Below are 57,671 nucleotides of genomic sequence, written 5' to 3' on the forward strand. Positions count from 1 at the left end.
GGCAATCATAAATACAACGGTGACGTTAGCTACATCGCAATGTCGTTAGAGTTTACATGGCAAAGCTGCTCTGTACCATCTGACGACCAAAACCTCCACCTCGCCTTAATTAATACAAAATTATGAAAAATTACATACTACGTAAAGTTTTATTACTATGCTAATGAGGGTTAGTCACTGCCTAGGTTTGAACAAGGAAATTAAACAGTACCTACCACACCAATACAATCAGTATTAAATTAAGGTACTGTCATCATGATAATCTAAAATATACATTTTAAGAACTAATAATTAACGTCATAACGTGAATTTTTTTAGCTCTGAATAACTACGGATAACATAAACTAATTTACCCGCTGATTTATCATTCATCTCTTTCTCAAATTTTTCATTCCAAAACTGTGGACTCAGCTTTAAATATCTATAACTTGACAATGTTCCTTTCAATATAGAACAACCACTTGGCCATCCTAGTGGCTTTTTTACAAATAAGCCTCGTAGTAAGCGTTTGGTAACCAACCAATAACTTGTTACATACGGTAAATCGATAAATATCCATACATCTGCAGACTCTAAGCGTGTATAAAATGAGTCAAGTGTTCCTAAGCCATCTATTATCCAACTGTCTAACGATAATATACGGTTATGAGATTCATCATAAACGGCTTTATCAACCCTATCTCCATTACTTTTATAACTAATACAGTCTAAAGAATACAATTCGATATCGTTTGCTATCGATAACTTATTACTCAAACTTGATTTCCCGCTCCCTGGCTTACCAAATACAGCTATTTTTGTCATTACATTCCTTATTTACATTAACTTGCCTAAAAGCGGGTATAAAAAAACCCGCAAAATAGGCGGGTTTAAATTATTATAAGCACATTTAAATCACCACCATTGTGAGTAAAAGTGGCTAATTCGTATAAAAAGCATATGTGTATATATTTTCATCATTACATCTTGTTTCAATGGCTATTAAATGTCAATGTCTGGCATATAAAAACGATATAGTCGCTGAACTAAATATACCGTTACAAAAAAAGCGCCATAAAGGCGCTTTCTAATTTATTTATACGTAAATAAATACAGTAAACTATGCATTCAACACCTGGGCAAGCCTAGCAACATCTCTCAGCTCACCGCTTACGTTCAAATAAGCGGTCAAATATTGTTCAAGCGTTTCTAAATTACCTTGGAGTTTATCGTCTAACAAAGCAACTTGCTCTTGCATACGACGCGCTTTTTGTTCACTAGGTGATTCAATATTAGACAATATCTCGAGACGTAAAATGAGTTGCTCTGCTGTCAATCTATGCTGCTGTGTACTTTGCCACTGACTTGGTAGCTCTGTACCTTGCTCCAATGCAGCAAGCAATGAAACATACTTCTCTTTATCACGCTGCACCTGCTTTTGTGACAAAAGATCATCTACTCTTTTATTCAAGTTTGCTTTAATTTTACGGACACCTGTTAGTACATTTAAACTCTCTAATCGAGCTTTAAAGGTCTGTAATTCATTGACAGTTAACGTGTCTGTTAACGCATCTGCAAATTCGGCTAACTCAGCTTTTTGAGCTTGTTCAACTTGTGCTTGTTGCTGTTTTTGCTCATTAAATTGCTCACTACGCTTTGCGAATACAGCATCATTGTGTTTTCTAAACAATTGCCACAGTGTGTGCTCTTGCTTATTTCCAGCAAACCCTATCGTTTGCCACTGCTTTTGTAATGTCTTCAGCTCATCACAAGCAGCCGCTAACTCCTCACTGTTTACTAACTCTTGCGCACGCGCAACAAGTGCCTGCTTTTCGACTGAATTGGCATGATGAAACGATTTAAGTACCGTATTTACACCATTATATGCATCACGGTACTGTTCATTAAGTGCTTTATAAACAGCGCCATCTACGCTTCCAGCATTACGCCAAGCTTTTGCTAAGCGGTTAAACTGGCTCTCAAATTGACGCCAATCGAACTCACTCACCTGCGTATTTTCCTTACTCAACGCTTGCACTTGCTCAATAAGTTGCTCACGCTCAGCTTTTGCAGCTTCACGTTGTTGTTCTTGTTCTGCAAAATGTACACGGCAAGGTGCAAATAACAATTCAATTTTTTCATCAAATAGAGTCGCTTGTGCTTTCTCTTCATCCGTATCCACGCGGCCTAGTTCATTCCAACGCTTACGTAATACTTTAACTTCAGCAGCACGTTTTTTGACATCAATGTCAGTTTCTTGGAGTTTTTCATCCAAGCTACTTAGCAGCTCAGCACGCTTTGGCGTTGCTGCATACTTTTGCCAATCTCGTGCTTCTGCCAATGCAGAAGAAAGCGCTAAATACGTTTTTTCAACGTTTTGTTTATTACCGTCAGTTAGTAAATTATAACTTTCTAAGAATCCATTAAATACACCAAAAGCCACGTTAAACCGGCCTTGATCTAATAAACGTTGAACATCTTTACCTTTTCGTCGAGCTTGCTTCAAATGCGATTCTTGAGCACTAACTAGAGGCTCCATAGCTGATTTGAACTCGCCGCTTAGCTGACGTAACTTATCTGATGCGGATGAACGAAGCGACTGCGGTAACTCAGATAACGCTTTTTTACAGTCATCATATGCAGATTTTTGTGCTGTTAGTACGTCATCCATCTTTACTATGTCATTAGTTGCTTCAACTGCTGCCAATGTACTCAACGTACGCTGTGCTATAGCATTTGCTTCAATCAATGCAGGCAAACGCATTAATGACTGTTTCTGATTTTCAATACGCTTAAATTGTGCAATAAAGTCAGGATGTAATTGATAGCTCGATTGTTCCGCCTTTCCAACTAATATCGCAAGTTTGTCGTTTAAGGGCTGTGACTGTTCTGAGTCGAGAGCTTGAAGTGCATTGTTTAACGACACTTCAAAAGCATCAATGTCAGCTGTTAATTCTGCTAAGGCCAATACTTGTAATTGCTTTGCTTTGAGTAGAGCTTGTTCATCTTCATGCTGAGCTCTCAAAGCATCAATATGTCGATTCAATTTCTCACTAATGGTTTTATATTTCTGGTCAACAACACTGATATCTTCAGCATTTAACCATGTAAGCTCAATGCCCTGCCATTCGGTATATAGCACCTTACTTTGTTCATCAACCGTTTGATAAGCTGTCTTTTCACGCAATGCATTTAGCTTTGCCAACACCATCTTTGTTTGCTGTTCAACTTGCTTAGGCATGATCTTAGCTAAACGAACTTGCTCCATATGATGTTCTAAATGTACAAGTGCCGCACCTTGTGCGACTTTCATCAGTGCTTTTTCCAACTGATACTGTTCAACTAAAGGCAACAAAATGACTTGTAATTCTTCACTACCATCACGAAATGCTTTTTCGATCAATTTCACATTTGCTAAACGTTTCAGTAGTTTAAAGCGAACTTGCAACTCTTTTTCAGAAAATGCCAACTTTTCTAAAAATTTAGCTGGTGCGTAACGGTCTATATATTCACTGCGAATATCATTTGATAATGCACTATTACTGCTTAATACAGCAGTAGATATTTGCTGCTCTGCAAGATCTTTTAAATTTTGATCTTGCTTGTAAGCCTGCCACCATAAGACTAAGTCGTTAACTTTATGAAGCGCCTTTTTACGGATCTCTGCTGAGCTATCTTCTAATGCGATAGTTTGCAATACATTCGCATCTTTACCGGTATCTAATTTATCCAGTGCGGCTAAGCGTACTTCCGTTTTAGGGTGTTTCCATTTGGGCGTAAAAAGGTGTTTAAAGATCATGTTCACTGAACCTAGCTATTTCGTTTTGGGCTTTGAATTCTTGTTGTAACTCGCGTTTAGATTTTTGAACCATTTCACCTTGTTCATTTATGGTGAATTGTTCGTTGCTCTTCGCAACTTTTGCTTGATAAAGCATTACCAGCTGTACTGTTTGTTCTTTCTGCTCTGATGTTAACGTTGTGCCATCTGGCCATTTGCCTGTTGCCGCGCCGTATTGCAAACGCTCAAAAAGTTCTGGGGTTAAATTATTAACTAAGCTATCAATATTCATATTAACTTTTCTTTTTCAAATAAACTAAGATCACGCGATTGACTAAGTACCAAAAACATCCAATACCGATCGCCGCTTTCGTCAATGCCATTTGCACGGTTCCTGCAGTCGGTTGCTGCCAATATAGATATAAGAAACCACCTAGGAATAAAATCAACGCGAGAAAAGAGTGATTAATAAACATTTGTTGTTTCTTTACTCTTTTCGTTGATGCAATACGCGCTAATTGCTCTTCTGTCACATCATTTAAAGGTGTGTGGCAATGCGAACACACGGCACTTTTACTCGAAATTGATTTACTACAACTAGGACATTGTACAATTGCCATAAATGACTACTCCTAATGCTACAAAAAATGGCGCCCCTAGGCGCCATTTTACTTGTTTTCTTAGTGAAAGTCTTTGCTCAATTGCATTCATTCACCGTGAGTTTATTTTTCGTTTGGGTTTTCTTTTTTAAACTTCGTCCAGTAGTCGTTAATTGACTCTTTCATCTCCTTTCGGAGCAAGAAAATACCAAATAAGTTAGGCAACGTCATCACCACAATCGCCACCGCAGCTAACTTCCAAACAAGTGTTGTATCTGCAAACGATGCCCAGAAAAAGCCCGCAACATAGAAAACACGATATGGCATAACCGACTTACTGCCTAGCAGATAAATCATGGCCCTATCACCATAATACGACCAAGCAATTGCAGTAGAAAATGCAAATAAAAGTAGACCTATAGAGACGATATACTTACCGTTTTCACCGAAAAACCCGCGAGTAAATGCTTTTGTTGTCAGTTCAGCTGAGTGAACCAACGATTTACCCATGATACTAATACTGTTATCAACAGGGATACCATCTTTAATTGTCACGATACCGGTGTAAACATGACGCGGCGTAATACCAAAGCGAATATCTTCACCGATAGAGCGAGAGTGGATCACGGTAAAATCTGTATTTACTGCTCGCCCTTGTACGACGTTAATATTGCCATTATAAATCTCTATACCATGATCTTTTTGGCCATTTAAATACTTATACAGTGCCTCTCTTTGCTCAGTGTTATCTTCACTAAACTGACCTTGTACAATGGTCATTGAAGAGCGTTCAAAGTGAGTATCAAATTTTTCAGTCCATACCCCTGATGATAAAATAACCAATCCAGTTAACGTACAGATCACGATGGTATCGATGAACGGTTCTAATATGGATACCATGCCTTCAGAGACTGGTTCATCACCTTTAGCTGACGCGTGAGCAATAGGTGCAGAGCCTTGACCCGCTTCATTTGAAAACAAACCACGGTTTACACCACGGTTAAATGCATAAGCGAAAGAGGCACCTAAAAAGCCACCAGCGGCAGCTGAACCTGAAAAAGCATCAACAAATACCGACGCAAACGAAGGGCCAATATTTTCAATGTTATACAAGATCACGCCTAAAGCACCAATAATATAAACAGCCGCCATTAGTGGTACTACGCGCGATGTAATTGCGGCTATACGTTTAATACCACCTAGAATAACTAATGCTAATAATACAGATAGAACACCGCCGGTATGCCACGGCTCAAAACCAAAAGTCGCTTCCATACCCTGCGCAATGTTATTAATTTGCGGTAAACTGCCAGTACCAAATGAACTGATCACCGTGGCAATCGCAAATAATACAGCCAACCATTTCATGTTTAAACGACGGTCCATGTAGTACATTGGACCACCCGCCATCGTGCCGTCATCTGTTTTGACGCGATATTTATGAGACAAGGTTACTTCGACAAACTTCGTCGTCATACCAAAAAATGCAGTCATCCACATCCAAAATAATGCCGCAGGGCCACCAATAGAAATAGCCAGTGCTACACCACCGATGTTACCGGTACCAACAGTACCCGATAAAGCCGTCGCCAATGCTTGAAAGTGTGTGGTATCCCCTTCCTGATCTTTTTTATCAAATTTACCCGTTACTACTTTACACGCATGTTTAAAGTAACGAATTTGTGGGAATTTCAAATAAATGGTGAAGAATAAACCTACACCAAGTAATACGTATGGGAACCAAAAAGCCCCACCTAGTAAACCATCTAGGTTATCTAGTAGTTGTCCAAATGCATCCACGACTCATCCTCGTTGTTGTTATACATAAAAGGCAATTCATTGCTGAATTGCCTTTTGAAATTTTTATTATTATCTTAATTTATCAACGACATTAACAATCGCTGCTAATGTGTCTTGGCCAAATTGATAAGAACGTCTATCTGACCAGCCATAATACGGATCAGGTAAATCCGCATTATCTTTAAATGGCATTTCGATAGTGTAAGCCAATGCCTTAAATGCCTCACCCACTGCACAAGATGCGACGGTTAAGTTTGCTTCACCAGGTGCGTCTTTATCATAGCCAAACTCATCTTGAAACTCAGGCGTGATCGCAAGTAGTGCACTTTTGAAAGTCTCTTCTAAATCTTGCAAGCGCTCATCATAGCTAGGAATACCCTCGCTACCTGCCACAAAGTTATATGGCAGCGCTTCATCACCATGAATATCGAGGTACATGTCTAGACCAGACTCATGCATTTTATTTAGTACATGAAATACTTCTGGTGATTGTGCCAAAGACGGTGTCGCCCACTCACGATTAAGGTTCACACCTTTTGCATTAGTACGTAAGTGACCACGCACACTGCCATCCGGGTTCATATTAGGCACGATATAAAACACCGCTTTTGACAATAATGCAGCTGCATGTGGGTCTTCGTCATCAAGCAGTTTATGTAGTAACCCTTCCACAAACCATTCAGCCATGGTCTCGCCTGGGTGTTGACGTGCAGTGATCCAAATCGCCTTTTTATCTTCGCTTGGTTCGCCGACTTTAAGTAGACTAATGTCTCTACCATCTAGTGTCTTACCAAGCGTCTCAATTTCACATACATCGTGGCTTTGCGCTGAGTACAGTAAATCTAAGTGGCGCTCGTAACTATAAGGCGCAAAATAAGCGAAAAACGTATGAGAAAATTCCGGTTCAAAGTCGATGACTAACGAGCCATTTTCATAGTTACTTGGTACACGGAACCAAGTTTGGCGATCATATGACGCAACAGCTTGGTAGCCTTCCCACCCTTCAGGGTAAGCAGAGCCTTCTAAACCGTTAATATGGAGTTTATGTGATAAAAATGGTGTGCTTTCTAAGCGAAAATGAAACCATTGGAAAAAGTCAGACTCATGGTCTTTGTTGATTTCAAGTTGAATATCGAGAGGATCTTGTTGTGAGATCACCTTAATATTACCACTGTCGAAATTACTAGTGATGTTCATTTTATACCCTAAATTGAGTCTTTTTTGCAATACATAAGAAAAAAGAAAAGCCTTTATTCTTACTTAATAAAACGCGCGTCTAAAATGTTAGTTTTGTGTAACACACAGTGTCAAGAGTATCATACCAATCCGTGTTTCAAAAACTAAAAAAGCCAGCTAATGCTGGCTTTTTTGAACAAATTAGGTATTAACGCGGTAAGCTTGGAAATGCTACTTCAGCCATGTCGCGCATGACGCGAACTACCTGGCAGCTGTATCCAAATTCATTATCGTACCATACATAGAGTACTGCGCGATCACCGTCTACAATCGTTGCTTGTGAATCAACAACACCCGCATAACGGCTGCCGACTAAATCCGTCGATACAATTTCTGTTGACGATGTATAGTCAATTTGATCTCGTAAGTCAGAATAAAGTGAGGTATCACGTAAGTAACCATTAAGCTCTTCACGATCAGTCTCTGAATTTAGATTTAAGTTAATGATCGCCATTGATACATTTGGCGTTGGTACACGAATTGCGTTGCCTGTTAACTTACCAGCAAGCTCTGGCAATGCTTTAGCAACGGCTTTAGCAGCACCAGTTTCTGTGATCACCATGTTCAATGCAGCACTACGGCCACGACGCTCTGCTTTGTGGTAGTTATCAATAAGGTTTTGGTCATTTGTATAAGAATGTACAGTTTCAACATGACCATTCTTAATACCAAACTTATCATTGATTGCTTTTAGTACTGGCGTAATCGCATTCGTTGTGCAGCTTGCTGCTGAAACAATCTTATCTTCTGATGCGATATCGTCGTTATTTACGCCGTATACCACATTTTTGATTTCACCTTTAGCAGGTGCTGTTAATAGTACTTTGGCAGCACCTGTTGACTTAAGGTGTAAACCTAAACCGTCTTCGTCTTTCCAAATACCAGTGTTATCTACGATAAGCGCATTCTCAATACCGTATTTAGTATAATCAACTTCATCAGGAGAGTTAGCATAGATGATTTGGATGTAGTTACCGTTCGCTTTAATGGCTTTTTTCTCGTGATCCACTGTAATTGAGCCGTTGAATGGGCCATGGATTGAATCACGGCGCAATAAGCTGGCACGTTTTTCTAAGTCACCATCGCGACCACCGCGAACAACGATTGCACGAAGGCGTAAATCAGCGTGAGAGCCGCCACGTTCTATCAGTAAGCGCGCTAATAAACGACCAATGCGACCAAAACCATACAACACAACATCACGTGGTTGTTGGCCATCGCCTTTATTTAATAATTCAGAAAGCTCAGCATTTAGGTACTCTTCGATAGAGCGGCCTTCACCTGCATTTTTGTAGATATATGCATAGGCTAATTTACCAAGGTCAATACGTGCTGGCGCTAAGTCCATTTTGCTGATTGCTTCTAAGAATGGGAAGCTTTCACGCAAACGCAATTTGCTTTCTTCAAAGCGGGCTACTGTTTTATGTGCTTTAATTACATCAATAACGCTTGTGTTTACAAGAGGACGGCCATAGATGGCAATTTCAATGCCTGAATTACGGTATAAACGGCCAATTATTGGCTGCATGTTTTCTGCGTAATCTTGGCGTTCTTGCCAGCTATTTTGATATTCTTGCTCGTGAGATAAGGTCATTTTTTTCTGCCTAATAAACAATTTTTTGAACGGATAGCCCTTCTGGGCATCGGTATTCTAATTTAAACTGCTATGATTCTCCACTGTTACCGAACAAATCATTGCGTTAAAATGGTAAGTATAAGAAGAAAGAGAGAAATTAAAATGGCATTAAGACAGGCCCTTGTCTTATCAGCACTGTTACTGAGCGGATGCGATGATTCACTGACCCTTAAACGCGTTTGCACAGAAACCCCTGGCTTTTGTACCGATTTAAATAAGGATAGTCATTGTAAAGAACAACGGGCGAGCGTCGCTATCGCACGGTATATAGAATACAAAGATCCCACAGACGATAACGTATATGAATTGCTCAAACTATTTGAAGAATATAATGAATGTGTGTCGTTAGCAGCAAAAATTGAGCATATTAAGCTCAAAGACAAGACCACCTCTCGTGTAGAAGGTCACCTCACTAGCCTAAAAGAGATGAATCGAATTTATCAAGATTCAATCGATACAACGCATCCTGGTTTGTTGTATTACCAATGGTCGAGAAATAATAACCAAACGGCGATGAATAAATTGCTACAAATGCAAGACTCACCCAAAGTAACATCCGATCCGGAGATTCAGTTATTTTTGGCTTCTTACTATGCCAAGTTTGATGATGAAAAAACCATAAATTTGCTCTACCGCGTACTTGAACTCAATAAAGAAGGCGAAATGCCTGATTTGGAAGTGTATGCAACATTAACCAGCCTTTTTTATAAGCATAAAAAATATAAACATGCTTATATTTTTTCAAAAGTGGCGCAGCTATCTGGTTTTGAAGACATAGACATTTTACCTGTCACGCATCAGCTCACCAGTACAGGAAAATCTTTAGGTTCTCTTGATGACTTGGCCTCTGAAACTTTTGCTAATATTCAAGCTGGTACGTTTGTTTCTCCTCGCGAGTTTTAACTAAGTACTGACAATAAAAAAGAGCAATCATAATCATAATCATGATTGCTCTTTGCAATTAACTTTAAGTCGGAAAGTTAACTATATTTACGTTTTACTTTTTAACTCATTAGTCACTGTGGCAAGCCCGACCTGAGAAATACGACCGGTGATTTCTTTTTGCTTAGCACTGAGTAAAGAAATGCCTTCGGCAACCATGTCATACACCTTCCAAGACCCATCTTTACCCTGTCTGAATTTAAAGTGCATATCAATATCAGGGCCTGACTGCTCTTTGATAAGTACCTTAACCGTGGCGTAATCACTCCCTTTGCTTAACGGAAGCTCCTCAAATATAACTTCTTGGCCTTTATATTGAAGCAATGCTGATGCATATGTACTAATCAAATAACTATCAACTGCATCAATAAATTCAACTGCTTGGGCACGTTTTAAGCCTTTAATGTGCTTACCTAATAACTTAAAAGACACAAACTTAACGTCAACATGAGGCATCAATCGGCTACGTACTATGCTTTTCATCGTACTGCTATCTGCCTTGCCATCCGCATTAACTTGTTTTATGTCTGTAAACATTTTATCACCAACTTGATTAATCAACTGGTAAGGGGTGTCTGTTGCAAAGCTAAAGGTAGAAAATAACAATACAAATGCAGCGAATAATTTGTTCATACGTAACGTCCTCAATGTTCAATAGTGTTATGTTACGAAAAAACATCATGCTAAAGAAGATACAATAAAGCACATACTTGATGCCATTATGGCACCAATGAAATAGCAAAAGCCGTAACATATTCCAATGTTTGGTATTTTATAAGAATATTGACGTAATATATGTGAGAATTTGTAAAAATGATTGTATAAATGTGCCAGCAACATACTGGTAAATATATCAGTTGTGGATCTGAATAATTGAAAGTGTAAGATCAGTGATTTAGGCTATAGCCATAGAGAAGGTAAATGAAACGCACAAACTGGTATTATGCGTTTCGACAAACAGTATTTACGCTACTTTGATAACCTGATAAGAGTGACTGTCGCCATCAATACGAGACCTAAGCGCACGCTGTACACTCTCAGCATCAAAAGCGATGATCTCTTTTTCCGATAACCAGAGCTGCTCCTGTTGCAAATAGTCAGCCAATACATTCCCTAAAAATGACATGCGCTGTTGCGCACAAATACTTTTTGCGAGCCATGCTCCAGGTAAGGAAACGATCCCTATATTAGGTGCCTTTTTAAACAACAAAGCTTCATCAAGCGTAGCTAAGCCAGAAACGCAACTTATTCTTCCACAAAACTGAAGAAACTCTAGCAACTTATTGGTGTACTTTCCTGATATATCAATCACGCCGTGAACCGTATCATAACCAAAGTGTTTTTGTATTTTTAGCCCAATATTAGGTTCATGCTCATCACAAACCAGTTCAGCCCCTAGCTTTTTCAAAGCCGTTGAAGCGTGTTTAGGAGAACTGGTGATGACGGTTAATCCTTGTTGGTTCGCCATTTGTATGGCTAATTGGCCAACACAGGTATTACCAGACTCAATAAAAATAGCGTCCCCTTCCTCTAGTTGCAATTTATACAATGCTATTAATGCCGTCATTCCTGGCGTAGGCAAACTAGCTGCTACCGCAGAGTTTACATCAGAAGGCAAAGTAGTCAGTGCAAAATTAGGGACTGTTACATATTCTCTGAGTACGCCATCGCTGGCAATATCATTGTGCCACATAACACGGGTTCCCACTTCAGGGTGGCCCCCTTTTGGGCCTGCAACAACAGTACCCACGGCATCCAAACCAAACCCTCTTGGATACTGCCAACACGGTGTACCTTGTTGAGCAAATTTTGCATCTAAGTCCGTCAAACCAACATACTCGACTTTGACTAACACCTCTTGATCAGAAAACTCTGGAACAGGCAGGCGCGCATCAATTAATTTGAAATCAGCTCCTATTTCTGTCAATAAAATAGCTTTCATCTCATGTGGTAACTCAACCATAATTCTCTCAACTTTACGTATTATTCGATAGTTTATGGCGTCCATGCCTTAGGTAACTTAACCGGTACTATGTTAATTATTAGAACATTCTCTCAAGATTGCTACAACCTAAAATTCACTAACAGTAACATGATTAAGTAGTCTGCTCTGTATTTTTGACACTTTTACGGTTGACGAACATATAAAATACCGGCGTAAATAATAACCCAAATACGGTTACCCCAATCATTCCGAAAAAGACAGCAATCCCCATAGCATGACGCATCTCAGCTCCAGCTCCCGAAGCCATTACAAGGGGAATTACGCCCGCCGTAAACGAAATAGACGTCATCAAAATTGGCCTTAAGCGTAAACGACATGCTTCAATAATGGCCGACAAATGAGTGTGTCCGTCATCGTGCTGCTCCTTGGCAAACTCCACCATCAAAATGGCATTTTTACAGGCCAATGCAACCAGTACAATCAGTGCTATTTGAGTAAAGATGTTGTTATCTCCACCTACCCACCACACGCCCAATAGTGCTGAAAATATCGTCATAGGTACTATCAAGATGATAGCCAAAGGTAACCGTAAGCTTTCATATTGAGCAGCTAGCACCATAAACACCAGCAAAACAACCAAAGGGAATATATACATCATGGTATTACCGGCCAATATTTGCTGATAAGTTACGTCTGTCCATTCGAAACCCATACCTGTTGGTAAATGCTTCGCTAGAATACGCTCCATGGCTTGCTGAGCTTGATCTGAGCTATAGCCCGCTGCTGGGCTGCCATTAAGCTCCGCACTTGGGTAACCATTGTAATGCATAACACGATCTGGTCCCGTAGTTGGTGTTACGGTCAATACAGAACCCAGTGGTACCATATCTCCATGCCCATTACGTACTCTTAAATTTAAGATTTGTTTCGGGTCAAGACGATGTTCTGCCTCGGCCTGTGCCGTCACCTGATATGTCCGACCAAACATATTAAAGTCATTAACATACAACGAACCCATGTAAACTTGCAGCGCATCAAAAACCTCAGATAATGGGATCCCTTGAATTAACGCTTGTTCACGGTCAATATCGATATCCATTTGCGGCACTTGAATTCTAAAGCTGGAAAACAACCCAGTAAGTGCAGGATCTTTTCTCGCCTCATTGGTGACCGTATTTAGGGCTGCAAATAATGCTTCAAACCCCTTGTTATCTCGATCTTGTATTTGTACTTTAAATCCTCCAGTGGTGCCTAAGCCTTGGATTGGTGGCGGTGGGAACACAGCAACAAAGGCTTCATCAATGGCGGTAAAACGCTTATTCAATTCCATGGCAATTGCCGCTGCCGATTGACTCGGATCGGTACGTTGTTCAAACGGTGCCAATGGCGTAAACACGATGCCTGCATTGGGGCTATTAGTAAAACCATTGACTGACAAACCTGGAAATGACACTGTATTCGCCACACCTGGCACCTGCAGCGCAATTTGCTCCATTTGCTTAACCACACTTTCAGTTCTATCCAAACTGGCCGCATCAGGCAATTGTGCGATAGCAACAAGATACTGCTTATCTTGAGCAGGGATGAAACCACCAGGCACCATGTCAAATAACTTAACGGTTGAACCTAATAGCGCGACGTACACAATACCTATCACCAACGACATTCTAATTAGCTTTTTGACAAATTTTTCATAACCTGCGCTGCTTTTATCAAAAAGTCGATTAAATGGTTCAAATAACCACTTACCGAATAACCCATTTAAAACGCGTGTTAAAAAGTCTGGCTTGCTGCCATGCGGTTTCAATAACATCGCCGACAACGCAGGCGATAATGTCAGTGAGTTTATCGCAGAGATGATGGTTGAAATGGTAATTGTTAAAGCAAATTGCTTGTAAAACTGCCCCGATAACCCTGTAATAAAGGCTGTGGGAATAAACACCGCACACAGCACAAGTGCGATCGCAATAATTGGGCCTGTGACTTCATTCATCGCCACTTTTGTTGCCTCAAACGGGCTTAACCCTTTAGCAATATTACGCTCTACATTTTCGACCACCACAATGGCATCATCTACCACAATACCGATAGCTAACACTAATCCAAACAGTGACAAGGTATTAATAGATACACCTAGCCATTGCATGACTGCAAATGTACCAACAAGTGACACTGGTACTGCTATCAAAGGAATAATTGACGCGCGCCATGTTTGTAAAAATAAAATCACAACTAATACTACGAGTACGACCGCTTCTAATAGGGTCGCAATAACAGCATCAATTGAGCCACGCACAAATACGGTTGGATCGTAAACAATATCGTACTCAACCCCGACAGGGAACGACTCGCTTAAGCGCGCCATGGTCTCACGTACTTGATCTGAAAGTTCAATGGCATTAGACCCTGGACGCTGAAAGATCGGCATCGCTAATGCTGGCTGACCGTTTAACATTGCACGTAATGCATAAGAGTTTTGTCCAAGTTCTACTCGAGCAACATCTCCTAAGCGAATAAGCGCACCGTTATCACCTACTTTAATGACTACTTTATTAAATTCATCAATACTGCCTAAACGTCCTTTAACATTGAGCAATACTTGAAACTGGGCTTCGCTCGCTGAAGGTTGCGCACCCAAACTGCCGGCAGCCACTTGCTGGTTTTGCGCACGTAGTGCAGATACCACATCCATCGCCGTCAATTGATTGGCCGCCAATGCATCTGGGTTTAGCCACACTCGCATGGCATATTTTCCACCACCGAATAACTGCACATCCCCAACGCCTGCTAAACGAGCAATTTGGTCTTTGACATATAAATCCGCATAATTCGACAAATACGCCGTATCATGCGTATTTTCCGGTGAAAATAAATGCACCACCATGGTTAAATCAGGCGAAGCTTTTTCAGCAACCACTCCCAGTCGCTGCACTTCTTGCGGTAATCTAGGTAAAGCGCTGTTAACTCTGTTCTGTACTTGAACCTGCGCTCTATCAAGATCTGTTCCCAATGCAAACGTCACCGTCAACGTCATGCGCCCATCACTGGTTGCCTGTGAAAACATATACAGCATGTTTTCTGTACCATTGATCTCTTGTTCTAATGGCGTTGCCACTGTTTCAGCAATAACCTTAGGGTTTGCGCCCGGGTAATTTGCAGTAACGACCACTGTCGGTGGTACCACTTCAGGGTATTCACTCACAGGGAGTTGAAACAAACTAATTGCACCTGCAATGAGTATCACCAACGACAACATGGCTGCAAAAATAGGTCGTTTAATAAAAAAGTGAGAAAAAGACATGCTATTCACCTTGCTGCATTGTTATCACAGGTGCCGTATGCTTTGTTGTATCAAGTACTAACAACTGCCCTTGTGTATCAATTTCGACCATTTGAGGTGCAATTGGCATCCCTGGCCCTACCCTCGCAGGCCCATTAACAGCTACTTTATCGCCAACCGATAAACCAGATACGACACTTCGTAATGAACCATATCGTTCACCCAACGTCACTAATCTATATTGCAAAATATCATGCTCATCAGTAACCAATACAAATCTATTTTTAAGATCAGTACCTATAGACTTTTCAGGGATCAAAATTTGCGGTTTAGCTTCGTTAGAAGCCAAGCGAATACGTGCAAATGCACCAGGTTTCAGGTTATCGTCAGCATCAAATACAGCGCGTACTCTCAAAGTGCCAGTCTGAGCATTAATGGTATTGTCAATAAAGTCGACAGCCCCCTGATGAGCAAACGACGACTGGCCAGTAAGCTGCATTAATACTTTCGTTTTTTTATCGCCACGAAGATCCGAAAATGTGCGCTGCCATGTGCGCTCGTTGATATCAAAATAAGCATATAAATGAGAGTCAGAGACGATTTGGGTTAATTCACTTTGCCCTGCTTGAACGGTGTTTCCTGCCGTGATCTGCGCACGTGAAACAATGCCATTAATCGGAGCTTTAACCTCTGTGAAGTTTAAATCAAGTTGCGCAGCGTCTAATTTTGCTTGCGTCGCTAGTACATCAGCTCGACGTTGTGCTAATACTGAACGGCGGCTTTCAAGTTGCTCTTGTGCTATCGAATCGCTATTCGACAAACGTTCTGCTCGTTTGGATTCATTTTTAGCTTGCGCTAGTGCGGCATTCGCACTGGCTAATTGAGCAGTAAGCTCTGATACTTTTGCTTTAAAGGGCCGTTGGTCCAAAATAAACAGAGTATCTCCAGCATTTACCTGCTGGCCTTCTTTAAAGTTTAATGACTCAACGACACCCGAAACTCTAGGGCGCAAGTATACTGTTTCTACAGCTTCTAACCGGCTGGTATAGGTAAACCATGATTGCACTGGGTAGCTCTGGACTTTCGCAACATCAATGGGTTGCTTGAAGACTTGCACTGTTGGTTGTTGATCTTGCGCCTGCAAGTCAGTACAGCCAGAGAGATAGGCTAAACCTGCTAAAATTGATACAACGATAAATGGTTTTTTCATTTTGGACCCCTTACTCATAATGGAATACAGTGTAACGATGAGATAAGAGACAAAAAAGCATCGATTTTTAAATTCATTAGTGCCAAAATAACACCAATAAAATTATACAGAGAATAAAATGGATATTAGTACCCGTTTACTTATGTTTTTAGATGTCGTAGAAAGAGGCTCATTTGCCAAAGCGGCTCAAATCAGAAATATTGATCGCTCAGTAATATCTAAACAAATTGGTAGGCTAGAGGATGAACTAAGCGTACGCTTGCTCAATAGAACAACTCGCTCGTTCTCACTCACTGCCGCGGGTGCAGAAATGGTGAAAAAGGCACAAGAATTACGTAAGTTACTGAGTGAAACACAATTGTTAGCTGAAAACTACCACACAGAACCCAAAGGGCTCTTGCGTATTACCAGCTCAACCATTGTTGGTCGACGCTATGTACAACCTGTTATCAATGAATTCCAAAAGCGCTTTCCGCAAGTGGAAGTTGAGCTTCGCTTAGAAGACCGACTTGTCGATATTGTTGGTGAAGGATTTGATCTGGCCTTTCGTGTCGGTGAGCCAAAAGACTCCTCTTTAATTGCACGAAAAATTGCCAGAAATAGATTAGTTATGCTAGCTACACCACAATTTTTAGCAACCTACGGCACACCAAAATCAATAGACGAACTATCAACCATGCCTGCTGCAACTTATGCCAGTGATGGACTGCGGTTTAATGGCGTTAGTTATTTCGATGCTAGCGGTGCCTCCCAAGAAGTCCCTATTAAAAGTGTATTCCGTTCAAACGATGGGGAACTTATTATGCTCAAAGTACTTTCAGATACTGCTTTTTGCGTCGTACCCGCATTTTTAGTTGACCAAGAAGTTAAACGCGGCGAATTGATCCCCTTTCTAACTGATGTACAACTTATGGATTACAGTGCCATGTATGCAGTCTACCCACACCGAGATTTACCTGTTAGAACGCGATTATTCTTTGATGCTATTAGAGAGTATATTGGTAAAAGTATTCCTGTTTGGGAAAATAACATTCCCAACTTCTCAACTATGTATGGCTTTAAAGCACCTGCCGCTATGCCGCGCTTTTAACTGAAAAGTCTCAATAAGTATGAGTATATACAACGCCATCCATTTTGAGGGTCTTGCGCTTCATTCATGGTTTTCGCTTTTCGCCGTGACCGCGCGCGTCGCTCTGCAGCTGCATTTGCGACAAGAGCATAGCGCGTTCTTTGACTGGGTGTCATCTGATTGATATTTGAATTGGATGCTTTATTGGTGCGCCGACTCGCCTTCACTGAACCACACATACATGTGCTCTCATTTTATACTCATATTGAATAAGACCTGAGGGTGTAACATTCCCTTTCATATTTGATCACAATTATACGAGTGACAGCAGTATTCACGGTGCTTCACGTTAACTCTATTAAATCAAGGCGGGCTATGATGACATTGTAAGGCAAGGCTAGGTTTGCTGGATATGCGTAACGGCAGGGCACAATAACTGAGTATCTTGCCTTGACCTAATAAATCACCCGCTCTCGCTCACTCTAATATTTTCGCAGTGCTGTTTTTACCATGCCAGAAGATTCGATCCAATTAATACAAGCCACTAAGGGTAAAGCCTCACTGATCTTAAAGCCTTGAAAGTAATCACAGTTAAGTGAGTTTAAGTACTCAATAACACCATCACTGTCTACGCCTTCTGCTACAACACTACACCCTAACCTTTTAGCTAAAAATACAGCAGTTTCAACAATAACTTGATCTTTTTCATTGCTAATACACTCATCAATAAATGACCGATCTATTTTTATTTGAGAAATCGATAACTCTTTGAGCAAAGAAAATGACGAAAACCCCGTACCAAAATCATCGATACTAACCGAGAAGCCCATTTCTATCAGTGTTTCCACTAAGTCATGCGCTTGTGCCAAATCTGTCATCATCATGCTTTCAGTAAGTTCAAACATAACATGACGCGCATCAACCTGAGCATTGTTAACATGGGATGCCAACAAATTGATTAAATCTTTACCCAAGAAGTCTTGGCTTGATAAATTTACGTGTACTATCAAGTCTGGATCTGCGTGCAGTAATCTGGGAAGATCCTGAAACACTCGATTTATCACAAATAAACTGACTTGACGGATCATGTTGTTATTCTCAGCAATAGCAATAAAGCTTTCTGGCATGATCACTGACCCATCTTTCTGCGGCCACCTCAATAACGCTTCTGCACCATGGATTTCTCCTGACTGTGCACACACAATTGGTTGATAATAAACCGTCAGCTCACCACCATTTAACGCGGTTTTCAATCGGCTAATTAAATGAAATTCTTCGTCTGAATCTTGATGTAAATACTCATCAAAAATAACCAAACTTTGTTTGGTACGTTTGGCACTGTACATGGCAATATCGGCTTGCTTGAGAAGGTCAATGGCATCTTTTGGCTCCTCACAGTTATAAATACTCGTACCCGCACTGTAATGAATATCTACACTAAGTTCATCAACCACTAAAGGTGTATGGAGCTCACTCAGCAGTGCATTATTTTGTCCATAAATATCGCTTTCTCGGTTGCCGTTTATAACGATAATGAACTCATCTCCTCCCATTCGATACAAGCTGTTATGTGGTAAAAGCGCGCGCGAAAACCGTTCTGCCAAATGAATTAAAATCTTGTCACCAAACAAATGCCCAATCGCATCATTCATCTGCTTAAAATTATTTAAATCAATCAACATAACTGAAAAGTCGGTATTTGAATTTTGCAATGCCGAGATTTTTGCCATGCATTGCTGGCGATTTTCGAGTTGAGTTAAAAAATCATGATGCGCATTAAAGCGCTCTTTTTCAACTATTTGTGCAAGCTCAACCAAGCTATCTTTACTCATGTTATTAATAATAATAACAAATACAGCGCCAAAAAATAGAATGAGCGACACACCTAAATCAAGTATGTTCTCCACGTTTTTATCGAGTAGATAGATGGCAAAGGCGACGTAACCAACTACAAAGAAAAGTATTAACACCAACAAGACACGCCAGCCCACACGTGGTGAGATTTGGCACACTTTAATCGCAGGTTTAAGTGATACACATAGACCTAAGGCACCCAATAAAACAAGAACTAATGCGAGTACATTCACAAACCATACCTATGCTTTCAATATGCATTGAGTATAGTTTAAATTTATAAAACTGCTGCTTACGCGCTCAACTCAAAAGGCCTTTACAAGATTACCTCATTCAGGCCTTGCTAACTTATTTGAGCTATTTCACATTAGCTGTTGCAAAGAATATGGTAGAGCTGATCTTTTAATTGTAATCGTTGCTTTTTAAGTGATTCCAAATAAGCATCTGAGGTATTTTCGATGCCATCTTCAATCCGGATCACCGCATGATCAATGTCATGATAATCATCAAACAAGCGTGCAAAATGGCGGTCATTCATTTTTAACGTGTGAATTTTATCTTTAAATTCAGGTAATTCTTTAGCGAGACTATGACGTTCTATATTCATGCTGATGTCCTATTCTTTCATTATAAGAATGCCAGTTTAGTTAACTGGCCACTCACTTCATCGTACGTAAAATGAGAGCAGACAGGTTGATCTAGAACATAGTAAAGGCCCAAAAAGTGATCCTTGAGCCATTAATAGAATGTGTGAAATACGCGATAATAAGCGCTAAGGTTTAGAGGTTGATTCTCTGGTGATGAGCTTAGCTTCTAAAGTGGTTTGCCGAGCTTGCACCTGTGCGCCACCAATTTGTTCTATCAGTAACTCCACCGCTTGGCGTGTCATTTCTTCCACAGGCTGAGCAATAGTCGTTAACCCGGGCCAAATATGACGTGCGATTGGCGCATTATCAAAGCCCGCGATTGAAATATCTTCTGGTACTTTTAATTGCCGTTGTGTCGCCAATTTTAACACCGCCGCTGCCATGTAATCATTTGAAGCAAACACTGCACTTGGTCGCGGATTTATATCCAAAATGGCTTTGGCACTATCAGCACCTGAGTGGTAACTAAAGTTACCTTCAGCAACTAATGTATCGTCAAAAGTTAGGTTATGTGCACTCAACGCGCGTTGATACCCTGAAAAACGCTGCTCCGTGGCACTATGGTCAGGGTGACCTTTAATAAAGGCAATATGGCTGTGGCCTAATTCAATTAAGTGCTCGGTGATCTCAAATGCGCCCTGCTCATCGTTACTTCTTACTGAAATCGACTCATCATCTTCAATTGCTGAGGCCACTCGTGCATAATTAACGTTCTTTTTCTTCAAAAACTCAATCAATTCAACGGAATCTGAAAACGGGGGCGTTAACACTAAGCCATCGAGTCGAGAGGTCATTAATAAGTTTTCTATATTCCCGATTAATGCGTCGCCCCGTAACTCACATGGGTGGATCAAAAGATTATAATTGTGTTTATGACACGCTTCTAGCGCACCACTTTGAACCCGAGTGATATAACTCTTACTCGGGTTGTCATATAAACACCCTATAATAAAGCTACGATTTCGAGCTAACCCTCTTGCGATTGGGTTTGGCGTATAGTCGAGCTCTTTAAAGACTTTAAGTACTTTTTCACGTGTTGCCGGACTCACATTGGGTTCGTTATTGAGTACACGAGAAACGGTTTTTTTAGAAACCCCTGCATACGTGGCAACACTGTTAATCGTCACTTTTTTCATTCGGTCTAAGTCCTAGCCCTGATAACGCTCATGAATGCAGGCCGCTGCACCAATCAGAGGTATATTGTCTTGTACTACTAATGTCACTGGGATTTGGCCAGCATATTGCGACATCAGTCCTTTTTCAGTAAATCTTTCAACAAAGCGACTTGATAGTAATCTATCTGACATGCGCGGTAAAATCCCCCCGCCAATGAATACCCCGCCCAATGCGCCAAAAGTAAGCGCTAAATCGCCTGAAACGCTACCAATCCAATCACAAAAATGATTAAGCGTTGCATCACAAATATCACATTCTTCTGCCATCTCACTGACTTGTGCTGCGGTCAGGTTTTGTGGTGTCACCCCTCTCACTTTTGCCATTGTGCGATAAAGCCGTGCTAAGCCTCGGCCTGAAAAAACATCTTCAATAGACACATGCTTTAGCTCTGTACGCATTTCATCAATAAGTGCTTGATCTAAATCAGTCACTGAAGCCAACGAAATATGACCCGCTTCACAACTCATCACTGCACATCCGTCGGCATCTCTTACCAAACAGGCGGCACCAAAACCTGTGCCTGGGCCCATTACTGCAATATTCGCCGTTTGCTCTGCCTGCCCTGACTTAATGATAATATTCTGCTCAGGATCTAAATAAGGCGCAGCATATGCAAACGCAGCAAAATCATTAATAACCGATAATTCATCAAAGCGCATTGAGTCTTTCAAATCTTGAGAGTTAAAGTGCCACCCTAAATTTGTCAGATACACTTGATTTGCTTTAATTGGCCCAGCCACCGCTAAACAGGCACGTTTCGGTGTATCTATCGTCAGCTGTTCTAAATAACAGTGCAAAGCAGCTTCAAATGATTGAAATTGGGCGCTAGGAAAAGTCGCTTGATAAGATATGCTAAATTGGTTGGTATTTACGTCATAGTCCGTGATCACGGCAAAACGTGCATTTGTTCCCCCGATATCGGCAACGATGATGGGATCAAAATGAGTAAGTTGAAAGCTTGTTGTCTGGCTCATGTTGTTTTCTCTTTTGTCATTGCGCTTTAGCGCTTTGTTATTATGTCCAGAGCTATCACTCTCTAAACACTTTATTCCATTCGTCATTCAGTTAATTTTGCACGTTAACTGTCGTAAAAAAATGCTGCCCACACTCATGTGGACAGCGAATACGTTTTGACAACAAAATGATAAAACGTTGACATTATGACACCGGTGTCACAGATCATCAATAAAAATTTAGTAGAATAACGAAATTGGTTGAAATATTTATGTAATCCCCGACAATGTCTGAGTTACGTTGATTTGAGACCTAGAATGAAAAACAAAGCCAAAGCTACTTCTTTTGATATTGCACATTATGCAGGTGTATCACAATCAACCGTTTCGCGGGCCTTAAGAAACAGCCCATTAGTTAATGACGAAACAAAACGTCGCGTACATGAAATCGCAGAGCAGCTCAATTATAAAGTAGACAAAAATGCCAGTAATCTGCGCACCCAACAAAGTAGCACCTTGGCATTATTACTGTTTGAAGACCCAACCACAGACGAATCACAAATAAACCCCTTCTTTTTAAGTATGCTCGGGAGCATTACCCGCGCCTGTGCAAAAGAAGGTTATGATTTATTAATTTCTTTTCAATCTAGTAGCTCAGACTGGCGTGCAGATTACGAAGACAGCCATCGAGCCGATGGCATCATTTTATTAGGCTATGGTGACTATTTAGATTACCAAGCGCGATTACAAGAATTGCTCGACCAAGACACTAAATTTGTGTGCTGGGGTGCCACAGTAGATAATCACCCCGATCTCACCGTTAGCTGCGATAATTACGGTGGCGGACAACTCGCCGCACAGCACCTTTTTGCCTTAAACCGCACAGACTGCGCATTTATAGGCGACGCATCCAATCATAGCCCTGAATTTTTTGCCCGTTATAAAGGATTTAAAGACGCTTTTGAAGCGCAAGGTGTGACCCTTAATGACAGAAAAATAGCCAATGCAATTTCAACTGAAGACTCTGGGTATCACGCCACAAAATCTCTCATTGCCAATAACATCTCGTTTGACGCATTATTTGCAGCCAGTGATTTAATTGCCATTGGGGCAATTCGTGCATTACTAGAAGCGGGTATTAACGTGCCGGAAAATGTTCATGTTGTCGGCTTTGACGATATTCCTGCCGCCAGTTATGTGTCACCCACACTCACCACAGTGCAACAAAACACCACGTTAGCTGGGCAAATGTTAGTTAAAAACCTACTCTCTTTAATCAAAAATGAGCCTGTAGAATCTACCTTGCTCCCCCCGTCATTGATTGTCAGAGGGTCCACTGCACTTAAATAGACTCCAGATTGCTAAGCTTCAAACTTAGCTGTCCAGATATAAAGTAATTTATCCGTGATTCCTAAAGGCGCTGCTGTTTTTGGGACGCTGTAACCTTGCTCAGCTACCAATGCCATAGCTTCTTGCTTACATTCTGATGTGTAACTTCTGTTTATTCTTTTTGTCATTTAACACCTCAATAACTGGATTATATTCCATTATTAAAGTGCCCGATTTAATTAAAGCAGTTCGGTCGCTAGCTGCTTTATAAAAACAAGCAGGTTAACAAATAAAGTTTCCTCTTAATAAGAGGTTATGGTGTCGATAGGGGTAAAATTTTAATGAATATCATATGACCTCATTTATTAAAATTTTCATATTTAAAAATCCAACAATAAAATTTTTAGGGGAAAATCTTTCGATTTTATTATTAACTTCATGTCCATATGTAAAAAGATAGTCACCTTCGCTGCTAGACGGTAAAAAGGTATTACTAGAAAAGCTCTTACCACCACTTAGCATGCAATAACTGGAGTTCTCCTTTTACTTTTTAAAAATAGAAAACAGGCTAAGCATCCTCTAAATAAGACCATTAAATCGCACGTATAGCTCGATGAAAATAACGATAATATGTATTTGAAATTCGTGTCAGCTATTACCCTATAAAATTTGTAAAATGGGATTAAAGTCAGGCCTTGTTGATCTGATCGCGTCAAGCTAAAGGGCTGCAATCATTAAGGAAGCAACGCCGCTTGTTAATGATATTCTAAGGTAAAGCGCACAAACCCGCTAATAAAAAAATTTAAATAAATAACGAGCAAACCGAGCAAAAACCAGCCAAAGGATAACAAGATGAAAATAAAGCGTTACCAAAAAGCATCTCCTTTCGACTGGTAAAAATAATAATTTTACAAACAGGTACAAATGTTATAGATTTCACCACCACTTCAATAAGCTTGATATAAATAATCATTTAACAAGGATGATATATGCGATTAAAAATATTTTTTATGGTTTCTTTTTTTATGCTTTCCGGCTGTTCAGACGACACTAAAGAAGTCGAAGTTATTAAAGAAGTCGAAGTTATTAAAGAAGTCGAAGTTATTAAAGAAGTCGAAGTTATTAAAGAAGTCGAAGTTATTAAAGAAGTCGAAGTTATTAAAGAAGTCGAAGTTATTAAAGAAGTCGAAGTTATTAAAACCATATCAGTTGCTAAAGAAGGGAGTGTGGTTCTAACATTCGATGATGGCCACTGCCTAGATTCCTGGGTGAACAATGCCGCTTTATTTGAGCAGTATGAAGCACCCGCAACATTTTATATTAGTAACTACCATAGTAGTATGAATGAAAAACTACTCGACCTTCAAAAAAGAGGGTTTGAAATAGCGCATCATACTACCTATCATGGTAACGCTGTAGAGTGGTATGAAAAGCATGGCACTGAGACATGGATGAAAGGAGAAATACGAGACTCATTAGGCCATATGAGAACTGCAGGGCTAGAGGTCACTTCATTTGCGTTCCCATTTGGTTCATATAACTACGAGTTAAGCGAAGCATTACGTAGCGAATTTACAACAATTCGCGCATATTTGACACCAAAAACAGAAGACTTAAGACTGGCGAGCCTCAATGACGGATATTTTTATAATGGCATTGGTATAGATAGTTCATATTTCGAGCCAGAAGAACGCGTTTACAAAGCAATGAAAAGAGCTAAAAATACAGGAAGGGACTTAGTATTGGTAGGTCACTGTATCGTTGACGAACTTACAGATCGCTGGCAAACAACAACCGGTAGCCTTATTAAAATATTCGAATACGCGAATGAAATTGATATCAAATTTAAAACAATGAATCAACTTTAATATACTCGCACAAAAATTAGCTACTAATTTTACTCTAGTAGCTAATTTAAATACAACCAAATCAATCTAGCTCTATTTAGGTTGAACCTTACCGAATATAATTAAGTAATAGTCAAAAATGAATGTTCAGCACCGAAAAAGCCACGCCACTTATTAAAAGCCTTTTTTAGGCCTTGTTGATCAAGTAGCTAACCACTAATCAATTGCTCAGTTTTAACTCTGTTGTTGATATATGGGAATGGCTAGCCCAGTCATTTTATTTAATGCCTTCACTTTAATCATCTGTGCAGCATGCTAGCTATTTAACCAACAACTTTTTGGCCTATCATCCATTACTTGTTTAAACCGATACATTGCCGTCCCAGCAATAAAACGAAGATGGTAAACTGAATTCACTTTGCACTGCGTTAACCTTATTTGGTGCTTCATAAATACGGCATTGTTTCCTGGGTGTGCTTCTTCCCAGTATTGGGCATTGTCTCTTGGCGGTACCCGCATAATCGCACCTATTGCTGCGACCTCCTCATAGCAACTGCGTGTGTCATATGCTCCATCACCTTTGACTCTGTCTATATTCCTACGCAGTGGCCCGATTAAATCGGCAAGGGCTTCTCCATCTGACACATTTACCATCGATAGCTCAGCACCCAAAATATCGTGACTTGTCGCATCTACGGCCAAGTGCAGTTTTCGCCAAGTTCGACGCTTAGTCGTTCGATGTTTTCTCGTATGCCATTCACCACCGTACACTTTAAGGCCTGTGCTATCGACTACGATATCTATAAAGCCTTTGCTTGCGGTCTTTCTATATTGCACATCAAGTGTTTTACTGCGTTTGCATAAGCATCTATAGCTGGAGGGGTTGTAACGAGGCGTCCATCATAATGAGCAAGGAATATACAACCCCAGCTAAGGCTCTTAATGGCAAATGAAATGCAGCGTTTAAGGTTAAACAGGTTTCAATTGCTAAATCAGAATAGTGATTTGAACGCCCACGGACCCGTGTTTTTCGGTACTGTCCACTTTGCGCTATCACTTAGTCAAATATTAATGTTACTACGTTGAACCAAAGCACGATTATACTCTGACTAATTATTAATGTTCTTCTTCATCTCAAACATGGGTTAAGGCACTTAATGGCCAAGTCACACTAAATTAGAGAAGTTCAATTATTTAGGAAAAAACGCGCTTCGTTTATCAAACTTAGAGACCGCATTCACTTAAAGCGGTCTCTATAAACTTAAAAGTACTAACGGCCTAGCGCTTTCTCAACCACAGGATAATGATCCCATACTTGCTTATCTGCCAACGAGCGCACCAATTTAATGTATTCAGCATGTGTCCACGCTAATGGCGTAGCAGAGTTAGTGCCTTCACCAAATTTGTAACCGTGTGGGTTAACCCCTACATTGTCCCAAACTTGTTCTGGCAGCATCATGCCTTCATTGGCAAATAGCTCCATGCCTTTGACATAAGTGTGCTTGATTTTATCGGCTGTTTTCGTGTTAAAAGTGTTGTTTTGTACAGCAAGCGCAATATCATAATGGCCACGTTCACCGGTGAAAAATGGCCAAACTCGACCGCGTTGTCCGGCGGTGTTTTTGCCGCCTTCTGCGTAGTTTGTACCGCTGATTTTGTCTTCGCCGTAGCCATCATTACCATAACGACGGAAACCAGGATAAGTACCCGACTCACCTTCAAAGGTAAAACTGTATTTTACTCTCAGCTCATCGGTCATGGTTTCATCATCATATTCAGGCAGTGTTGCTATGATACTCGGGGCATCTGCGCCACGCACACCATAACGAACTAACTCTAAAAATCCGCCATCAATAATGGCTTTTTTATTCATACCAACTCGGCCGTTATTGCTGTTTATTGTGCTGTTGCTGCTAGGGTTTGAATCTTGCCCAATACGGAAGAAGTACTGTCCATCGCTCACTTGGCTGCCAGCTTGCTCAGCTAGCACACCATCACGGGTGAACATGAGTGCCTCAACTTGCATGTCGTATTTTTTTGCAGTCTCTAAATAGCGCTTTGCTGCGACACTATCACCGCTGTGCTTGGCGATATCCGCGGCAGTCACTAAACCTGAAATAACCGCCGCAGTAGTTGAAGGCGAATAACCGTTTTGCTCTTCCCAACGCTCTTGCTGTGTCGCTGGCGGTGTGATCTGCGTGTCATTCCATAGTATTTTTGCTTTACCACCGTCAACTAAGAATTCAGCCGCCGGTTTTAGCATTTTTTTGTACCAATACTGTAACTCTTGATCGCTCAGTACGTTCGCTTGGTGCAGCTTCCACGCGAGCATAATCGGCATCGCAGTTTGGTCAAGCTGTACGCCAACCCACTCAAGTACGCCATCTACATGCGTTTTTTGTAAAAACCATCCAGTGTCACCTTGGTTGCCCGGTGTTTGCTTGCTCACCTGCACTTTTTCTAAATATTCAAATGCGGTTTTAGCCGTGGCTGTATCGCCCATGGCCATAAATGCCATTGCAACTTGGTAAAAGTCCCTTACCCATACAGCTTTATAACCGGTATGGCCTTTAATCGCAGGTACGGTATCGCCCCATGGATTCGATAACGAGGCAATAAGTGCACCTGCATGGGTTTTATCTTCTTGTGCTTTTAACACCAAGGCACTGGTAAATAATAACTTACCGTTGTCAGCACTGTGTTCAGATAACTGCTCAATGGGCGCAAGAGAAGCGATATAATCTTCCCAGCCAATGGCTTCGCCTTTGCCATTGTAGGCATCTAAAACCGCTTGGTACCCTTTTGATAACGTCTTCTCAGCCTGTGTAGCGCTGGCGGTTTGTGTATCAGCAAAGCTCAATACCAAATCAAATGTGGCTGACTTTTCTACCTTACCTAACTCAGCTAGTAAGCTCACATTGCCATTACTTGTGCCTGTAGATGTATACTTTTGTGCTATTTTTTGCTGCTGTTGTAATGCCGCTAGATTGTCACTTTGCCCTGTAAAACCAACCGATGCCGTGCTGAAGCCATTTTTAGCTTGCAGTGTTAAATAGTTATCACCTTCAAACGCAACTAGCCCTTGTTCGGTCACTTTGGCACTGTCTCCTATACCATTGTTATTGATGTACGGATTAGCGGACACATACGCATTTAAGGTCGGCACATTTGATTTAACAACGGCGCGCACAAATAAACTTTGCCCGTCAGGGTCGGTAAATACGTGCTTTTCGAGACTAAAACGCCCTTGTTTGTCTTTACTGGTAATTTTATAAGCCAATGACAATGGCCTACCCTGCGTGTCTTTATGTAGATAATCTACTGAAACATCGAGTTCTTCAACATTGCTTTCTTGTATGGTGAACCCGACGCCTGAGCTATCCACTCCTGTCACAATGAACTGCATATCTTTCAGTTGTGCTTGATGGATTAAGCCAAACATGGTTTCAGTGATCATCCCCTGCGCGATAGAGAACCACACCTTTGATACCTCTTTTGTGCTCGCGTCGTCGCGATACTTACCCTCTAAATAAGCTTCATAAGAGGTGCCAATACCGGCTTTTCCTGCAAAGGCCCAATAAGGTGTATCACCCGGTGCACCTGGCGCGATAGAGTGGGTATTTTTTTGCATCTCAGCATGCTGACAGCCGACCAACGATGCAGCTAACAGGGTGCCAGTCATACCAGTAATAAAGCGCTTACTAAAATGTTTCATGATATTCCTCTAAGCAGTTGTTGTTTTTATACGCAGCACAGATACAGCTGCCAATAAGAATGACACACCACCAATCACTAATGCATAAATTGGTTGGTTCTCAAATAAATGGCGTAAAATAAGCCCTAAAATGCTGGCTGCAAGTAGCTGGGGTATTACAATAAAAAAGTTAAATATGCCCATAAACACGCCCATTTTGTGGCTCGGGATTGAATTACTTAACATGGCATATGGAAGAGATAAAATAGATGCCCAAGCAAAGCCAATACCCACCATAGGTAGCCATAACAAGCTTGGATCTGTAATAAATAAGAAGCTAATTAATGCGATTGCACCCAGTACCAAGTTAATACTGTGGGCGCCTTTTAAACCAATGCGTTTAACCATAACCGGAATGCATATCGCTGCTAAGGCTGCAAAGCCATTATAAGCGGCAAACAATATCCCCACCCAATCAGCGCCATTGTTGTATGCTTGGCTGGTTGGATCGGTTGTACCATAATGAAAGCTAGTCACGGCTGATGTGGTATAAATCCACATCGCAAACAGTGAAAACCAACTAAAAAACTGCACGACGGCCAATTGACGCATGGTATTTGGCATGGTGAATACATCATAAATGACTTCGTAAAATCCACCTGTCACCTGCTGCTTATTTTGCAATACACCCGCGAGCAGTTGCACCACGGCAAAGCTCAACAATAAGCCAGCCAGTAAATACAACTCTTTTTCTAACGTAAACACCACCACGCTACTGAGTAAACAAACGCCTAAAATGCCAAAAATTAACGCTCCTTTGGCAAAATTAATAATACTGAGCGGCTGACTCTGTGATAGTTGTGCTTCATTGGGTTCATCAAACTGCGCCAATTCACTGGGGCTATATTCTTTGGTTTTAATAATGGTCCACATCACCGCAACAAATAAAATCCCCCCCCCAAAATAAAATGCATATTTGACTGACTCTGGTATTTCACCCGCAGCGGCAGTATTGCTGATACCAAACCAATTTGTCATCATCCAAGGTAATGCAGAAGCCACAACCGCCCCAACCCCAATGAAAAAGCTTTGCATTGAGTACCCTGTAGCACGTTGTTTTTCATTCAGATTATCGCCTACTAAAGCACGAAACGGCTCCATGGTGACATTAATCGACGCATCCATGATCCATAACACACCCGCAGCAATCCAAAGTGTTGGTGAGTTTGGCATCACAAATAAGCACAATGTAGTAAATAATGCGCCATATAAAAAGAACGGCCTACGTCGACCAAGCTTGCCCCATGTTTTATCACTCCAATAGCCAATGATGGGCTGCACAATTAAACCAGTGAGAGGTGCCGCAACCCATAGGATCGGAATATCATCCACCGAGGCACCGAGCGTTTGAAAAATACGGCTCACATTCCCGTTTTGCAGTGCAAAACCGAATTGGATCCCTAAAAATCCAAAACACATATTCCAGATCTGCCAAAAGCTTAAATTGGGTTTTTGTTGTTGCATGGCTAATTCTCTTTTTGATAAACCACGCTTTCACGCGGGGCTAACGTCAGGGTAATAAGCCCTGACGCATCTATCTGATTATTCGCTCTGGTGTGAAGCAAATCCGTGACCGTAATGCCAGAATGACTATGCCAGCTTTTTGGTAGTTTCAGAGTCACTGTATGACTTTGCTTTGCATCAAAGTTACTCACCACCAGCAATTGCTGCTGAGTATGCTCTCGCGTAAACGCTATGACTCGTTGCTGAGCTGTGTCTGTGCCATTATGAAGTTCAAGCGTAGTCAGCTTTCCATTTACGACTGCGGGGGCGTTATTTAATGGCATAAGCGTTTCATAAAATGTACGCAATGCCCGTTGTTCTTGCGATAATAACCCGCCGTCAAACGCACCATGATTCATCCACGCTTGATGTGCTGGCACACCGATATAGTCAAAAATACTGGTTCTACTTGGTTGACCAAAACCGGCGTTTTCTGAGCCATCTTCACCAACAGTTTGACCAAAATACAACATACTGGGCGATTGGCTTATTAAATGTGACACGACCATAGCCGGTTTACCCATTCGTGCATCACCTACAAATTGTGGGCTGGCGATGCGCTGCTCGTCGTGGTTTTCTAAAAAATGCAGCATATGAGTGGCTATATCTTGTACGCTGCGATGTGCAGACATCACTTGTTTTGCGCTGCCTGTTTGCTGCATTAGCGCCTTTAAACTGTCATAAAAACCCACTTTGTCATACAAATAATCCATTTTACCTTGGTGAATATAAGGCCGGTATAACGTTGGGTTATACACCTCGGCTAACAAAAAGGCATTAGGGTTTTTGGTCTTGATTGAGGAATTTAAAAAGCTCCAAAATTCAACTGGCACCATTTCTGCCATATCATAGCGAAATCCATCAACGCCTTTATCTAACCAAAAATATACAATTTCTCTAAATTTATACCAGCTACTAGGCAAACTCTGCTGCTGCCAAAAAGCATAGTGCTCGCTAATCTCTTTATCTGCAAAATTTGCAGGGAGCCTTGGAAAGTCATAACTGCCATCGGGTTTAACGCCATAGTTTACTTTTACAGTTTCATACCAATCATTAATGCTAGGCTGCGCTGCACGTGCGCCATTGCCCGTCCATTTCGCTGGAAATTCAGTAAACTGACCATCTGATAAATGATGAGGCTGACCGCCTAAAGGTTTATAACTCTCACTATTTGGCACCGAGAAGGCTTTGCCTGTCACATAGTAAAAGTTGTTGTCTCGTGCGTATTCAACAGAAACATCATCTCCTTCACCAAAATTAGTAACACCATCAGGGGGTGAAGTAGAGTGATAATTGCGTGCCACATGGTTAGGCACAATATCGATAATGACTTTCATACCGGCTTGATGAGTACGCGTGATCAGCTGAGAAAACTCATTAAGGCGTTGCTGTGGATTAAGCGCTAAATCAGGGTTTACATTGTAATAATCTTTAATGGCATACGGCGAACCCGCACGGCCTTTTACCACATCGGGATCATCACTTTGCATCTCAGTTAATCTATTTTGAGATACCATGGCATGGTGTAAAACACCGGTATACCACATATGTGTTACGCCCAATTTTTTAATCTCTGTGAGGGCTTTTGGCGTGAAGTCTTTAAACTTACCCACGCCATTTTGAGTGACGGTGCCCCAAGGGATATTGGCGGTTTGGGTATTTCCGAATAAACGGGTGAACACTTGATAAACAACAGGCTTAACGTCTGAGGGCGATTTTGTGTTAACCACCTTTGTATTCGCCTGTTGTTTTTCTTCCTCAAATTCAGGTGTGTATTGAGTACATGCACCCAACAATAAACAGGTCATAATGCCAGATACCACACGCCCATTTTTTTTCACGCTTAAGCGCATACTCGTTGTCATAATTGTTTCATTGTTATTAATTATCTCTTGCAGTCTACCTTGGCACACCCACCTGACTAAACCGTTTGCATACGTATTCACTGCGCTAATTCATAGCTGGGTCAGGTTTCGCTCCCTCACTTACTGTGTGACGCCAAAAATGCCACATGCTTTGGCAATGCAGCTGCCGTACTATCAATCAACGTTTTTAGGTTACTCAGTAACTCCTCTCTTTGCGCTGCACTTAATGAATCAACCAAAGGGTGTTGCTGCTGTGGGGTCACGCCTTGACCTAACATCACTTGTTGCCAAGCGACAGAGCTAAATAAGTCTGTTACCTCGCTATGGATGACTCCGGTTTCTTTAAATAACGCAATTTTACGCTTGAGGCTGTCAGGAATAGGCATAGCATGACACAAGCGCCAAAACTCACTGTCAGCGCAATCGTTGAGTTTATAATGCAAAATAACAAAGTCGCGCACCTGTTCAAGCTCCTGTTGCGTCTCAAAGTTAAACATATCTCTACTTGCTTGCTTTATGTCATGTTGCGGAAATAACTTCAATAAACGCACCGCTGCGGTTTGAATAAGGTGAATACTGGTTGATTCTAGCGGCTCTAAAAAACCACTCGACAAGCCAATGGCCACAACATTTTTACACCACGGAGTGAGTCGCCTTCCAGTTCGAAATCGCAGACGTTTTGGCTCGCCTAATGTATCGCCAGATATACCACCTAAAAGGCTCGCTTGGGCTTCTTCGTCGCTCATGTGCTTACTTGAATACACAAGGCCATTGCCAACGCGGTGTTGTAATGGGATTTCCCACTGCCAACCCGCAGTATGTGCTATCGAACGGGTAAAAGGCGCAATATCATCACTTAACGGCTTACTTTGTATCGCAATCGCTCTATCACATGGCAACCAGTGCGACCAATCTTCAAAGCCACAATTCAGTGTTTTTTCAATTAATAGTCCGTGCATACCGGTACAGTCAATAAACAAGTCTCCTGAAACCTGTTGGCCATCGGCTAAGTCTAGTTGCTCAATAAAACCACTTTTTTCATTCACACGCACTGAATTTACCGTGCCCGCGACACGCTTTACCCCTAACGTTTGCGCATGCTGGCTTAAAAATGCCGCGTATTGCTGCGCATCAAAATGATACGCATAGGAAAGGCCTTTGAGCTGTGTATTAGGAATAGTGTGAAGTTTGGCGAACTTATGCTGTTTGGCAGCTTGATAATTTAATGAAAAATCCCAAAAGTTGCTTTGATCACCCTGTGATTTAGCCGCTAGCCAATGATGGTAAAATTCGCAAAAAGGAAAGTCTTTACCGATTGCGCCAAAAGCATGCATATAACTGGGTACGTCTTTACTCCAGCCTTCAAACTGGATCCCTAGCTTTATCGTGGCGCTTGTAGCCTTAATAAATGCTTTTTCATCGATACCCAGCGCACCATTGAACGGTAAAATCGGTGGGATCGTTGCTTCACCGACTCCTATTGTCGCAATATCATCAGATTCAACAAGCGTAATGTTTAATTGCTTACCCATGACTTTGGCAAACAACGAGGCTGTAAGCCAACCCGCAGTGCCGCCGCCCACAATTGTGAGGTTTTTTATTCTTTGTTCTGCCATGCCTTCTCCAATGCTCCGCGGTTATAATTAAAACGCCTATAAAAAAGCCTTCGTTACATTACGCAACAAAGGCTTTTTTAATATTAGTGACTCACCATTTAATTACTAGAATTTGTAACCAAATCCGAGTAAATACGTACGGCCATAGTCTTGATAATCACGCACGTGTAAAGCATTATCGCCTGAAAGTGACGTAAAAGGTTCCTCTGTGATATTTTGTACTTGTAAGCTCACAGTCAAACCCGCTAACGCATCAAATCCGCCTTCAGCAAAATCATACCCTAACTGCGCATCCCAAATGGTCTCACCTAAAATATCTACTAGTATTCCATCAAAGCCAGGACCATTTATATCCCCTTTAAAATCGCTACGCTTTCTCATACTAGTGCGCGCTTGAAAGCCATGATTTTCGTAATACAAAGTAAAGCTTTGAATTTTTTCTGACAGCCCTGGTAATTTATACTCTTTACCAAATTGGTCTTTAACATCTTGCTTAACGCCGGTGTGGCTGGCGATCATGCCAAATCCATCTAAACTGTCATGAAAAACATTAAACGGTAATGCCACAGATAACTCATAACCCCAAAGGTCTCCATCACCGCCATTAACTTTAAAGCTTTGTGTAGCTGTTGGGTTTGCTGGTACTTCACCGGTAGCTGCGTTAACAACACCCGTTAAATCGACTTCTGTCGTACCATCAAAAATCCAGACATCTAAGTTTTTCTGAAACAAAACAACAGAAAAATACCCTTCCGCACTGAAGTAATTCTCATAAGTTAAGTCAATACCCACTGCTTCTTTTGGTTCAAGTAAAGGGTTACCGCCTTTAATCTCCCAATTATTACCATTAGAGTCTGGAGTTTCACGATATGAACGCGCTACTGATGAGTTCATTTCATCCATACGAGGGCGCGAGAGCGTTTTTGCAATGCCAAACCGTACAGTTTGCGTATCATCAACAGCCAATGATAAGTTTAAACTCGGTAAAACATGTGAATAATCATGACTAACGTTATTCTGCTCTAGTATGATTCGACCACTAGCATCTGGATTAGCAATGCTGCCTTTGGTGTTTATCTGAGTCTTCACATAGCGAACACCCACATTACCCGTCAACGCTAAACTCGCTATATTTGAATCAATATTAGCTTGCACATAGGCCGCTGTTACTTGCTCCTCAACACCCCAAGACTTGGTTGCATGGTCTTGCTTTGTCAGGCTTTCAGCTAATAAGCTATATTTTCCATCCGCGACCATTGCACGAGAATCATAAGCTATCATGTCTCCCATACCGATAAAGCCTAAACTAGCGGTCCCCAAACGATATTCTTCAGGCACTGATAACAAACCAGTATTGTCAGGGTAAGAAAACTCGTTTAGTGTCATGAAGTACCCTTCAGACCTTTTAACCTTCTCGCGCTCTTTATATGACAGCCCAAACTCAACACTGCCAATATGATCACCATCAAGTACTTGTTTTGCTGCCAGCTTTAATGCATTAAGTTCATCTTCTACGGTCGGTGCATTAATAAAGCCATCTTGTAGCTGGTTTTCATATTCAGTGCCCGACACGCCATAGGTGTCATTAAGTACTGAACTGGCACCCCAAGACAGAGGGCCTCCGATCTTAATTAAGTTATAATCACTATAGTCAAGCTCATGAGTAAACAATGCTCCGGTATTACCTGAGGAGAAGGTATAACCGATGTTATCTGCTGCACCTCTATTATCACCTCGGCCTGTACCAGAGTAACTCTCTAAACTCCAAATCTTTTTCTCAACATTCGAGTGACTCGCATCAAACTCCAGTGACAAAGACTCAGTGACATTATATTGCGCATTGAAGCCAAATGATGTGAGCTCTGCTTCGCGATCTTCATAATCATTACGCAAAACAACGCGTTGCCCCTGCGTGACGGCGCTGCTGATAAACCCAGACTCAGGATCTATCGTCGCGCTAGAAGCAGCAATAGCGCCTTGTCCCCATGCAAATGGAATTTCAATCCCTCTGAGGATTTTTTCATCTTTAAAATCAACATAAAGCGCATCAAATACCATAGATAATTTGTCATTTGGCGCAACTTCCAATACCAACATCGCTGAATCACGCTCAAGTGTTGACGAGCGCACAAAAGGTTTAGCTCCCCCCAAAATTGAGTACTGTTTACCGTCAGCCCCTTCAAACTCTGGGTAACCCCACGCATTCCAACGCTTTTCTTGGTTTGGCGACGTCATTGTTGACAGGGCGAATGCCACCCCGATTGTGTCATCAGCAAATTGATCAATATACGAAACCGTGCCACGAACCCCATCGTCATTGCCATCAGGGTTTAACTTCTCAAAACTGGTTTGTTCGTATTGACCATTCACTTGCACAACACGCTCATCCACACTCAATGGCTTGACTGTTTGCATGTCAATGACGCCCGCTATGCCTTCAGCTTCTAGCCGGGCACTCGGCGTTTTATACACCGTAACGCCACTCATTATTTCTGAAGGATATAAATCAAACTCCACTCCACGGTTGTCAGAGATAGACACCTGCTCACGGCCGTTAAATGTAGTGGCACTTTCGTTTTCACCAAAGCCGCGAATACTGACTTTACTAGCACGACCATCAAGACGCTGTGCCGTTAAACCTGGTAACCGTGCTATTGATTCTGCAATAGAAGAATCAGGTAATTTCCCTATGTCTTCAGCTGAAATAGATTCAACAACCTCAGAGGAAAAGCGCTTCGTATTGATGGACTCAATTACGCTTGCTCTAAAGCCTTTAACTTCGATAACTTCGACTTTCTTGTCTGAATCGACTTTCTTTTCTTGTGCTGCATAAGCAGTATGAGAACTAACGCCGGCTCCGATTAGAGCAAGTGTTAACATACTTGGTTTGAACATAGACATAGTGTTTTATCCCAATTACCCAATTTTTATTGCCAGAGTATATGTCGTGATAGGCGCTTGTTTGGCACAAGCAGACATATCTGTAGCTTCTTTTGTTGTCAGGATGAATAGTAGCGCTCTCTTAATTTCATAAACAACTTTATGCATACGTATTCAACACCTCTTACACCTTCAAATATTTACATCCTACTCACAGGAGAAATAACTAAGTCAATGTATTATATTGAATTATTCAATATTACATCGGGCCTTATATTATTACAGCTATTTTTCTATTCTTTACTAAAAAATTAACGTCAATCTAATACAATTGGCCGAACACGTGTTTTTCACACTCTGAAACAGCATGCTAGAACCCATAAATGTAAATTGGTCTTACCAAATAAGCGTTGAGATCCTCAAGAATAATGGCTTCCTGAATTTACTAAACCCAATATCTGTAAAAATTGGTTAACTTAACTGACAATTTAACATCGTGAACAATCCACCATGCCCACAGCTGTATAAGAATCGCTATTTTTGCTGCATACGTATGCAACCTTTTTACAGCTTTTAGCGCATCACGTATGCTTTGAGCCATTATTGCACTGCACTTACTTCGCTTTAATTTAAGCCAAACGAGTAAGCTGCATCGAGCACAAATTTGGAGAAAGTGCATGGCTCAAAATCCGTGGTGGCAAGGGGCGGTGATTTATCAGATCTATCCGCGTAGTTTTCAAGATACAAATGGTGATGGCATTGGTGATATAAAAGGGATCATCAACAAACTGGATTATATTAAGTCGTTAGGCGTAGACGCTATTTGGGTTTCTCCTTTTTTTAAATCGCCAATGAAAGACTTTGGTTATGATATTAGTGATTATCGAGATATTGACCCTATGTTTGGTAGCCTCGACGATTTTGATACATTAATAGCCCAAGCACACCAACGTGATATAAAACTCATTATTGACCAAGTACTCAGCCACACTTCAAACGAACATGACTGGTTTGTACAAAGCCGCACCGATAAAAATAATGATAAAGCAGATTGGTATGTCTGGGCAGACGCTAAACCAGACGGCAGTGCACCCAATAATTGGTTGTCTATTTTTGGTGGTTCAGCGTGGCAATGGGAACCAAGACGATGCCAGTACTATTTGCATAACTTCTTGACTGAACAGCCTGACCTGAACTTTCATAATCCAGAAGTACGACAAGCAGTATTAGACAATGTGGAGTTCTGGCTAAACAGAGGAGTGGATGGCTTCCGCCTTGATGCCATTAACTTTTGTTATCATGATGCGCAACTAAGAGATAACCCAGCAAAGCCAAAAGAACTGCGACAAGGCCGTGGGTTCAGTGAAGATAACCCTTATGCATTCCAGTATCACCACTATAATAATACCCAACCTGAAAACCTGGCATTTATGCAAGAAATTCGTCAGTTACTTGACCGCTACCCAGGTGCTGTTAGCTTAGGGGAAATTTCGTCTGAAGACTCGCTAAAAACCATGGCGGAATATACCGCAGATGGTAACAAGCTGCATATGGGCTATAGTTTTGAGCTGCTGACAAACGACTACAGTGCAGCGTACATTCGTGAAACCGTCACCAAGCTTGAGCAAGAAATGACACAAGGCTGGCCATGTTGGGCTTTTAGTAATCATGATGTAGAACGCGTTGCGAGTCGCTGGAGCGCAAGTAACCACCCAATACCGGAACAAGCCACAATGCTATCCGCATTGCTTGCATCACTGCGTGGCAGTATTTGTGTATACCAAGGAGAAGAGCTTGGCCTTGGTGAAGCTGATGTGGCATTTAGTGATTTACAAGACCCTTATGGTATTACCTTCTGGCCTACCTTTAAAGGCCGTGATGGCTGCCGTACGCCTATGCCTTGGCAAAGTCAGGCAGCGTTTTCTGGGTTTAGCACACATACGCCTTGGCTGCCTCTTTGCCAAGAGCACACGGCTTGTTCAGTCGAACAACAGCTCACAGAGCCAAACTCAACTTTGCAGTTATTTAGCCACTTTATGGCATGGCGAAAAACAATGCCAACATTAATGTTTGGTGATATTGAATTTATAGACACACAAGAACCCATACTGGCATTTTATCGTAGCTATCAGGGAGCACGTACACTGTGTGTATTTAACCTCGATGCTACAGAGCAGACGCTCGAATTAATGCTACCAGCACCGCAGCAGCAGACAGATTTACGTCATAATACCGGCCTGTATGATGGTGACAGTATTACGCTTTCAGGTTACGGCTGCTTTATTGCAAACGTATAGTTTATTGTTGTATTCAAACAATAAATTTATAATAGCAGTGGGGTTTTTAAGAATAAAAGGTGCCTTAATGGCACCTTTTTAAATTGTGGTTTATCTTAAATTTTTAGCCTAATGTAACGCTTACCTATTATTGGCTTTAAATTTTTTTGTCATGCCTTGGCTTGCCGGTGAAACTAACCTATACCCTAACTTTTCATAAAAAACAGGTTCATCAGCTATCATTGAAACATAAGAGCCTTCTAACACCACTGACGCCAAATAATTATCGATGTAATTCATCACTTTTCGGCCAATCCCCTGCCCTTGATAGCGCGGGTCGACTGCAATATCCACCACTTCAAAGTTACAGGCGCCATCGCCTATCACACGGCCCATACCAATGAGCTCTAAACCGTCTCTCACTGAGATACTATACAAAGAGTTTGGCACCCCTATTTTTGCTGCTTCTAATGATTTTGCAGACAAGCCTGCCGTGACGCGAAGCGCGCAAAATTCGTGTGGTGAAGGGGCTTTTTCTTCAAATGTGACTGTCATTATGTATTCTTCCATATTTATATTCGAGTAGAATACACAAAACAACTGTATATAAAAACAGCTTTACGTTTATTCACGCATTGCTAAGATGAAGACATACTCCAAAATAAGCATGTCCATTACCCAGCTTTACATTGCACAGATGAAAATTGGCTACGTTCTGAGAGTAACTCAAATAGCGAGTCGATTGTTTGTGCCTTTTCGTATAGCCAGCCCTGATGAATAGTGACACCATGCGCAATAAGATAATTTGCTTGGGTTTGCGTTTCCACACCTTCTGCAATCAATTTCTTATTGAGGTTGCCAGCCATCTCAATCATTGCGTTTAAAACTGGCGACTGCAAATTATCTAAGCCAATTGACGCAACAAAGCTCTGATCAATTTTCAGTAAATCAATTGAAAAACTCTGTAAATAATGCAACCCACTATACCCTGTGCCAAAATCATCAATGGCCACTTCTACACCCCATGTTTTAATATTTTCGAGTATGCTTTTCACCTCAGACTGAGAAAGTACATCTCTTTCGGTAAGCTCAATAGTGAGATTTTGGATCTCTTGGCTGGCTAAATGTAATATGCCTAAATAATCCCTATTACTAAGAAGTTGTCCATTCACATTAAAAGAGACTTTAAACAATGGGTTTATTGCTAAGATGGGCGCGAGTTCCTGTAAAGCTAGTTTCATCTGCTCGATAGAAATATCGACAATTGCACCGCTGCGCTCTGCCTCAGGGATAAAAAACGCGGGGCTCAGTTTACCTTCAACAGGATGCTGCCACCGTATCAAAACTTCAGCTCCTACCACTTCATTTGTTACTGCATTTACCTGCGGCTGATATACATTAAATAACTCCTGCTGAGCAATTGCCCGTTTTAGTTGGGATTTCAATCCCATCTGCCGCTTATCGTAGTAATTTAAAAAAATACAAACTGAGAACCATGACACAGCATAAATTACAGCCACAATAAAGAGAGGCTGTGAGTCTAGTTGAAATAACTCTGAGGTATTACTTGCCACAACCAAAGCAAGTTGCGGTATGGCTGAAAGTGGTTTTGCAGACAAATACTTACTTTTACCATCATCAAATAAGTCCGTTTCTTGATACTGAGTTACTAACGGAAATAAAGGTCTATTCAATGGCAAACTATATTGCCCTTGCAATATAATAGGTACACCTGTTACTGCATCAACCAACGCAACAAAATCTAATTGCGTATATTGAGCTAAATTAAGAGAGCCTCTAAGCCATGTCGAGGGCAATAATACATTGATTTCGTAGCCATCGGTACGCGTTCTTGCGAGTACAAATGCAGACATTTCCAAGTAATCACTAATAATAGGGCCATGATACCTCAGTCCTCTAGCTTTAATAGGCTCAGTCGTTTGAATAGCAGGTGTCACTTGTCCAAATGAGTTACATGCCAATAAACCAGAGGAACTTACAATACCTATTTCACTGACCGCTGGGTTTTTGAACACTTGTTGGCGCAGTAACTTAAGCGTATTTGGAGTGCACCGTATATCGATTGACTCTGCCTCAATCAAAAAGTTATCGACAATTTGAATTTGTGAATTTAGCTCAAATTGAATTTTATGCGCAATATTTTGAAGGTGCAGCTTCGACGACTGCTGCTTCTGAATATATAACAGTGAGGCAATAACTCCAAAAATCACGCTACATGTGAGCCAAGCATAGATAACATTCTTGATTTGCTTATTGAGTAAATGCCTTCGCACTTTCGGCATATTTTTACTTCCCCACAGTGTTATTTTACAAACTGTGATAGTGTAAATGGTACATAAGTCACTTTTATGACCTGCAGCTGCCCAAATAAAGCAACGAGCTATTTACCGTATAGCTAGATCCCATCTATGGAGTAAATTACCCCAAATTAGCATCCCCCTCCCCCTTAAGGACCTACTGAGTTTATATCTTTACACAAAAAATTAATGCTCATTAAGCCATAGAGTCACAGTTAAAATTGCTGGTATTCTCTGCCTATTTAAGTGAAAATGCCGGCCAAGATCTAGATGATAATAATGCTGATTTGTATTTGATGATTTTTTGGTAGGCTTTATGAGTAAAACCCTTTGTGAATGGAAAAGAAAAGACATCGAAAGCAAGCTTTCTGAGCTCGTTGATATTGTCTCGCCTTGCCGTTTCTTTTGTAAAAAATGCGCGCGCTCCGCGAGCGATAAAAAGTACCTATGTAAAGGGACTAAACTAAAATAATCATTCGCATTTTCACTTAAATTTGTACCTCCTTCATCGTTCAAAGTGTAAATATAGCCAGTGAGCTTTAATGAGAGTGATTACGCTTTTTGGTTAAAGTTAAAAACTCTACTTTTATCGCCTAAATTGTTATTTTTCTTTGATTTTTATTACCTGAGACTTGTATTCATTCTCGTATTAAAGAACAATGCATGCATAATTTTTTTGAGGAGTTTCCCTATGCTAGCCCCAGAAATGGTAGAAAAGTTAAACGAGCAAATTAATCTAGAATTTTATTCTTCAAACCTTTATTTGCAAATGAGTGCATGGTGTGAAGATCGTGGTTTTGAAGGTGCGGCTGAGTTCCTAAGAAAACATGCTATAGAAGAAATGGAGCACATGAATCGCCTTTTCACTTATGTAAGTGAAACCGGTGCACTACCTATTTTAGGTGCTATCGATGCTCCACCTCATAACTTTGAGTCTTTAGGTGATATTTTTCGAAATACATATGAACACGAATGCCTAATTACTAAACGTATAAACGCATTAACACACGTTGCTTTCACCACTCATGATTATTCAACATTTAACTTCTTACAGTGGTATGTTGCAGAGCAGCATGAAGAAGAAAAACTGTTCAAAGGCATTCTAGACAAGCTTGAACTGGTTGGTGAAGATGGGAAGTCGCTATTCTGGATAGACAAAGACCTTGCTGAGCTGGCTAAGACTGGCAGCACGTCTATCATGGAAAGCGGTGCTTAATAAGCCAGCTCTCTTTAATTAAAAAAGTAGCGAGAGTCGCTACTTTTTTAATCTAACATTTTAGCAAGCTCTTCTTACTTGGTGTCACTTTACGCATAATCAAAATGCCCGCTTCAAATACTGACAATTGCAATACTCATATCTGTCCTACGACAAGCTGACTAATAAACAAGCAAAGCATCACACCTTAGCCTGAAATCAGGTATAAAATGTTCGATTTATATTAACACGTATAAAAGTTAGCAAATAATCGCTGTAGGGCAATGCGCTGGCGATGTATAGCAGGCTCCATAATTTTTACTGTAAGCACCGATGCCACCGCCAACTTTTTGTGTTTGGTTATCATTTAAGGTTATATTCTTAGTGAGTGTTTTAAGTTGTATTTTTTTAATTTTCATGTTGTTCCCTATTAATAAGTTATAAGAATAATAAGCAAGCACCCGCTCACCCAATTAACAACATGTTCAATTTTACAACAAGTTTCAAGAGCTCTACTCACGCTTAAAATATAACCCTTTGTTTTAAAATCTAATACTGATGTTGAGTTTTCTTCACCTTTTATGAAAAAACCGTAACCTGACGTATTAATTATAAAACACCGTAAATGCTCACAGACGCAGGTTCAAAGCTCATTGAAAAGATACACACAACGCAGTTGAAACACCTTACCTTCATGAAGATATGACCCGTTACTTCCTCGTTATTGAAAAAGTCATTAACACACGATCTAAACACGCAGTAGTAACTTTGTCATTCGGCATGTAAAAACGAACGTTTATCTCCAAAACATGACCTTCATGCTTCGTTAAATTACAATGTAACTGATATAACTTTCTAACTAAGAAGCATCAATGAACAAAATAATATTTTTAGCTGTGATTGCATTTGTAGTTGCGGCGATAGCCTTAAACAACAATTTTACCTCTATACATCATGGCGAAGCCTCGTTTGTATATGATGCTTCAAGTATTGATGAGACCGTAGCACAAAAAGTACACCAACATTTGATAGATGAAAACGCATATGCAGGTAGATCAGGCGAAGTGTTAATGCTCAAAAAAACGCAAGAAGGTGTTTGGGTCGTGAAGTTCCCTGTTTATCAAGGTGGCGATGTCCATCCAGAACGACTTAAAGAATTAGAAGCAATGAGTCTTAATTTACAAAAGGCCGTTCTAAATAACGAGCCTCTTGAGGTACATATAACCAATGCTGGCTATCAAAGCGTACAGTTTTTTCGAGTCTAGTAGCGAATAATGTGTCAAAAACAACTATGTTCACCAACTCTAGGACGCTCTTCAATTTCGAAGCTGCGTCCGCAACTTTCTACCGTACTAACTGATCTTTCCCTAATTATGTAGCCATCTATTATTTCGAACATAAAAGATGATAAATTTCCTTAATACTCCAGCTTGATTAGCCCTTATCCACCACATGGGCTTAGTACACCCCAAGAGTTGCAAAAACCACCTATGTCAGAAAAAAGATCACCTAACCTTTCTTGTTCTTGGGTTATAAACTCATAAGTTACTTTGCTTTTTACTGCAAATGATACGTAACCTGACTCATCACCTTCTGCAATCGAGTCTTCATCTGGGTCGACAAAACTGGCATCAGGTAACTGTTCTAAAATAGAAACTTGCTGATCTTTATTTAGCGGCCAAGCTTGAAAATCAATATTAAACTCGATGTTATGCACAGCGTTAAAATCAAAGTTTCTTTCCTCTAATAAACGCAGCATATCTCCATCAGAATCAGTTGGCCAACTGTTTTTTCCTGTCATAAATAGGTTCTCTTTTCACTGTATAAATTCATTAATACAAATATACATGAAAACGATTACCATTAACAACAAGAGAGGTGTTACACCTAGCGCCCTCATAGTTTAAAGGTCCTGAGGCGTATTTTATTATTCAAAGCAACAATATACGGGGCAAAGGCTATTCAGATAACAACAAAGCATTACTCCGTAATATCGAGAGCAACCCGAAAGCGTAGGGGGAGCCCCACACTTTCTTGATCAACCAGTAGCAAACTTTAATCTCTCACCTGCCCAGTGCCATTGACTAAGTACTTCTCCGTCGTTAACGATTCTAGCCCCATAGGCCCATAGGCGTGTAATTTAGTTGTCGCAATACCAATTTCTGCACCAAGCCCTAATTGACCGCCATCACTAAACCTTGATGAGGTATTGACCATGACGACAGAGGCATCCACACTTCGTTGAAACAAGGTACCCGTCTTTAAGTTAGTTGTGCAGATCACCTCGGTATGGTGGCTACCAAATTGGTCAATATGCTCAATTGCCCCAGCAAAATCATTAACAATACGAATTGCAATTTCTAATGCTAAATACTCTTCCCCAAACTCATCATCGCTTAACACGGTAGCATCATCAAAGTATGGTGCTGCACGGTGACAGCTATTCACTTTGACGTTTGCAGCACGCAAAATAGGTGCTATTTGATTTAAAAAGTTATGGGCGACCTCTTGATGAACCACCAAGCACTCAAGGGCATTACATACGCCGGTGCGCTGTGTTTTACCATTCAATAACAGAGCTTCCGCTACCTTTAAATCCGCCTCTTTATCAACATACAAATGGCATACACCTTTGAAATGTTGAATTACAGGCACTGTACTGTTTTCAGTCACAAAATTAATAAGCCCTTCACCACCACGGGGAATGATTAAATCAATGTATTCTTTTTGCTGCATTAGCTCCATCATAAGTGCCCTGTCAGGATCGGGCACAACCGAAATCAGCGCTTCTGGTAATTTAAACTCAGTTAACACCTGATGCATCACACCAGCGATGGCCATTGAGCTTGCCAAAGCCTCTTTACCCCCACGTAAAATGACACCATTACCTGACTTGAAGCACAGTGCGCCAGCATCTGCAGTAACATTAGGCCGTGCTTCATAAATCATACATACTACCCCCAGTGGCACTCGCATTTTGTTGATTTCAATTCCATTAGGACGAGTACCTAATGAGCGAGTGAGACCGACAGGATCCCCCAACTCTGCAATAACTTCAATACCTTGTGCCATATCTTCGACACGAGTAGGGGTTAATGTAAGCCGGTCAATCATCGCTGGGCTTAATTCATTCTGTTGCGCATTAGCTAAATCTGTTTGATTGGCACGCAAAATCACATCCGTTTGCGCTCGCAATGCATTCGCCATAGCCTTCAATACTTGATTCTTTTTTTCAGTTGACAATAATGCCAATATTTTTGCAGCTTTCGCCGCATTGTTCGATAAGTTGGTAATTAAGCCCATGATTACTTTTTCTCCAGTACAGCAATGTCGTTATTTGAAATGATGGGGCCAATATTACGTTGCATTTGGCTCATATTTACGCCATCAGTTTTTTGGGTAACAAAGTTCAGTAAGCAGCTGCTGTAATTACTACTCGCTTTGGCTAAACGCTGCCCTTTGGTATTTTTAATAAGTACAGTCTCACCGGCCGAAAACTCCCCTTCAATGGATAAGATCTCTTCGCAGTTGAGCTCCTCGGCTGTATCAATCCCTTCAGATTCAACCACCAATTCACCATATTCAGCGGCGGTATGCGTCATCCAGTGCTGTGATTCTTCCATTGGCTTATCAAACGGTGTGAATAACGTGCCAGGGTTATCACCTTCTAATAGTGCAGCAAACGTTTTCTCATCAAAACCATTAATAATATATGTCATGATCCCATGAGAAGTTGCCTTTTCGGCGGCTTCTAGTTTAGTTTTCATGCCACCAGTACCCACAGAACTGGTCGGCCCGCTTGTCATAGCGTAGATCTCAGGGGTAATACTGCTCACTTCTTTAATGAGCTGGGCATCACTGTGCGTGTTTGGGTTCTTGTCAAATAAGCCATCAACATCTGAGCAGATCACCAAAGTATCAGCATCTGCTGCCGCAGCGACCATCGCTGATAAGTTATCATTGTCTCCGACTTTTAAATCATCCGTTGTAACCGCATCATTTTCATTAATAATGGGTAAAATCCCTTCCTCCAACAAGCTAAATAGCGTGAGACGAATACTGTTATAACGTTCTTTATCTCGTAAATCAGCATGGGTCATTAACAGCTGAGCTGAGGGGAAATCAAAAAACCGGTCCCATGTCGACATCATATCCATTTGTCCGGCTGCTGCCATGGCCTTCTTAATAGCAATGTTATTTCTATCTGGGTTTTTAAAGTGGTGTGCACCAGCTGCAACGGATCCTGATGACACAAGCAATACATCAATGCCCCTTGATCGTGCATGTACGATAAATTGAGCTATATCGAGTAAATAACGCGCTTTACAGCCATCTTGTTGCGGTGCAATCAATGCACTGCCCACTTTTATAACTAATCGCTTGGTGTTGTGTAAACTCACAGCTTTTATTTTCCTCATTCTTACTGTTATCGAACAATAATTAAACTTAAGCCAAGTAAAAGCATTACAAAGGTGAGAACAGGTATTCAGACGCACAAATGACTGTCGTATCAGAGTATGAAACGAAGTTAAAACAGTGCAGTTCAAGACGTAAACACGATACAAAAATAGTGTAACGAACGTTGAAATACGGTGTTAAAACACGGCTTAGGTTAAATTATTATGTGTAATTTGATTGTGATCCTCACATTGAGTGAGGCATCGAACCGTTTTCGACAGGCGTATCATGGTTTGATAGAGCCGAAAAGGTCATGTCGCAATGAATAATTGCGTAACGGATTTCTGACAAGCGGTAAACGCTTAATGAATTAGTTTTTACAGCTTAGCTGGTCGATGCTAAAAAAAGCAAGGCCTGTGGTCATAAAATATTCTCAAGTCAGGAGGATGAACTCAGGGTTAACTTTAAGCCACTGTATTTAATTGCTTTTTTAACTTACTATATCTCAAGTGTTGGTATCAATCATTTGAATACTTAGTATTTTTTAATTAAATAGTGATAAAAATAACTTTATAGGAACAAAGCGTAAGTCTTCATAATACGTGTTTAAGTTATGATGGCTTCAGTGATGTTAAAGCATCTGTAAAATCGAAACATTTATTTCCACTAACAAATAAATTGCGTGATGTCTTAAATGACTTATCCAAAAAAGTATCATAAACTCCTAGAGCTCATGACACTCGCCTTAGACAGAAACACTCATAAAACCATTACCAGTCGAAAAACCACCAACGCGTACCTTGGTCACAGATTGTTCTTCCACACACACTGACGCTGTAATTAGTGACCTACAGTTCATCGCTCGACCTTGTTCAAAAGTATATTCGCAGCCGCCAGTTAGATGCTCTTGCAGATAACACGCTAAGGCTCCGCAGGCACTGCCTGTCGCTGACTCTTCAGGGATCCCAAACAATGGTGCAAAATTACGGCAACTAGCAGTAAGCGGACTGTTCGAATCACATAGCTCAAATACATGAAAACCAATAATGTCATGCGTTTTACAAAGTTGTGTAATTTTCTCGTGATCTGGTACCAATATATCTAAATAACCATTCGGGACTGGAATAATCATATCTGGCAGCCCCGTTGAAATAACTTCAATAGGCAGCTTGGTACTTTCCAAGACTTTACTTTCAATACCAAGACAACTCGCTACTTCTTGATAAGAAAAACTGCTTGCCTTCTGAGGTAACTGCTGCTCCATTACAACCCTGCCAGTAGATTCAATAACCACCGGCAATATGCCCGCTTTCGTGCGCTGAGTATAAGTTCCAGGTTTCAGTAAGCCTTTTTGAAACATAGTCGAAAACGTTGCTAAAGTAGCATGACCACAAAAATCAACTTCACCAACTGTCGTGAAGAAAGAAACAGCATAATCAGCTATATCATCTGCACAAACAAACGCTGTTTCTGAATACCCCACGGTTTGTGCTATGGTTAGCTTCTGCTCATAAGACAGTTGTTCTGCGTTTAAAACAACACCAGCAGGGTTGCCTCCTCGCCCTTCTGCCGTAAATGCATTGACCAATTCTACTGTAGTACTTTTCAATAACTTCCCATCCATTATCTATTACCTAAAGCAGTTAAAAACTTAACGGCCATACGAAGTTCATATAGAGATACATCTTCAAAATTAAAATTGATAGTGACGACTTTACGTGAGGTAAACTTGATTCAACTGACGCTGTTTCACTTTACCTCATCAATGATGATTGATAAATAGCGCAGTATAGTAATGTGGCTGTGTTGAAATGGAATAAAGTAAACTCTGCACACTTAGCATAAAAATACTGCTTGCATGTTTTTATGTAACTGATTTTATCAAATGCACACGGTGCATTAAAAGAAGTGCGGCGAATATACTATTTAGCCGTTATATATACATTAAGTAATTTAGATAAGGTTATTAAGCCGAAGCTCTCGAGTTATTAAATTCGTAGAAGTGAATAAAACTTAACGAGTGTTAATACTACTTCGTTGCATGACCCGACTTATATCGTCATCGTAGTTTAAAAAGCAAAAGACCTTGAATATGAAACATACCCAAGGTCTTCAAGTTCTTTAATCGCTCCGTGCGATCTGCTAGCTTTCTTTGCTGGTTCCGACTTCGACTCGCGTCTTCAGTTTTTGTCCAGGGCGGAAAGTAACAACGCGACGCGCAGAGATAGGAATGTCTTCACCCGTTTTCGGGTTTCTGCCTGGTCTCTCTTTTTTGTCACGAAGATCAAAGTTACCAAATCCAGAGAGCTTAACCTGCTCCCCTTTTTCGAGCGCTGAGCGGATTTCTTCAAAAAACGCTTCAACTAAGTCTTTGGCATCCTTTTTATTTATCCCCAATTTCTCAAATAGGTGTTCAGCTATGTCGGCTTTAGTAAGCGCCATATCTAGTCCCTCAACGTTGCATTAAATTGTTTGGCCAATTCGGCCACCACGTTGTCTACAACTTGATTGATATCTTTCTCTTCGAGCGTTCTATCAACCGCTTGTAATGTAAGAGCAATCGCCAAACTCTTAAAATCTGGCTCAATACCTTTGCCCTTATACACATCGAATAAGTTTAGGTCAACTAATTGATTTCCGCCAACTTTCTCGATGCTATTTAAAATATCGCCTATTTTTACGTCATCTGCAACTAAAATAGCAATATCTCTGCGATTTGATGGAAATTTAGACACAATTACCGCTTCTGGGAGCTTTCTTGTTTCTAAAGTAGAAACCTCCACTTCAAATACGTACGCTGTGCTGTTTAAGCCAAGCGACTTTTGTAATTGTGGATGAACAGCACCAATAAAGCCAACTTTTACTCCATCAACATAAATTGCTGCTGATTGTCCTGGATGTAGCCCTTCGCTTGGCTCCGCTTTAAAGCTAAAGCGTGCAGTATCATTAGTCAATGCGAGCAATGCTTCAACATCACCTTTCACATCGAAGAAGTCAGCTGGACGAGAATCAACTGACCAGTGCTCGTTATGCGTATTACCGAAAACAACTCCACCGAGTACAGGGACTTGGGCCACACCATTTTCTGCCGTTTCATCTTTGATGAACTTCAAACCATGTTCAAACAAACGAATGCGTGATTGCTGGCGGTTTTGGTTATAAACAACCGCATTTATTAGCCCGGGCATCAAGCTTACACGCATCGCTGACATTTCAACCGAAATTGGGTGAGGCAATACTAATGCCTCTGCGCTTGGGTGCAGTAACTGTTGTACTTTAGGATCAACAAAGCTGTAGGTAATTGCTTCTTGGAAACCGCGAGCCACTAATTCATTACGAAAACGTGCAACTGGCAAGTTAGCTTCAACATGCGTCGTCATTTTCAATGCAGCAGTTGGGGCGACATTCGGAATATTGTTATAACCAAATACGCGAGCCACTTCTTCAATTAAATCTTCTTCGATACGAATGTCAAAACGGTAGCTAGGGACAACCGCTTGCCATGTATCGTCACCGACAGTTACTTCAAGGCCTAGACGCGTTAGGATGTCAGTAACTTTAGCGTCTTCAATGTGGTAACCAATAACACGGTCTAAACGGGCACGGCGTAAGGTCACTGTTTTAACAGCGGGTAAATCAGCTTCTGATACAGCTTCAACCACCGGGCCAGCTTGCCCACCAACAATGTCTAGTAGCAACGCCGTAGCACGCTCCATAGCATCATGTTGTAATGTATAATCAACACCACGCTCATATCGATGAGACGCATCTGTGTGCAAGCCGTATTTACGTGCTTGTCCGGCAATTGCCAGCGGAGCAAAAAAAGCACTTTCAAGTAAGATATCTTGAGTTCCCTCTTTCACACCCGACGCTTCACCACCGAAAATACCTGCCATTGCCAATGCTTTGTTGTCATCAGCAATCAATAATGTTGATGGGTTTAACTTCGCCGTGTTGCCATCAAGTAATACCAATTCTTCATTGTCATTGGCATTACGTACTTTAATACCGCCCTCAATTGCGCTCAAATCAAACGCATGCATTGGGTGGCCAAGCTCTAATAAAACGTAGTTAGTTACATCAACAACCGGGTCAATTGAACGCACACCTGAACGACGTAAATTCTCAACCATCCACAGTGGCGTTGTCGCATCAAGGTTAATACCTTTAATGACGCGACCTAAATAACGCGGGCACGACGCACTGTTAACCAATTCAATATCAATTTTGTCATCAATTGTTGGTTGGACAGGTGTGATCTCTACTTCTGTCACATCTAAAGAGTTTAAAACGCCAACTTCACGTGCAAGGCCCTTAATGCCTAAACAGTCACTGCGGTTTGCTGTCAAATCAACATCAATGGTCACATCATCTAAAGCGAAGTATTCACGAATACATTGACCAATCGGAGCGTCACTAGGCAGCTCTAAAATACCGTCAGAACTTTCAGCCATGCCAAGCTCTTCAAACGCACACAACATACCATGTGAAGGTTGGCCACGTAGCTTGGCTTTTTTAATTTTAAAATCACCCGGCAATACAGCGCCTACTTGTGCAACAGCCACTTTAATACCCGTACGGCAGTTTGCGGCACCACACACGATATCAAGCAGTTCGTCTTTGCCAACATTGATCTTTGTGACGCGTAATTTATCTGCGTCTGGGTGCTGACCACACTCAACAACTTCGCCAATAACTACACCTGAGAAATCCCCAGCGACCGCTTCTAAACCGTCAACCTCTAAACCAGCCATAGAAAGCTGTTCAGATAGAGCCTCAGTTTCAATGGCTGGATTAACCCACTCACGTAACCACTTTTCACTAAATTTCATATTTACTTCGCTCTTATCTGAATTGGTTTAGGAATTTTAAATCGTTTTCGAAGAATGCACGTAGGTCGTTAACGCCATAACGCAGCATTGTTAGGCGTTCTACACCCATACCAAATGCAAAACCTGTGTATTTCTCTGGGTCGATACCGACTGAGCGTAGTACGTTAGGGTGTACCATACCGCAGCCTAACACTTCTAACCATTTACCATTTTTACCCATAACATCTACTTCCGCCGAAGGCTCAGTAAATGGGAAATAAGAGGGGCGGAAACGAATTTCCATATCTTCTTCAAAGAAGTTACGTAAGAAGTCGTGCAAAATACCTTTTAACTCAGTAAAGCTCACATCAGTATCAACCATCAAGCCTTCTACTTGATGGAACATAGGTGTATGCGTTTGATCGTAATCATTTCGATAAACACGGCCAGGCGAAATAATACGCAGTGGTGGTTGCTCTGCTTCCATGGTGCGTATTTGTACGCCACTGGTTTGCGTTCGTAATACCAATTTCGGATTAAAATAGAATGTATCGTGATCAGCACGTGCAGGATGGTGCTCAGGAATATTTAACGCATCAAAGTTATGAAAATCGTCTTCAATTTCAGGCCCTGACTTTACTTCAAAGCCTAGCTCACCAAAGAATGACTGAATTCGTTCGATTGTGCGAGTCACCGGATGAACACCGCCCACAGGCATGACACGCCCAGGTAAAGTCACATCGATGGTTTCAGCGGCTAGTTTTTTTTCTAGCGCTTGTTGAGTTAATAACTCTCGCTGTTCATTGATCGCGTTTTGTACTTGAGTCTTCGCTTGGTTGATCACGGCACCAGCTTCTTTACGCTCTTCAGGCGCCAAAGTACCTAGTGTTTTTAATAGTCCAGTGATCTCACCTTTTTTACCAAGGTAGTTTACTCGGACGTCCTCAAGGTGCGCGATTTCACTTGCGCCATTCACGGCTTCAAGCGCTTGCGCTAAAATATTCTCTAAGTTCATTCTATACCTGATCTTTATTGAGGTAACTTGCTGTGTGTTGACTAAGTATGATAACTGAAAGCATAGGTCAGATTCTAGCCCTAACAGGGCTCTGTTTGCCTTTCAACCAGATTATTTTTGTAAACATGCTAAATTTTAATCGCAAACCTCGCTTTCAAGACTTAATTTGCGATTTTTGGAGAATGTGGGGCTAAAAATCAATCACAGTTGCAGCGTGGCTTTTATAAAAGGAATGGTTAATTTGCGCTGTGCCGCCATAGAGGCATGATCTAATTTGTCTAACACATCGAGTAATGCGCGCATATCTCGGCTTAAGCGGGTCAATAAAAAACGCGCACACTCATCAGTCAGTTCCAGCCCACGCATATTGGCACGTTTTACCAAAGCTTCAGCTTTATCATCATCACTCATCGAACGAATTTGAAAAGTAGTGCCCCAAGCTAAGCGAGACTCTAAATCTGGCAGAGAAATATTCAGCATGCTAGGTAATAAGTCGGCAGTGACAACAAGACACTTTCCAGGCTCGTTAAATCTGTTGTAAAAATTGAACAATGCCTTTTCCCAGCTTTCGATTCCCGCGACTAAGTGCACGTCATCAATACAGACCACATCTAGACTTTCTAAAGAATCGAGTACAGCTGGGCCAAAATCTATGACTTCTCGTAAACTCAATAAGATTGTTGAAAGCCCTAATTCTTGAGCATGAATGCAGGTAGCATACAATAAGTGTGATTTCCCTGAGTCAGCAAGGCCACATAAGTACGTAAAATGAAAACCTTGCTGCAGTGTCGCCAATGTCGTTTTTAAATGGGTCACTTCTAAAGAAGCTTCACCACCGAAATAAGACGAAAATGTTTCATCATCAGGCAGCGTAACAGGTAACGCCATTTGTAATGGTTCCATTTCCATCATGGTCCAACCCAACTGTATTTCAAACTCTGCGCATCCGCGACGCGATAAAAGGCGCGAGGATCAATATATACCGAAAATGCTTGCTCAAGTTTAAGCGCTTTGATCAAGTCTTCTAAGCTCGATGTATGCTCTACTTCAAATTTAACTACATCTTTAGAACGATAAATAACGTCTACCCCAGCGACTGTGCTGATACTTTTTAATTGACGTTTGGCCTGCTCAATATGGGTAAAATCGTTTAATTTATCCACGGTGAAAACGGTGCTGGTTGTCGCATAGGATACCGCTGGATCAATCACATAATTGGCCACTAAAACAGAAGACAAATCATTAACCATTTGGATCAATACTTGTTGTTTATCACCCACTAGCTGATTAGACTCAAATAATTCTGCATCAGTATAGCGCCACTCTAATTGCCAGCGACTACTGTGTGGTTGTTTAAACATACGTGCTGTAATAACTCGCTCAGCGTTATAACGAATAGACGCTTGCTCTACGGGTTCAGAAAAATTCCCCCACACTTCGGCGATACCTACACTGGCTCTATCTTGCAAGTCCAGTAAAGGCACAACCACCGGGACACCCCACTCTGCTGCTGTATCATAAATTAAACGCCCCAATTGCGGGTAACGCTCTTGAGTGACAAAGTCGCGCTGTAAATTGTCTTCAATGGCCAACCAAATGGCGATCATTGGCCTGCGATTACCCCAAAATGGTAGTTGCGCATCACGTACCAACGTTTCTACCTTACTCGCTTCAAATTTAATACGGATTTTAAGCTCATCGTCGTCATCATCTAGATTTAAGTACTCATATTTGAGCATATAGTCAGAAATAGAACGCTTGGCTTTTTTAATAAGGGCATGATCAACATTTTCGTATCGACCGGTCAGCTTTTTGATCACATTCATCAATGCTTGTTGGCTTGCTTTTACACGGGTCGCGCGGGTTTTGTCTGCAACAGCCAGCGTGCTTTGGTAAAGATCTGTTACTTCTATCGCAAAACTTGGCACGGAAACAAACGCGCAGATAAATAATAAAACTCTGATTAACATAGCACTAACGATAAAGTTCTTTAAGTGCTTTGATCCTAAAGCAAACAGAGAAAAAGTACAAAGGCCTATTCATCCTCTTGAAAATGAATTTGGTTTTTGCCTTTATTTTTTGCAACATATAAGGCTTCATCTGCCGCATGGAGTAACTCTTCAGCATTAAATGTATGCTCATAGCTGCCAGCAATCCCTACACTGCATCCACAGCTCACTTGAACATTGTTTTCAAGTTCAATAGGTGCTTGAATACTTTTTAATAATCGTTCGCACACTTGTAGTAATACACTTTTTTCTAATGGCTCGATCATCACAACAACAAATTCATCGCCCCCTAAACGCGATACAATATCGTAACTGCGAACCTCTTTAAGTAAACGTTTAGCCACGCTAAGTAACACTAAGTCCCCACTTTTATGGCCATATTGATCATTGATTGGTTTGAAATCATCTAAGTCTAAATACAAGACATAAACGTCTACCGGTGAACGTGATGATTTAGCTGCCAGTCGAGTCAACTCACTAAATAAATACTTTCTATTTGCCAAACCCGTTAAATTGTCATGTAATGATTCATATTCAAGTAACTGTTGTAATTCTTCTCGCTTAGCGACCTCTTTTTTAAGCTCTTCTAAACTGTTTTTCAGCTCCTTTGTGCGCTCTTCAACTCGCAGTTCAAGCTCGCTTTGATAGTTTTGTAGCGTATGGTTGGCTTCTAATAGCGCTTGTTGATTATTAAAGGCATCAAGCGCTGATGAAATCACGTGACTAATGGTATACAGCAGTTCAACAATAACCCCTGAATACTCTTGTTCGCGTCGATAGGACTGAATAATAAATGCGCCAAGAAAAACATCCCGATTTAACAGCGGAAAACACAGCCACTGTTTAGGTAGCGAGCCTAGCACCTCTAGCGTTCCTTTAGAGATTAACGCTTCTATATCATCACAGGTAAAATTACAGACCTGCTTTTTTGTCAAAGCATAGGCTGTTAGCGACTTAGATATCTCAGCAACATCTAAGTCTTCTAGATCTTCTGCGCGTAAATCATCTTTGACATCATGAAAGTAAGGGAAGCTTAAGCGACCATCCTGCTTAAACAGCACAACGTAAAAATTATCGGCATAAGTAATTTTTTGCAAAATACAGTGAATATCCAATAAAAAACGCTGGATCGAATCACTGGTATTTAAACAAGCCACAATGTCGGCCATGCTATCAATTACATTTTCACTATCGAGTATAAATTTTGCCATTATTTCCCTGTTTCAATTCTGACGCGGAAGACTTTATTAATATTAGCCAATAAAAGTTACAGATCCATAACCAAACCACCTGACATTTTCTAACTTACAGAATTTCTTATAATAAATACTTCACAATAAGTAAATAGAATGTGAATATAAATTAATCACTTTCAAAAAAGAGTCGCTAAGTTTTGTATCGTTCTACATTTTTGCTATTACACCTATTTATAATCATCACAGTTTTCACAAGTTTATTCAGTGGCTTAAGAATCGCTACAGTGACCCATGATAGTTTTTTATTGCTGAGCCCCATTTTACCAGAAGGTAGAGTTCACTTTTGGCACATGTTAAGCGCCTGTACGCTTACCATACTGAGTTTTAGCTATCTTATTTACAAAAAGAAAAAAAAATCACTTCCAACAGGGAGTAAATATCATATTTTTATTAACCAATTTGGATACCTTGTATTCGTCGTGAGCCTTATTACTGGCTGGTGTGTCTATTTTAATCTAACTCAATTTGACGTACATACAATACACCTTATATCTGCCCTACTGATCATTGTTTACCTGATCCTGCACAGTTGGGTATACGTTATACAATACGGTAAGAAGTTGATAAAAAGGCTACTCTTTATTCCTAAGCGTCAGTTCCCTTGGCTACTGATGTTCACTTTAGTACTTGCAGTACCAAGCCTTTTTTACGTTTCACAATACAATCAAACATTCCTTCATGTGACATCAATAAAGCCACAAACTTTGATGGAGATTGATGGGTTAGATACTGAAGTTGCTTGGCAAAATACACCCAGTATTAAGATTCATACCATCGGAGGTGCAAACTTTGTTGACGGCCAAACTACGGTCACCATTAAAGCATTGCATAACCAACACGAAACCTTTTTTCTGTTTAAATGGCAAGACCCAACGCACAGCTTAGCGCACCTCCCATTAGAAAAAACGCAAGATGGTTGGAAAGTTAAAGAAAATGGATTTGTAAATTTTGATGAAAGAAACCACTACGAAGACAAGTTTGCCGTCATGCTCTCTCACACATGCGGCAGTGGTGCTGACGGAACAACCCATTTAGGAAAAAAACCACTTGATAATAAACCCAGTAATTGGCATGGCAAAGGCTACCACGCCAGTGTAGATGGCAATATAAGAGATTTATGGCACTGGAAAGCCGTACGTACGAATGACATGGTCCTTGCCGATGATAACTTTGTAGGCCCTCCCGCCCAGCCTTTGCATGGTCAAAGGCGCTATAGCGCAGGCTACTTACCAGATGGAAAAGAAAGTGGTGCATACGTCATGAATTGGCAATGGTATAGCCAAAAAGGCATTATACCAAAACGATTGCCCGACACCTTAACAGCGCCAAACCAAGTTCTTCCTTGGTTTGGCTCTTCCCCATATCAATCAGCCAAAGATAATTATCCAATCGGTAGTCAGATCCCCTCCGTGCTTTATCGCTCCAATCGCTTCGAGGGAGATCGTGCTGATGTACGCACTCGCGGACATTGGAAAGATGGGATGTGGACATTAGA

At 41.0% G+C, this 57,671-nt stretch carries 44 protein-coding genes (1 of these 44 cut by a window edge); 8 read left to right on the forward strand and 36 right to left on the reverse strand.

Going from position 1 to position 57,671, the window contains the following annotated elements; all coding sequences use genetic code 11:
* Positions 1-297: 297 nt before the first annotated feature.
* The 7 genes from PCIT_RS04325 to PCIT_RS04355 all read right to left on the reverse strand — a co-directional run bounded on the left by PCIT_RS04325 (position 298) and on the right by PCIT_RS04355 (position 8,986).
* Positions 298-756: a P-loop NTPase family protein gene (locus PCIT_RS04325; protein WP_238347996.1), complete on the reverse strand. Its 459-nt coding sequence runs from the start codon at positions 754-756 to the stop codon at positions 298-300.
* A gap of 343 nt (positions 757-1,099) precedes the next feature.
* Entirely contained in the window at positions 1,100-3,778 is a 2,679-nt protein-coding gene (locus PCIT_RS04330) for a DUF349 domain-containing protein (RefSeq protein WP_010362680.1), read from the reverse strand.
* Positions 3,768-4,049, reverse strand: a complete 282-nt coding sequence (locus PCIT_RS04335) for a YeaC family protein (protein ID WP_010362679.1) — start codon at positions 4,047-4,049, stop codon at positions 3,768-3,770. The genes PCIT_RS04330 and PCIT_RS04335 overlap by 11 nt, the downstream gene beginning before the upstream one ends.
* A 1-nt stretch (position 4,050) precedes the next feature.
* Positions 4,051-4,377: a hypothetical protein gene (locus PCIT_RS04340; RefSeq protein ID WP_010362678.1), complete on the reverse strand. Its 327-nt coding sequence runs from the start codon at positions 4,375-4,377 to the stop codon at positions 4,051-4,053.
* 102 nt (positions 4,378-4,479) lie between these two features.
* Positions 4,480-6,156: an alanine/glycine:cation symporter family protein gene (locus PCIT_RS04345; protein WP_010362677.1), complete on the reverse strand. Its 1,677-nt coding sequence runs from the start codon at positions 6,154-6,156 to the stop codon at positions 4,480-4,482.
* Positions 6,157-6,225: 69 nt separating this feature from the next.
* Complete coding sequence (locus PCIT_RS04350; RefSeq protein ID WP_010362676.1) at positions 6,226-7,353, reverse strand: M14 family metallopeptidase; 1,128 nt, start codon at positions 7,351-7,353, stop codon at positions 6,226-6,228.
* A 187-nt stretch (positions 7,354-7,540) separates the two neighbouring features.
* A complete protein-coding gene (locus tag PCIT_RS04355; RefSeq protein ID WP_010362675.1) occupies positions 7,541-8,986 on the reverse strand; it encodes a glyceraldehyde-3-phosphate dehydrogenase in 1,446 nt (481 codons plus the stop codon).
* 144 nt (positions 8,987-9,130) lie between these two features.
* On the opposite strand from PCIT_RS04355, the gene PCIT_RS04360 reads away from it, so the two are divergent.
* On the forward strand, positions 9,131-9,931 hold the full coding sequence (locus PCIT_RS04360; RefSeq protein WP_010362674.1) for a DUF2989 domain-containing protein: 801 nt from the start codon (positions 9,131-9,133) through the stop codon (positions 9,929-9,931).
* Between the two features lie 87 nt (positions 9,932-10,018).
* Here PCIT_RS04360 and PCIT_RS04365 read toward each other — a convergent pair whose 3' ends face one another.
* The 4 genes from PCIT_RS04365 to PCIT_RS04380 form a co-directional block, all read right to left on the reverse strand.
* On the reverse strand, positions 10,019-10,603 hold the full coding sequence (locus tag PCIT_RS04365; RefSeq protein ID WP_010362673.1) for an MlaC/ttg2D family ABC transporter substrate-binding protein: 585 nt from the start codon (positions 10,601-10,603) through the stop codon (positions 10,019-10,021).
* Between the two features lie 331 nt (positions 10,604-10,934).
* Positions 10,935-11,933: a zinc-binding dehydrogenase gene (locus PCIT_RS04370; RefSeq protein ID WP_010362672.1), complete on the reverse strand. Its 999-nt coding sequence runs from the start codon at positions 11,931-11,933 to the stop codon at positions 10,935-10,937.
* Between the two features lie 133 nt (positions 11,934-12,066).
* Entirely contained in the window at positions 12,067-15,216 is a 3,150-nt protein-coding gene (locus tag PCIT_RS04375; protein WP_010362671.1) for an efflux RND transporter permease subunit, read from the reverse strand.
* Position 15,217: 1 nt separating this feature from the next.
* The gene (locus PCIT_RS04380; RefSeq protein WP_010362670.1) at positions 15,218-16,405 is read right to left on the reverse strand and encodes an efflux RND transporter periplasmic adaptor subunit; all 1,188 of its coding nucleotides are present in this window, start codon (positions 16,403-16,405) and stop codon (positions 15,218-15,220) included.
* A gap of 118 nt (positions 16,406-16,523) precedes the next feature.
* On the opposite strand from PCIT_RS04380, the gene PCIT_RS04385 reads away from it, so the two are divergent.
* Complete coding sequence (locus PCIT_RS04385; protein ID WP_010362669.1) at positions 16,524-17,495, forward strand: LysR family transcriptional regulator; 972 nt, start codon at positions 16,524-16,526, stop codon at positions 17,493-17,495.
* A 461-nt stretch (positions 17,496-17,956) separates the two neighbouring features.
* Here PCIT_RS04385 and PCIT_RS04390 read toward each other — a convergent pair whose 3' ends face one another.
* From PCIT_RS04390 to glk, 4 genes are all read right to left on the reverse strand, one after another.
* Positions 17,957-19,561 (reverse strand): putative bifunctional diguanylate cyclase/phosphodiesterase, encoded by a 1,605-nt coding sequence (locus PCIT_RS04390; protein ID WP_010362667.1) that lies wholly within the window; start codon positions 19,559-19,561, stop codon positions 17,957-17,959.
* Positions 19,562-19,695: 134 nt separating this feature from the next.
* Complete coding sequence (locus PCIT_RS04395; RefSeq protein ID WP_010362666.1) at positions 19,696-19,935, reverse strand: HP1242/YdcH family protein; 240 nt, start codon at positions 19,933-19,935, stop codon at positions 19,696-19,698.
* Positions 19,936-20,100: 165 nt separating this feature from the next.
* Positions 20,101-21,111: a LacI family DNA-binding transcriptional regulator gene (locus PCIT_RS04400; protein WP_010362665.1), complete on the reverse strand. Its 1,011-nt coding sequence runs from the start codon at positions 21,109-21,111 to the stop codon at positions 20,101-20,103.
* 12 nt (positions 21,112-21,123) lie between these two features.
* A complete protein-coding gene (glk, locus tag PCIT_RS04405) occupies positions 21,124-22,125 on the reverse strand; it encodes a glucokinase (RefSeq protein WP_010362664.1) in 1,002 nt (333 codons plus the stop codon).
* Between the two features lie 297 nt (positions 22,126-22,422).
* On the opposite strand from glk, the gene PCIT_RS04410 reads away from it, so the two are divergent.
* Positions 22,423-23,454, forward strand: coding sequence for a LacI family DNA-binding transcriptional regulator (locus PCIT_RS04410; protein ID WP_010362663.1), 1,032 nt, complete (start codon positions 22,423-22,425; stop codon positions 23,452-23,454).
* 11 nt (positions 23,455-23,465) lie between these two features.
* Here the strand turns inward: PCIT_RS04410 and PCIT_RS04415 are convergent, their stop codons facing one another.
* On the reverse strand, positions 23,466-23,621 hold the full coding sequence (locus PCIT_RS04415; protein ID WP_010362662.1) for a transposase: 156 nt from the start codon (positions 23,619-23,621) through the stop codon (positions 23,466-23,468).
* An 801-nt stretch (positions 23,622-24,422) separates the two neighbouring features.
* Here PCIT_RS04415 and PCIT_RS04420 point away from each other — a divergent pair.
* A complete protein-coding gene (locus PCIT_RS04420) occupies positions 24,423-25,301 on the forward strand; it encodes a polysaccharide deacetylase family protein (RefSeq protein WP_021032260.1) in 879 nt (292 codons plus the stop codon).
* Positions 25,302-25,595: 294 nt separating this feature from the next.
* Here PCIT_RS04420 and PCIT_RS23065 read toward each other — a convergent pair whose 3' ends face one another.
* The 7 genes from PCIT_RS23065 to PCIT_RS04450 form a co-directional block, all read right to left on the reverse strand.
* On the reverse strand, positions 25,596-26,117 hold the full coding sequence (locus PCIT_RS23065) for an IS5/IS1182 family transposase (RefSeq protein WP_010362660.1): 522 nt from the start codon (positions 26,115-26,117) through the stop codon (positions 25,596-25,598).
* 31 nt (positions 26,118-26,148) lie between these two features.
* On the reverse strand, positions 26,149-26,337 hold the full coding sequence (locus PCIT_RS23070; protein WP_084622648.1) for a transposase: 189 nt from the start codon (positions 26,335-26,337) through the stop codon (positions 26,149-26,151).
* Positions 26,338-26,550: 213 nt separating this feature from the next.
* Positions 26,551-28,995: a glycoside hydrolase family 15 protein gene (locus PCIT_RS04430; RefSeq protein WP_010362659.1), complete on the reverse strand. Its 2,445-nt coding sequence runs from the start codon at positions 28,993-28,995 to the stop codon at positions 26,551-26,553.
* A gap of 9 nt (positions 28,996-29,004) precedes the next feature.
* On the reverse strand, positions 29,005-30,498 hold the full coding sequence (locus PCIT_RS04435) for an MFS transporter (protein ID WP_010362658.1): 1,494 nt from the start codon (positions 30,496-30,498) through the stop codon (positions 29,005-29,007).
* 2 nt (positions 30,499-30,500) lie between these two features.
* Positions 30,501-32,402 carry an alpha-amylase family glycosyl hydrolase gene (locus PCIT_RS04440; RefSeq protein ID WP_010362657.1) on the reverse strand — a complete coding sequence of 634 codons (1,902 nt, stop codon included), beginning with the start codon at positions 32,400-32,402 and terminating at the stop codon, positions 30,501-30,503.
* Positions 32,403-32,518: 116 nt separating this feature from the next.
* On the reverse strand, positions 32,519-34,018 hold the full coding sequence (locus PCIT_RS04445) for a tryptophan halogenase family protein (RefSeq protein ID WP_010362656.1): 1,500 nt from the start codon (positions 34,016-34,018) through the stop codon (positions 32,519-32,521).
* Positions 34,019-34,123: 105 nt separating this feature from the next.
* Positions 34,124-36,919: a TonB-dependent receptor gene (locus PCIT_RS04450; RefSeq protein WP_010362655.1), complete on the reverse strand. Its 2,796-nt coding sequence runs from the start codon at positions 36,917-36,919 to the stop codon at positions 34,124-34,126.
* A gap of 656 nt (positions 36,920-37,575) precedes the next feature.
* On the opposite strand from PCIT_RS04450, the gene PCIT_RS04455 reads away from it, so the two are divergent.
* A complete protein-coding gene (locus PCIT_RS04455) occupies positions 37,576-39,195 on the forward strand; it encodes an alpha-glucosidase family protein (protein WP_010362653.1) in 1,620 nt (539 codons plus the stop codon).
* A 120-nt stretch (positions 39,196-39,315) separates the two neighbouring features.
* Here PCIT_RS04455 and PCIT_RS04460 read toward each other — a convergent pair whose 3' ends face one another.
* Both PCIT_RS04460 and PCIT_RS04465 read right to left on the reverse strand, forming a co-directional pair.
* Positions 39,316-39,729, reverse strand: a complete 414-nt coding sequence (locus tag PCIT_RS04460) for a GNAT family N-acetyltransferase (RefSeq protein WP_010362652.1) — start codon at positions 39,727-39,729, stop codon at positions 39,316-39,318.
* Between the two features lie 119 nt (positions 39,730-39,848).
* A complete protein-coding gene (locus tag PCIT_RS04465) occupies positions 39,849-41,477 on the reverse strand; it encodes an EAL domain-containing protein (protein ID WP_010362651.1) in 1,629 nt (542 codons plus the stop codon).
* A 706-nt stretch (positions 41,478-42,183) separates the two neighbouring features.
* On the opposite strand from PCIT_RS04465, the gene ftnA reads away from it, so the two are divergent.
* The gene (ftnA, locus tag PCIT_RS04470; protein ID WP_010362650.1) at positions 42,184-42,708 is read left to right on the forward strand and encodes a non-heme ferritin; all 525 of its coding nucleotides are present in this window, start codon (positions 42,184-42,186) and stop codon (positions 42,706-42,708) included.
* 239 nt (positions 42,709-42,947) lie between these two features.
* On the opposite strand, the gene PCIT_RS04475 is transcribed toward ftnA, so the two are convergent.
* Positions 42,948-43,106, reverse strand: coding sequence for a hypothetical protein (locus tag PCIT_RS04475; RefSeq protein WP_157592801.1), 159 nt, complete (start codon positions 43,104-43,106; stop codon positions 42,948-42,950).
* A gap of 453 nt (positions 43,107-43,559) precedes the next feature.
* On the opposite strand from PCIT_RS04475, the gene PCIT_RS04480 reads away from it, so the two are divergent.
* On the forward strand, positions 43,560-43,952 hold the full coding sequence (locus PCIT_RS04480) for a hypothetical protein (protein WP_010362649.1): 393 nt from the start codon (positions 43,560-43,562) through the stop codon (positions 43,950-43,952).
* 176 nt (positions 43,953-44,128) lie between these two features.
* Here PCIT_RS04480 and PCIT_RS04485 read toward each other — a convergent pair whose 3' ends face one another.
* The 10 genes from PCIT_RS04485 to PCIT_RS04530 form a co-directional block, all read right to left on the reverse strand.
* The gene (locus tag PCIT_RS04485) at positions 44,129-44,488 is read right to left on the reverse strand and encodes a ribonuclease E inhibitor RraB (RefSeq protein WP_010362648.1); all 360 of its coding nucleotides are present in this window, start codon (positions 44,486-44,488) and stop codon (positions 44,129-44,131) included.
* Between the two features lie 254 nt (positions 44,489-44,742).
* Positions 44,743-45,990, reverse strand: coding sequence for a glutamate-5-semialdehyde dehydrogenase (locus PCIT_RS04490; RefSeq protein WP_010362647.1), 1,248 nt, complete (start codon positions 45,988-45,990; stop codon positions 44,743-44,745).
* Between the two features lie 2 nt (positions 45,991-45,992).
* The gene (proB, locus tag PCIT_RS04495; RefSeq protein WP_040697050.1) at positions 45,993-47,105 is read right to left on the reverse strand and encodes a glutamate 5-kinase; all 1,113 of its coding nucleotides are present in this window, start codon (positions 47,103-47,105) and stop codon (positions 45,993-45,995) included.
* A 725-nt stretch (positions 47,106-47,830) separates the two neighbouring features.
* Positions 47,831-48,709: a PhzF family phenazine biosynthesis protein gene (locus PCIT_RS04500; RefSeq protein WP_010362645.1), complete on the reverse strand. Its 879-nt coding sequence runs from the start codon at positions 48,707-48,709 to the stop codon at positions 47,831-47,833.
* Between the two features lie 518 nt (positions 48,710-49,227).
* The gene (gene ihfA, locus PCIT_RS04505; protein ID WP_010362644.1) at positions 49,228-49,527 is read right to left on the reverse strand and encodes an integration host factor subunit alpha; all 300 of its coding nucleotides are present in this window, start codon (positions 49,525-49,527) and stop codon (positions 49,228-49,230) included.
* Between the two features lie 2 nt (positions 49,528-49,529).
* Entirely contained in the window at positions 49,530-51,917 is a 2,388-nt protein-coding gene (gene pheT / locus PCIT_RS04510; RefSeq protein ID WP_010362643.1) for a phenylalanine--tRNA ligase subunit beta, read from the reverse strand.
* Between the two features lie 13 nt (positions 51,918-51,930).
* Positions 51,931-52,911 carry a phenylalanine--tRNA ligase subunit alpha gene (gene pheS, locus PCIT_RS04515; protein ID WP_010362642.1) on the reverse strand — a complete coding sequence of 327 codons (981 nt, stop codon included), beginning with the start codon at positions 52,909-52,911 and terminating at the stop codon, positions 51,931-51,933.
* Positions 52,912-53,112: 201 nt separating this feature from the next.
* Positions 53,113-53,823 carry a DnaA regulatory inactivator Hda gene (hda, locus tag PCIT_RS04520; RefSeq protein WP_021032261.1) on the reverse strand — a complete coding sequence of 237 codons (711 nt, stop codon included), beginning with the start codon at positions 53,821-53,823 and terminating at the stop codon, positions 53,113-53,115.
* On the reverse strand, positions 53,820-54,881 hold the full coding sequence (locus tag PCIT_RS04525) for a DUF2066 domain-containing protein (protein WP_010362640.1): 1,062 nt from the start codon (positions 54,879-54,881) through the stop codon (positions 53,820-53,822). Before PCIT_RS04525 ends, hda begins: the two co-directional genes overlap by 4 nt.
* A gap of 65 nt (positions 54,882-54,946) precedes the next feature.
* Complete coding sequence (locus tag PCIT_RS04530) at positions 54,947-56,131, reverse strand: sensor domain-containing diguanylate cyclase (RefSeq protein WP_010362639.1); 1,185 nt, start codon at positions 56,129-56,131, stop codon at positions 54,947-54,949.
* 656 nt (positions 56,132-56,787) lie between these two features.
* Between PCIT_RS04530 and PCIT_RS04535 the strand changes: the two genes are divergently transcribed.
* Positions 56,788-57,671, forward strand: partial view of an ethylbenzene dehydrogenase-related protein gene (locus PCIT_RS04535; protein WP_238347997.1) — the 5' portion only. Its footprint extends 142 nt past the window's final position; only the first 884 of its 1,026 coding nucleotides appear in the window; it begins with the start codon at positions 56,788-56,790; the stop codon falls past the right edge of the window.

Source organism: Pseudoalteromonas citrea (assembly GCF_000238375.3).
GTDB classification, from domain to species: domain Bacteria; phylum Pseudomonadota; class Gammaproteobacteria; order Enterobacterales; family Alteromonadaceae; genus Pseudoalteromonas; species Pseudoalteromonas citrea.

Excerpts from the sequence above, each read along its gene's own strand:
- PCIT_RS04330 (WP_010362680.1), bottom strand. The coding sequence starts at position 3,778 with ATGATCTTTAAACACCTTTTTACGCCCAAATGGAAACACCCTAAAACG.
- PCIT_RS04335 (WP_010362679.1), bottom strand. The coding sequence starts at position 4,049 with ATGAATATTGATAGCTTAGTTAATAATTTAACCCCAGAACTTTTTGAG.
- PCIT_RS04340 (WP_010362678.1), bottom strand. The coding sequence starts at position 4,377 with ATGGCAATTGTACAATGTCCTAGTTGTAGTAAATCAATTTCGAGTAAA.
- PCIT_RS04350 (WP_010362676.1), bottom strand. The coding sequence starts at position 7,353 with ATGAACATCACTAGTAATTTCGACAGTGGTAATATTAAGGTGATCTCA.
- PCIT_RS04355 (WP_010362675.1), bottom strand. The coding sequence starts at position 8,986 with ATGACCTTATCTCACGAGCAAGAATATCAAAATAGCTGGCAAGAACGC.
- PCIT_RS04360 (WP_010362674.1), top strand. The coding sequence starts at position 9,131 with ATGGCATTAAGACAGGCCCTTGTCTTATCAGCACTGTTACTGAGCGGA.
- PCIT_RS04365 (WP_010362673.1), bottom strand. The coding sequence starts at position 10,603 with ATGAACAAATTATTCGCTGCATTTGTATTGTTATTTTCTACCTTTAGC.
- PCIT_RS04370 (WP_010362672.1), bottom strand. The coding sequence starts at position 11,933 with ATGGTTGAGTTACCACATGAGATGAAAGCTATTTTATTGACAGAAATA.
- PCIT_RS04375 (WP_010362671.1), bottom strand. The coding sequence starts at position 15,216 with ATGTCTTTTTCTCACTTTTTTATTAAACGACCTATTTTTGCAGCCATG.
- PCIT_RS04380 (WP_010362670.1), bottom strand. The coding sequence starts at position 16,405 with ATGAAAAAACCATTTATCGTTGTATCAATTTTAGCAGGTTTAGCCTAT.
- PCIT_RS04385 (WP_010362669.1), top strand. The coding sequence starts at position 16,524 with ATGGATATTAGTACCCGTTTACTTATGTTTTTAGATGTCGTAGAAAGA.
- PCIT_RS04395 (WP_010362666.1), bottom strand. The coding sequence starts at position 19,935 with ATGAATATAGAACGTCATAGTCTCGCTAAAGAATTACCTGAATTTAAA.
- PCIT_RS04400 (WP_010362665.1), bottom strand. The coding sequence starts at position 21,111 with ATGAAAAAAGTGACGATTAACAGTGTTGCCACGTATGCAGGGGTTTCT.
- glk (WP_010362664.1), bottom strand. The coding sequence starts at position 22,125 with ATGAGCCAGACAACAAGCTTTCAACTTACTCATTTTGATCCCATCATC.
- PCIT_RS04410 (WP_010362663.1), top strand. The coding sequence starts at position 22,423 with ATGAAAAACAAAGCCAAAGCTACTTCTTTTGATATTGCACATTATGCA.
- PCIT_RS04415 (WP_010362662.1), bottom strand. The coding sequence starts at position 23,621 with ATGACAAAAAGAATAAACAGAAGTTACACATCAGAATGTAAGCAAGAA.
- PCIT_RS04420 (WP_021032260.1), top strand. The coding sequence starts at position 24,423 with ATGCGATTAAAAATATTTTTTATGGTTTCTTTTTTTATGCTTTCCGGC.
- PCIT_RS04430 (WP_010362659.1), bottom strand. The coding sequence starts at position 28,995 with ATGAAACATTTTAGTAAGCGCTTTATTACTGGTATGACTGGCACCCTG.
- PCIT_RS04435 (WP_010362658.1), bottom strand. The coding sequence starts at position 30,498 with ATGCAACAACAAAAACCCAATTTAAGCTTTTGGCAGATCTGGAATATG.
- PCIT_RS04440 (WP_010362657.1), bottom strand. The coding sequence starts at position 32,402 with ATGACAACGAGTATGCGCTTAAGCGTGAAAAAAAATGGGCGTGTGGTA.
- PCIT_RS04445 (WP_010362656.1), bottom strand. The coding sequence starts at position 34,018 with ATGGCAGAACAAAGAATAAAAAACCTCACAATTGTGGGCGGCGGCACT.
- PCIT_RS04450 (WP_010362655.1), bottom strand. The coding sequence starts at position 36,919 with ATGTCTATGTTCAAACCAAGTATGTTAACACTTGCTCTAATCGGAGCC.
- PCIT_RS04455 (WP_010362653.1), top strand. The coding sequence starts at position 37,576 with ATGGCTCAAAATCCGTGGTGGCAAGGGGCGGTGATTTATCAGATCTAT.
- PCIT_RS04460 (WP_010362652.1), bottom strand. The coding sequence starts at position 39,729 with ATGACAGTCACATTTGAAGAAAAAGCCCCTTCACCACACGAATTTTGC.
- PCIT_RS04465 (WP_010362651.1), bottom strand. The coding sequence starts at position 41,477 with ATGCCGAAAGTGCGAAGGCATTTACTCAATAAGCAAATCAAGAATGTT.
- ftnA (WP_010362650.1), top strand. The coding sequence starts at position 42,184 with ATGCTAGCCCCAGAAATGGTAGAAAAGTTAAACGAGCAAATTAATCTA.
- PCIT_RS04475 (WP_157592801.1), bottom strand. The coding sequence starts at position 43,106 with ATGAAAATTAAAAAAATACAACTTAAAACACTCACTAAGAATATAACC.
- PCIT_RS04480 (WP_010362649.1), top strand. The coding sequence starts at position 43,560 with ATGAACAAAATAATATTTTTAGCTGTGATTGCATTTGTAGTTGCGGCG.
- PCIT_RS04485 (WP_010362648.1), bottom strand. The coding sequence starts at position 44,488 with ATGACAGGAAAAAACAGTTGGCCAACTGATTCTGATGGAGATATGCTG.
- PCIT_RS04490 (WP_010362647.1), bottom strand. The coding sequence starts at position 45,990 with ATGGGCTTAATTACCAACTTATCGAACAATGCGGCGAAAGCTGCAAAA.
- proB (WP_040697050.1), bottom strand. The coding sequence starts at position 47,105 with ATGAGGAAAATAAAAGCTGTGAGTTTACACAACACCAAGCGATTAGTT.
- PCIT_RS04500 (WP_010362645.1), bottom strand. The coding sequence starts at position 48,709 with ATGGATGGGAAGTTATTGAAAAGTACTACAGTAGAATTGGTCAATGCA.
- ihfA (WP_010362644.1), bottom strand. The coding sequence starts at position 49,527 with ATGGCGCTTACTAAAGCCGACATAGCTGAACACCTATTTGAGAAATTG.
- pheT (WP_010362643.1), bottom strand. The coding sequence starts at position 51,917 with ATGAAATTTAGTGAAAAGTGGTTACGTGAGTGGGTTAATCCAGCCATT.
- pheS (WP_010362642.1), bottom strand. The coding sequence starts at position 52,911 with ATGAACTTAGAGAATATTTTAGCGCAAGCGCTTGAAGCCGTGAATGGC.
- hda (WP_021032261.1), bottom strand. The coding sequence starts at position 53,823 with ATGATGGAAATGGAACCATTACAAATGGCGTTACCTGTTACGCTGCCT.
- PCIT_RS04525 (WP_010362640.1), bottom strand. The coding sequence starts at position 54,881 with ATGTTAATCAGAGTTTTATTATTTATCTGCGCGTTTGTTTCCGTGCCA.
- PCIT_RS04530 (WP_010362639.1), bottom strand. The coding sequence starts at position 56,131 with ATGGCAAAATTTATACTCGATAGTGAAAATGTAATTGATAGCATGGCC.